The organism is Vreelandella olivaria (assembly GCF_023507745.1).
Classification (GTDB): domain Bacteria; phylum Pseudomonadota; class Gammaproteobacteria; order Pseudomonadales; family Halomonadaceae; genus Vreelandella; species Vreelandella olivaria_A.
Map to the genome: position 1 here is coordinate 1 of NZ_JALPZO010000073.1, position 57,671 is coordinate 57,671.

At 54.3% G+C, this 57,671-nt stretch carries 49 protein-coding genes and 1 pseudogene (1 of these 50 running past the window's edge); 29 read left to right on the top strand and 21 right to left on the bottom strand.

What is annotated here, in order from left to right:
• The first annotated feature begins 547 nt into the window (after positions 1-547).
• The 3 genes and pseudogenes from HP566_RS06395 to HP566_RS06405 all read left to right on the top strand — a co-directional run.
• Positions 548-2,851, top strand: a complete 2,304-nt coding sequence (locus HP566_RS06395; protein WP_284041344.1) for an FdhF/YdeP family oxidoreductase — start codon at positions 548-550, stop codon at positions 2,849-2,851.
• Positions 2,852-2,927: 76 nt separating this feature from the next.
• Positions 2,928-3,167 carry a putative hemolysin gene (locus tag HP566_RS06400; protein WP_249976434.1) on the top strand — a complete coding sequence of 80 codons (240 nt, stop codon included), beginning with the start codon at positions 2,928-2,930 and terminating at the stop codon, positions 3,165-3,167.
• Positions 3,168-3,536: 369 nt separating this feature from the next.
• Positions 3,537-5,135: pseudogene (locus tag HP566_RS06405) on the top strand (methyl-accepting chemotaxis protein); the annotation flags it as partial.
• A gap of 108 nt (positions 5,136-5,243) precedes the next feature.
• Here the strand turns inward: HP566_RS06405 and hutC are convergent.
• The 9 genes from hutC to hutH form a co-directional block, all read right to left on the bottom strand.
• Positions 5,244-5,999: a histidine utilization repressor gene (hutC, locus tag HP566_RS06410; protein WP_249976436.1), complete on the bottom strand. Its 756-nt coding sequence runs from the start codon at positions 5,997-5,999 to the stop codon at positions 5,244-5,246.
• Between the two features lie 36 nt (positions 6,000-6,035).
• Entirely contained in the window at positions 6,036-6,851 is an 816-nt protein-coding gene (locus tag HP566_RS06415) for a phytanoyl-CoA dioxygenase family protein (protein WP_249976437.1), read from the bottom strand.
• A 70-nt stretch (positions 6,852-6,921) separates the two neighbouring features.
• Entirely contained in the window at positions 6,922-8,052 is a 1,131-nt protein-coding gene (gene hisC / locus HP566_RS06420) for a histidinol-phosphate transaminase (protein WP_249976438.1), read from the bottom strand.
• Positions 8,052-8,921, bottom strand: a complete 870-nt coding sequence (locus tag HP566_RS06425; protein ID WP_284041345.1) for an amino acid ABC transporter ATP-binding protein — start codon at positions 8,919-8,921, stop codon at positions 8,052-8,054. Before HP566_RS06425 ends, hisC begins: the two co-directional genes overlap by 1 nt.
• Positions 8,922-8,934: 13 nt before the next feature.
• Positions 8,935-9,597, bottom strand: coding sequence for an amino acid ABC transporter permease (locus tag HP566_RS06430; protein ID WP_249976439.1), 663 nt, complete (start codon positions 9,595-9,597; stop codon positions 8,935-8,937).
• A complete protein-coding gene (locus HP566_RS06435) occupies positions 9,594-10,253 on the bottom strand; it encodes an amino acid ABC transporter permease (protein ID WP_249976440.1) in 660 nt (219 codons plus the stop codon). The genes HP566_RS06430 and HP566_RS06435 overlap by 4 nt, the downstream gene beginning before the upstream one ends.
• Before the next feature lie 76 nt (positions 10,254-10,329).
• Positions 10,330-11,163 carry a transporter substrate-binding domain-containing protein gene (locus HP566_RS06440; RefSeq protein WP_249976441.1) on the bottom strand — a complete coding sequence of 278 codons (834 nt, stop codon included), beginning with the start codon at positions 11,161-11,163 and terminating at the stop codon, positions 10,330-10,332.
• A 228-nt stretch (positions 11,164-11,391) separates the two neighbouring features.
• Positions 11,392-12,780: an FAD-binding oxidoreductase gene (locus tag HP566_RS06445; protein WP_249976442.1), complete on the bottom strand. Its 1,389-nt coding sequence runs from the start codon at positions 12,778-12,780 to the stop codon at positions 11,392-11,394.
• A gap of 54 nt (positions 12,781-12,834) precedes the next feature.
• Positions 12,835-14,367 (bottom strand): histidine ammonia-lyase, encoded by a 1,533-nt coding sequence (gene hutH, locus HP566_RS06450; RefSeq protein ID WP_249976443.1) that lies wholly within the window; start codon positions 14,365-14,367, stop codon positions 12,835-12,837.
• 357 nt (positions 14,368-14,724) lie between these two features.
• Between hutH and HP566_RS06455 the strand changes: the two genes are divergently transcribed.
• Entirely contained in the window at positions 14,725-15,696 is a 972-nt protein-coding gene (locus HP566_RS06455; RefSeq protein ID WP_249976444.1) for an isopenicillin N synthase family dioxygenase, read from the top strand.
• A gap of 10 nt (positions 15,697-15,706) precedes the next feature.
• Positions 15,707-16,327, top strand: coding sequence for a HutD/Ves family protein (locus HP566_RS06460; RefSeq protein WP_249976445.1), 621 nt, complete (start codon positions 15,707-15,709; stop codon positions 16,325-16,327).
• 19 nt (positions 16,328-16,346) lie between these two features.
• On the opposite strand, the gene HP566_RS06465 is transcribed toward HP566_RS06460, so the two are convergent.
• Positions 16,347-17,651: a YjiH family protein gene (locus HP566_RS06465; protein ID WP_249976446.1), complete on the bottom strand. Its 1,305-nt coding sequence runs from the start codon at positions 17,649-17,651 to the stop codon at positions 16,347-16,349.
• A 37-nt stretch (positions 17,652-17,688) separates the two neighbouring features.
• Complete coding sequence (locus tag HP566_RS06470; RefSeq protein ID WP_249976447.1) at positions 17,689-19,053, bottom strand: formimidoylglutamate deiminase; 1,365 nt, start codon at positions 19,051-19,053, stop codon at positions 17,689-17,691.
• A gap of 226 nt (positions 19,054-19,279) precedes the next feature.
• Between HP566_RS06470 and hutU the strand changes: the two genes are divergently transcribed.
• The 5 genes from hutU (at position 19,280) to hutG (ending at position 26,249) form a co-directional block, all read left to right on the top strand.
• Positions 19,280-20,947, top strand: coding sequence for a urocanate hydratase (gene hutU, locus HP566_RS06475; RefSeq protein WP_249976448.1), 1,668 nt, complete (start codon positions 19,280-19,282; stop codon positions 20,945-20,947).
• Between the two features lie 110 nt (positions 20,948-21,057).
• The gene (locus HP566_RS06480; RefSeq protein ID WP_249976449.1) at positions 21,058-22,650 is read left to right on the top strand and encodes a BCCT family transporter; all 1,593 of its coding nucleotides are present in this window, start codon (positions 21,058-21,060) and stop codon (positions 22,648-22,650) included.
• Complete coding sequence (locus tag HP566_RS06485; RefSeq protein WP_249976450.1) at positions 22,643-24,184, top strand: HAL/PAL/TAL family ammonia-lyase; 1,542 nt, start codon at positions 22,643-22,645, stop codon at positions 24,182-24,184. Before HP566_RS06480 ends, HP566_RS06485 begins: the two co-directional genes overlap by 8 nt.
• Before the next feature lie 47 nt (positions 24,185-24,231).
• Positions 24,232-25,440 (top strand): imidazolonepropionase, encoded by a 1,209-nt coding sequence (hutI, locus tag HP566_RS06490; protein WP_249976451.1) that lies wholly within the window; start codon positions 24,232-24,234, stop codon positions 25,438-25,440.
• Positions 25,437-26,249, top strand: coding sequence for an N-formylglutamate deformylase (gene hutG / locus HP566_RS06495; protein WP_249976452.1), 813 nt, complete (start codon positions 25,437-25,439; stop codon positions 26,247-26,249). Before hutI ends, hutG begins: the two co-directional genes overlap by 4 nt.
• A 74-nt stretch (positions 26,250-26,323) precedes the next feature.
• Here hutG and HP566_RS06500 read toward each other — a convergent pair whose 3' ends face one another.
• Positions 26,324-27,511 (bottom strand): alpha-hydroxy acid oxidase, encoded by a 1,188-nt coding sequence (locus HP566_RS06500; RefSeq protein ID WP_249976453.1) that lies wholly within the window; start codon positions 27,509-27,511, stop codon positions 26,324-26,326.
• Positions 27,512-27,653: 142 nt separating this feature from the next.
• Here HP566_RS06500 and HP566_RS06505 point away from each other — a divergent pair, with 142 nt between their 5' ends.
• The 8 genes from HP566_RS06505 to uxuA all read left to right on the top strand — a co-directional run bounded on the left by HP566_RS06505 (position 27,654) and on the right by uxuA (position 36,289).
• Positions 27,654-28,391 (top strand): GntR family transcriptional regulator, encoded by a 738-nt coding sequence (locus HP566_RS06505; protein WP_249976454.1) that lies wholly within the window; start codon positions 27,654-27,656, stop codon positions 28,389-28,391.
• On the top strand, positions 28,388-29,599 hold the full coding sequence (manD, locus tag HP566_RS06510; protein WP_249976455.1) for a D-mannonate dehydratase ManD: 1,212 nt from the start codon (positions 28,388-28,390) through the stop codon (positions 29,597-29,599). Before HP566_RS06505 ends, manD begins: the two co-directional genes overlap by 4 nt.
• 12 nt (positions 29,600-29,611) lie before the next feature.
• Entirely contained in the window at positions 29,612-30,634 is a 1,023-nt protein-coding gene (locus HP566_RS06515; protein ID WP_249976456.1) for a Zn-dependent oxidoreductase, read from the top strand.
• A gap of 79 nt (positions 30,635-30,713) precedes the next feature.
• Entirely contained in the window at positions 30,714-31,682 is a 969-nt protein-coding gene (locus HP566_RS06520) for a TRAP transporter substrate-binding protein (RefSeq protein ID WP_249976457.1), read from the top strand.
• 72 nt (positions 31,683-31,754) lie between these two features.
• Positions 31,755-32,333, top strand: coding sequence for a TRAP transporter small permease (locus HP566_RS06525; RefSeq protein ID WP_249976458.1), 579 nt, complete (start codon positions 31,755-31,757; stop codon positions 32,331-32,333).
• A 2-nt stretch (positions 32,334-32,335) separates the two neighbouring features.
• A complete protein-coding gene (locus HP566_RS06530) occupies positions 32,336-33,616 on the top strand; it encodes a TRAP transporter large permease (RefSeq protein ID WP_249976459.1) in 1,281 nt (426 codons plus the stop codon).
• A 6-nt stretch (positions 33,617-33,622) separates the two neighbouring features.
• Positions 33,623-35,092 carry a mannitol dehydrogenase family protein gene (locus tag HP566_RS06535; RefSeq protein ID WP_249976460.1) on the top strand — a complete coding sequence of 490 codons (1,470 nt, stop codon included), beginning with the start codon at positions 33,623-33,625 and terminating at the stop codon, positions 35,090-35,092.
• Between the two features lie 15 nt (positions 35,093-35,107).
• Complete coding sequence (gene uxuA / locus HP566_RS06540; protein WP_249976461.1) at positions 35,108-36,289, top strand: mannonate dehydratase; 1,182 nt, start codon at positions 35,108-35,110, stop codon at positions 36,287-36,289.
• 71 nt (positions 36,290-36,360) lie between these two features.
• Here the strand turns inward: uxuA and HP566_RS06545 are convergent, their stop codons facing one another.
• The 4 genes from HP566_RS06545 to HP566_RS06560 all read right to left on the bottom strand — a co-directional run bounded on the left by HP566_RS06545 (position 36,361) and on the right by HP566_RS06560 (position 40,747).
• Complete coding sequence (locus HP566_RS06545) at positions 36,361-37,860, bottom strand: sodium:solute symporter family protein (RefSeq protein ID WP_249976462.1); 1,500 nt, start codon at positions 37,858-37,860, stop codon at positions 36,361-36,363.
• Positions 37,861-38,005: 145 nt separating this feature from the next.
• Positions 38,006-38,398 (bottom strand): RidA family protein, encoded by a 393-nt coding sequence (locus HP566_RS06550; RefSeq protein ID WP_249976463.1) that lies wholly within the window; start codon positions 38,396-38,398, stop codon positions 38,006-38,008.
• The gene (locus tag HP566_RS06555; RefSeq protein WP_249976464.1) at positions 38,395-39,927 is read right to left on the bottom strand and encodes an N-acyl-D-amino-acid deacylase family protein; all 1,533 of its coding nucleotides are present in this window, start codon (positions 39,925-39,927) and stop codon (positions 38,395-38,397) included. The genes HP566_RS06550 and HP566_RS06555 overlap by 4 nt, the downstream gene beginning before the upstream one ends.
• On the bottom strand, positions 39,884-40,747 hold the full coding sequence (locus tag HP566_RS06560) for a MurR/RpiR family transcriptional regulator (RefSeq protein ID WP_249976465.1): 864 nt from the start codon (positions 40,745-40,747) through the stop codon (positions 39,884-39,886). Before HP566_RS06560 ends, HP566_RS06555 begins: the two co-directional genes overlap by 44 nt.
• Before the next feature lie 124 nt (positions 40,748-40,871).
• Between HP566_RS06560 and HP566_RS06565 the strand changes: the two genes are divergently transcribed.
• Positions 40,872-42,083 carry an amino acid deaminase gene (locus HP566_RS06565; protein WP_249976466.1) on the top strand — a complete coding sequence of 404 codons (1,212 nt, stop codon included), beginning with the start codon at positions 40,872-40,874 and terminating at the stop codon, positions 42,081-42,083.
• A 125-nt stretch (positions 42,084-42,208) separates the two neighbouring features.
• Here HP566_RS06565 and HP566_RS06570 read toward each other — a convergent pair whose 3' ends face one another.
• From HP566_RS06570 to HP566_RS06585, 4 genes are all read right to left on the bottom strand, one after another.
• Positions 42,209-42,883, bottom strand: a complete 675-nt coding sequence (locus tag HP566_RS06570; protein ID WP_249976467.1) for an HAD family hydrolase — start codon at positions 42,881-42,883, stop codon at positions 42,209-42,211.
• Positions 42,880-43,854 carry a 2-hydroxyacid dehydrogenase gene (locus HP566_RS06575; protein ID WP_249976468.1) on the bottom strand — a complete coding sequence of 325 codons (975 nt, stop codon included), beginning with the start codon at positions 43,852-43,854 and terminating at the stop codon, positions 42,880-42,882. The genes HP566_RS06570 and HP566_RS06575 overlap by 4 nt, the downstream gene beginning before the upstream one ends.
• A 28-nt stretch (positions 43,855-43,882) precedes the next feature.
• The gene (locus HP566_RS06580) at positions 43,883-44,851 is read right to left on the bottom strand and encodes a sugar kinase (protein ID WP_249976469.1); all 969 of its coding nucleotides are present in this window, start codon (positions 44,849-44,851) and stop codon (positions 43,883-43,885) included.
• Between the two features lie 66 nt (positions 44,852-44,917).
• Complete coding sequence (locus HP566_RS06585; protein WP_249976470.1) at positions 44,918-45,973, bottom strand: substrate-binding domain-containing protein; 1,056 nt, start codon at positions 45,971-45,973, stop codon at positions 44,918-44,920.
• A gap of 136 nt (positions 45,974-46,109) precedes the next feature.
• On the opposite strand from HP566_RS06585, the gene HP566_RS06590 reads away from it, so the two are divergent.
• The 3 genes from HP566_RS06590 to HP566_RS06600 are packed head-to-tail and all read left to right on the top strand — an operon-like array spanning position 46,110 to position 49,490.
• The gene (locus tag HP566_RS06590) at positions 46,110-47,636 is read left to right on the top strand and encodes an amidase (RefSeq protein ID WP_249976471.1); all 1,527 of its coding nucleotides are present in this window, start codon (positions 46,110-46,112) and stop codon (positions 47,634-47,636) included.
• A gap of 49 nt (positions 47,637-47,685) precedes the next feature.
• Positions 47,686-48,504: a methyltransferase domain-containing protein gene (locus HP566_RS06595; RefSeq protein ID WP_249976472.1), complete on the top strand. Its 819-nt coding sequence runs from the start codon at positions 47,686-47,688 to the stop codon at positions 48,502-48,504.
• The gene (locus HP566_RS06600; protein ID WP_249976473.1) at positions 48,501-49,490 is read left to right on the top strand and encodes a class I SAM-dependent methyltransferase; all 990 of its coding nucleotides are present in this window, start codon (positions 48,501-48,503) and stop codon (positions 49,488-49,490) included. The genes HP566_RS06595 and HP566_RS06600 overlap by 4 nt, the downstream gene beginning before the upstream one ends.
• A gap of 19 nt (positions 49,491-49,509) precedes the next feature.
• Here HP566_RS06600 and HP566_RS06605 read toward each other — a convergent pair whose 3' ends face one another.
• A complete protein-coding gene (locus tag HP566_RS06605) occupies positions 49,510-50,265 on the bottom strand; it encodes a FadR/GntR family transcriptional regulator (protein ID WP_249976474.1) in 756 nt (251 codons plus the stop codon).
• 193 nt (positions 50,266-50,458) lie between these two features.
• Here HP566_RS06605 and HP566_RS06610 point away from each other — a divergent pair, with 193 nt between their 5' ends.
• From HP566_RS06610 to HP566_RS06640, 7 genes are all read left to right on the top strand, one after another.
• Positions 50,459-51,199 (top strand): SDR family oxidoreductase, encoded by a 741-nt coding sequence (locus HP566_RS06610; RefSeq protein WP_249976475.1) that lies wholly within the window; start codon positions 50,459-50,461, stop codon positions 51,197-51,199.
• Between the two features lie 21 nt (positions 51,200-51,220).
• Entirely contained in the window at positions 51,221-52,063 is an 843-nt protein-coding gene (locus HP566_RS06615; protein ID WP_249976476.1) for a fumarylacetoacetate hydrolase family protein, read from the top strand.
• Between the two features lie 165 nt (positions 52,064-52,228).
• On the top strand, positions 52,229-53,266 hold the full coding sequence (locus tag HP566_RS06620; protein WP_249976477.1) for a zinc-binding alcohol dehydrogenase family protein: 1,038 nt from the start codon (positions 52,229-52,231) through the stop codon (positions 53,264-53,266).
• On the top strand, positions 53,263-54,900 hold the full coding sequence (locus HP566_RS06625; protein ID WP_249976478.1) for a UxaA family hydrolase: 1,638 nt from the start codon (positions 53,263-53,265) through the stop codon (positions 54,898-54,900). The genes HP566_RS06620 and HP566_RS06625 overlap by 4 nt, the downstream gene beginning before the upstream one ends.
• Positions 54,897-56,027 (top strand): mannitol dehydrogenase, encoded by a 1,131-nt coding sequence (locus HP566_RS06630; protein WP_249976479.1) that lies wholly within the window; start codon positions 54,897-54,899, stop codon positions 56,025-56,027. The genes HP566_RS06625 and HP566_RS06630 overlap by 4 nt, the downstream gene beginning before the upstream one ends.
• 150 nt (positions 56,028-56,177) lie before the next feature.
• Positions 56,178-57,164: a C4-dicarboxylate TRAP transporter substrate-binding protein gene (locus HP566_RS06635; RefSeq protein WP_249976480.1), complete on the top strand. Its 987-nt coding sequence runs from the start codon at positions 56,178-56,180 to the stop codon at positions 57,162-57,164.
• A 59-nt stretch (positions 57,165-57,223) separates the two neighbouring features.
• A protein-coding gene (locus HP566_RS06640) for a TRAP transporter small permease (RefSeq protein ID WP_249976481.1) crosses the window boundary here: on the top strand, positions 57,224-57,671 show its 5' portion. 20 nt of this gene lie beyond the right edge of the window; the window shows 448 of its 468 coding nt (coding positions 1-448); the start codon lies at positions 57,224-57,226; the stop codon falls past the right edge of the window.

Here is a 57,671-nt window from a genome sequence, read left to right on the forward strand (position 1 = left end):
GGGAAGCACCCGAAACTGGGAGGTCACTGGTTCAGTGTCGCTTAACCCAGGGAAAGTGCAGGAAATTGAGCGTAATAAAAAGGCTGCTTAAGAGCCGTCATTTGGACAACTGGGTTGAAAATCACCGGTATACGGAGTGGTATATTGCCTCTGGTTTAAGTATATTAATTTTATTAATTATCAGCATGTTATGCTACTTTTTAGACTCCTGCCAGGCCATACCCCTTTTTTGTCTTTATATCACTCTCCCAACGTCCTTTAACCCTTCGCTTTCTGGCTTGGTTACCCACTGGTACATACCTCTCGAATTACCGGCTTGCCGCGGTGATAGTGCCATTCGACCAGTGGATTAATGCAAATTACCAATCCCTTGTACATTTCTAATGTATCTGTCTTGTTACAATTTTGTCACGGCAGGTGTTCTTTATTGCGTCTACCATAAATTGCATACCTCTTTTGCTATTGGTTCAGCCGTTGTTGTTGCTGTATGCGGTTGTGCTGCGCAACTGGGTGGCAAGCTCATATCACGGATTGGATGAGGTGATTTATGCCGCATGAACTGAGGTTCAAGCCATATCGCGGCCCGGCAGGAGGCTGGGGATCTGTCAGGTCAGTTGCAAAACACATGGCGAAGGAGCGGCTTATTCCAAGTGCTGTCGCTGAACTCTCAAAGCAAAACAAACCGGAAGGGTTTATGTGTGTCGGCTGTGCCTGGGCTAAGCCTGGGCATACCCGTCCTGCTGAGTTCTGTGAGAACGGCGCAAAGGCGACTTTTGCTGAAATTACCAAAAAACGAACCACGCCCGAATTCTTTGAAGCCTATACCGTCACCGAGTTGCGGGGATGGTCGGATTATGACCTGGAAAATGAAGGACGGATTACTCACCCTATGCGCTTTAGCCACCAGACGGATCGGTATGAGCCGGTTAGTTGGGAAGAGGCCATTAGCGGTATTGCCAGAGAGTTGAAGGAGATTCGAGGGCGTGATCCCAGGCGTTCTGTCTTTTATGCGTCGGGTCGAGCATCGCTTGAAACGTCCTACATGTATCAGTTATTCGCGCGTATTTATGGCAATAATAATCTACCCGATAGCTCAAACATGTGCCATGAAACTACCTCTGTAGCCTTGCCAGAGGTCATTGGTGTTCCTGTAGGAACCGTGATGTTAGAAGATTTCGATGAAGTCGATATGATTTTGTCGTTTGGTCAAAACGTGGGTTCCAATAGTCCCCGTATGCTTCATCAGCTTAAAGATGCCGTAAAGCGCGGAGCCACTGTTGCCACCTTCAACCCCTTGCGGGAGCGTGGTCTTGAGCGGTTTATCAATCCACAAGACCCACTCCAAATGCTCACACTTAACGAAACGCGTATTAGTTCGCTCTATCACCAGGTACGAGCGGGCGGTGATATTGCGGTGATTGCGGGCATTGGTAAGGCACTGCTTGATCTTGATGATGAAGCTCAAAAAGCGGGCGCTGTGCGTGTTCTCGATACTGAGTTTATTGAGCATCACACCTCTGGTTTTGAAAAAGTGGCAGCGTTTTTGAGAGCGCAAAACTGGCCTGAACTTGAACGGGAAGGCGGAGTTGCACGCAAAGATTTGGAGGCTGTGGCTAAAGAGTATGCGCGTTCGGGCAGTGCCATTGGTATTTACGGCATGGGGCTTACTCAGCACAAACTGGGTGTCGATACTGTGCAGATGCTGGTCAACCTTTTGCTCATGCGGGGTAATATTGGTAAGCGTGGCGCGGGTATTTGCCCGGTGCGTGGGCATTCCAATGTGCAGGGGCAGCGGACGGTGGGGATTGCTGAGAAACCTGACCTGGCACCACTGAATCAGTTGGAAAAACAGTTTGATTTCAAAGCGCCACGGGATGAAGGGCTGAATACCGTAAATGCATGCAAGGCTATCATCAAGGGCGATGTTGATGCCTTTGTTGGGCTCGGTGGCAACTTTCTGCGCGCTATACCAGACCGCGAGCAGATGGAAAGCCACTGGACTGACATGCAGCTTACGGTGCAGATTGCGACCAAGCTAAACAGAACACACCTTTTTAATGGACGTTCTGCCTACCTGTTGCCCTGCCTTGGCAGGATAGAGGTTGATCGTCAAAACAGTGGCGAGCAGATCGTAACAACGGAAGACTCAACGGCAATTTTTCACAAGTCCAGAGGCATGCGTACACCTGCCAGCCCACATTTAAGATCAGAGCCCTGGATTGTTGCAGAGCTTGCTAAAGCAACCGTGGGAGCTGATGCGAATGTCAACTGGGATGGCTGGGTTGCCGATTACGCAACGATTCGCGACGCAATGGAAGTGACGTGGCCAGAGATGTTTGCCGGGTTCAACCAGCGTATTGAGCACCCTGGTGGCTTTGCCCGCTCAATTCCGGCACGCGAGCGGATATGGAAAACAAAAAACGGAAAAGCAAATTTCACAATACCCCGAGCGCTGCAGGCAAGCTTTGATACTGGGGAGGACGATTCCATTTTGCGGCTTATTACGCTACGCAGTAACGATCAGTTCAATACCACTATCTATGGATACAGTGATCGCTTTCGTGGCATTGAGGGAACACGCATGGTGGTTATGGTCAACCAGGAAGATATCAAGCGCTTTGGCCTGAAACGGGGAGGTGTCGTCAGCCTAACTGCCGTTTCTGATGATGGCATCCATAGAAGTATGGATGGTTTTACCGTGGTGCCTTATGACATCCCAAGGGGGTGTATTGGTGCCTATTATCCTGAAACCAATGCCTTAATCCCACTTTACCAACACGCTGAAGGCAGCCATACACCTGCGGCTAAGTCGGTGCCTGTGCGCATTTCGCTACAGGGTGCCAATATTTGAATTAAATGGATTCTCTAGGGCGATCCCTGCTGTGTTTATCAGTTCAAGGCTTGTACCTGTATTAAGGAACGTACACATGAAACCTTGGTTGATCCTGATGACCCTTATGCTGCTTGTCGGCTGTGCGGTGAATAATGATTCTTTGCATGCTCAAACTGATATACGAAGGGCTGCGGCTGACTACTGCCAACGTGTGGGTGGAGAAACCGAAATACGTGAAAATCGCTTTGGGCAGGGCAGGTATTGCCGCTTGCCGAATGGACGTGTTGAGAATGAGTGGCAGTTTTATCGCTCGGAGCGTCTTGATAACCGCTAGCGATAGCATGTGGCTTTAATAGATGTGCACTAACGTGCCATACAAGTAGGGAGATCGATTTTGCTCGTCCATCTTTATCGTGTCGGGCAATTGTTTGGGATTTGTAGGACACAAGGCCATCACCAAGACAGCAAGCGTATCCATGTATCTCTGTGATCCTTACTGCTTAGCTAAATATGGTGAAAAATCAAGCCTAGGTATGATTTGGAGAATTATTGGGCACACTAAACACAGCGGGTGCTACACTTATTGATTAGACTTAGGAATAAAAATATATTCAAAACTAATATCTGGTACATGGAGGTGGGTATGCGCAATAATGGTTATGTTTCTCAAATAAACTATCCTATTGATCCTGATGATTTCCTAATATCCCGAACAGATTCAAATGGGTATATTACCTATGCAAATCCGCGTTTTATTGAAGTAAGTGGCTTTGATGCTGAAGAGTTAATCAATGAACCCCATAACGTGGTCCGGCACCCTGATATGCCGCCGGAAGTCTATCGTGATATGTGGAAAACCCTGCGTGAGGGGCGCTCCTGGCAAGGGTATGTGAAAAACCGCCGTAAGAATGGTGATCATTACTGGGTTCATGCGAATGTGGTTCCAGTCGTGGAACAAGGCGAGTTACAGGGCTATGCGTCTTTACGTTCATACGCAGGAGAAGATAAAGCCCGCTACTTTGAAAAAATTTACCGTCAGATGCGTGAAAAGAGTTGCTCTTATTACCTAAAACGGGGAAATCTAAAGCGGCGAGGTGTGCTGGGTTTACTGCCTCAGTTCAGTGTTAAAAGCGTCTATTCCAGGGTGGCAGTGGTAACTGTTTTGAGTGTTGGGCTATTAGTTTCGGGTATGGTGGCTAGTGCTCATTGGGCACTGACAATATGGCAAGCAATGATGTGTGCATTTATTTTAAGTGCACTGTTGCTTGGGGTTAATGTGGCTGTGTTAGGCTCTCTTCCTGGCGCTATCCGTTCACTTAAAGATATTGCACTTCAGTTGGCAGCTGGAAACCTGAACGCTACTGTTCCCTCAACCCAGCGGCATACTTTAAAAAGCACACTGGATGCACTTCAGTTAATGCGTCGCTCCTTGTTATCAATGGCAAATGATATTCAACGTAATATGAATGTCATTTCACCAGTTGTGGATGAAATCGTCAGCAATAATAGCAATATGTCCGACCGTCTCGAACAGCAGGCCAGTGCAGTACAGCAAACGGCAGCCAGCATGGAAGAAATATCGAGTACGGTCAGGCAGAGTGCGAGTAATGCTCAGTTAGCCAGTCAGGCAGCAGAGGGAAATCTGCATGAGGTAGACAGCGCGACCCGGCTAACCGATGAGTTGAATCGTGCCATGGAGGATTTAACGAATAAGTCAGAAAGAATGAAAGTAATGGTGCAGACGATTGACACGATTGCCTTCCAGACGAATATCCTGGCGTTGAATGCATCGGTGGAAGCGGCAAGAGCTGGCGAGCATGGTCTTGGCTTTGCAGTGGTTGCCCAAGAAGTGCGTAAGCTCTCCAATCAAACCGCCGAAGCTGCGAAGGAGGTACAGGGGATGATTGAAAGCACTAATCAAAGCGTTATCGAAAGTGCTGCCCATACTCACGAGACACGTGCTGCAACGTTAAGAATTCGCACGGCAAGCCAAAAAGTAAATGATTTGATGGAAGAGATAAGCCGGGCGGCTACGGAGCAAAGTGATGGTATTTCTCAAGTTGGGGTGGCGATCACCCATATTGATACGACGACGCAAGCCAGTGTAAGGGATATGGAGAGTTATCGCCGCGTAGCCGATGCCCTACGTGGAGAGGCTACCTCGCTAAGGAACAGTGTCAATGCATTTCGTACTGCGCAAAGTCGGCACCCATACCCTATTGGGATGGATCTTAATGCCAAGTATGCGAGCCACCAGGAAGCACTGCCTGGTGGGCTTAAGATAACACGGCCCTCCTTTTAGTTTCAGGAGTCACTTACCCCTAGCCCTCTGGATAAAACCGGCTGCCAATATACATAACAAGCCGCATTTGCTGATGGAAAGCCGAAACTTAATATGCTGGCAAGATAATTATCCTGCGTGAGACGCCGCATCAACGTGAAAGCGGCTGCCTAACCGATAACGCGTCGAGGGATGGAGAAATTGAACATAGGTGACAACGCGTGAGGCGCTCCATGTGCGTCGCATCAGGGCTAAGCATGGCTCATTGGGTTCAATGTCGAGAGCTTCGGCATCCTCTTCTGAGGGCAAAAGTGCATCGACGATATGCTCGATTTCGTCAACAGGAATAGTATTAAGTAGATAGCGCGAGGGCTGTAGCGTGTCGTTGAACTGCTGATGAATAAAGTCAGGTGCCATGGCTGGTGACACATAGCGCTCCTCAAGCTGAACTGCGAGACCCTCTTCATAATGCACGCAGCGTAGGTGATACACCGAACTGCCGGTCGGTAGCTCAAGGGCTGAGGCAATGGTAAAGGGGGCGGCCACCCGCCCGAGTTCAAGCACCTCGCAGTGATAACGGTGGCCACGTAGAAGGATTTCGTCCGCAATATTGGCGATTTGTAGCAAGTTGGAGTGGGGCTTGCGCTCAGCAATGAAAGTACCTACGCCGCTGGTGCGCTCTAGATAGCCTTCATTAGTGAGTTCCCTTAGTGCCCGGTTAATCGTCATGCGTGACATACCGAGTTCATGCACTAACTGGTTTTCAGATGGAATCATGTCACCCGGTTTCCAATATCCAGAAGCCGTGCGATCAAGCACAAACTGCTTGGCCTGCAAATAAAGTGCCTTTGGTGTGGCCGCGCTATCGGTGTCGGTTTTTTTCATCCACTACTCCATTTGCAACATAATGAGGCCTGGATTCTATGGTTGTTGGTAAACAACAGGGAATTCCGGCCCCGTCAACGCATCGCCATCCTGCAAGGTGAGGTTTGCAAAGGGTGGAGAGCCTTTTCCACCCCGGTCGACGAAACGCGCATTGTCGCCTACCCAGCGAGCAGAGAATACCCTACGACGTTGTGTCGTGGTGTTGGCTGAAGCCCCATGTACGGTTCGGAAATCAAACGCGACGGCGTCTCCCGGTTCTAACGCCCACTGTAGTATGCGGTAATTTGAGGGATCGGCATCGATATCCGGTAGCTCTTCACGGGTATCATCTTGATAAAGGTCGGTGCCATCAAAGCGTTTGGGGCGGTGAAGCTTGTTCCACTGGTGTGAGCCAGCAATACATTTAAGCGAAGTCTCCATTGCCACGGGATCTAACGGAATCCAAAAGCTAACGCACTGGGTACTTTCCACACAATAGTAGGGCTGATCCTGGTGCCAGGGGGTTATCTGAGAGGAGCCGGGCTCTTTAACCAACACGTGGTCATGGAAGAACTGCGCTTGCTGGGACCCCATGAGCTTACACGCAAGCTCTGCGGTGGCAGACGCTTCAACAAAACGCGAAAAAGGCTCGATACGCTGCCAGTTGCATAGATCCTGGAAGAAGGGCGCTGAACCATCACTCGGCTGGTAGGAGCGTTCCAATGGGCTGGGTGATGCGATTAGTGCCTCGACCCCTTCACGTAGCGGCGCTATCCAATCGCTGAAGAAACCGCGTAGTACCACGGCACCTTCCCGCTGAAAGGTTGCAAGCACCGAGTCATCCAGGCTGACAGTTATGTTCATCGTACGCATTGCTTTAAGCACCTTATAAAGAGGTTGAGATAGCCATGTCAGAGCGTTGCAAGCATGTTAATTACGAGCATCACGGAATCATTGGAGGGCGCAGTGAGCGCGAGAGCGCGGCAAGAAACTGGTCGTTCTCATCCGGGCTTCCGATCGACACACGAGTCCAACAGGTATATTCCGGCTCGAGCCAAGGCTTAACGATCACGCCGTACGCCAGCAGCGTCTCATGCAATTGCGCTGAGGGTTGATCAGTTTCGAAAAACAAAAAGTTAGTTAGTGAAGGCACGACATTGATCCCCATCTCAGTCAGCGCCTGGTTGAGCCTTTCGCGCTCGCGAATCGTTGCGGCGAGGCCTGCTTGCAGGTGTGCTTCATCTTGTAACGCTGCAAGGGCTGCGACCTGGGCGAGGCGGTTGACGTTAAAAGGTGTGCGCAGGCGATCAATTAAGTCGGCCAATGCCGCACTGCTGACAACGCCATAGCCCACACGTAGTCCTGCCAATGCGTAGGCTTTTGAGAAAGTCCTTAAAACGATCCAGGGAGTCTGCTGTTCGGCCAGTTGAGTCAGCACATCCGGATAACCAGGGCTGGCCAGGGCATACTCGTAGTAGGCCTCGTCGAAGACCAGTAGCGTGGCCGGTGTAAGCGCACTGAGTATCTGCTCCAGTTGGCTTGCCGATAGTGCGCTGCCCACCGGGTTGGAGGGTGAGGAGAACATCAGCATGCGGGGTGGCACGGCCAGCGCATCGATTAGCCCTTCAATATCGAATCCACCATCGGCCAGCATAGGCACTGCGTGAACCTGTGCTCCTAACGAGTGAGGGTAGAGCGTATGCAGGCCAAATGCTGGAGTGATGGTGACCAGCTTGTCGCCATGGTCAAGAAACACCCGGCATAAAATGGCAATCAGATCCTCTGAGCCATTGCCAAATACCATTTGCTCGGGGGTAACCCCCAAACGTGCTGACAGGGCATCCCGCAACAGGCTGCAGGCGGCGTCGGGGTAGAGACCGCTATCCGCCATCGCGCTTGAGATTGCCGCACCCACCTGGGGTGAGGGGCCATACGGATTTTCGTTACTGCCGAGTTTTGCGATCTGTGATACCCCAAATCGCTTAGCTACCTGCTCGCTGGAGAGTCCGGCATTGTAGCGCTGAAGTTCGCGAACCTCACGGCGCGCCAGGGGAGTGGGGTCGTTGGGCAGCATTAGTTCTCCTGCTCCGGCGTGGTGTGCCAGAAAGCGTTGCGATCAAGGTAGTTCTGTAGAAACTGGCGTAGACGAGGGTGCTGAGTGTCACGAAATACTTCGCTTGGTGTGCCGCGTGCGACGATACTGCCTTGATCGAGAAAGACGACGCTATTGGCGACTTGGGCGGCAAAGCCCATTTCGTGGGTCACCACCACCATCGTCATACCTTCCAGTGCGAGCTGCTTCATTACCGCCAGCACTTCTCCTACCAATTCGGGATCAAGTGCCGAGGTTGGTTCATCAAAGAGCATGATCTTGGGTTCCATGGCCAGGGCTCGGGCAATTGCCACACGTTGCTGCTGTCCCCCGGAGAGTCGCGCTGGGTACTGGTGTGCCTTCTCGGCAAGCCCCACCTTTTCAAGTACCGTCATGGCGCGTTTTTCGGCATCGCTGCGCTTCATGCGCCTCACCCGTACCAGGGCTTCAGTGACATTGCCCATGGCCGTCATATGAGGCCAGAGGTTGAACTGCTGGAAGACGATGCCAAGGTTGCGCCGGGCCTGGTTAAGCCGGTTTCGTCCGGCGTGTTTTCGTCGCCCTCTGTCATCAATTTCCCAACCCAGTAATCGCCCTTCGATATGGATTTCCCCCTCGTCATACTCCTCCAGGAACGCCATGCTGCGAAGTAGCGTGCTTTTGCCGGAGCCTGAGGGGCCGATTAAACAGACCACCTCCGAGTGATGCACATCCAGGTTAATGTTAGAAAGCACCTGATGGTTGCCGTAGCGCTTACCAACGGCGGAAAGATGTATGATCGGCGTGGCTGTATTAGCGCCTTTAGCCGGTTCTGTTGAGATAGTGGTAGTAGGGGAGAGAGTGAGAGGCATGGCTGGCTCCTGTTCAGCGCTGCAAATAAGTGCCGACGCGGCGCTCAAGCCATCTGCCCGCGCGTGAGGTGATCTCGATAAGCAATAGATAGGCGATACATAGCACCAAAAGCGTTTCAATAAAGGTGAAGGTGCGGGTACCAATACCGGTAAGCACGGCGGTTAGCTCCGGCACCGTGATAATGGAGAGGACGGCGGTCTCTTTGCACAGGATGGTCAGCATATTGACGATCGCTGGCAGAATGAGCACCAGCATCTGTGGCAGCTGTACCCGCCACAGTAAGTCAAAGCGGCTAAGCCCGAGGCATTCGCCTGCTTCAAGTTGCCCGCGGGGGACGGCGGCAAAACCGCTACGAAATATTTCGGCAAAATAGACGCTGCTGTAGCCGGCGATACACAGCACACCCGCCGTCACCGCGCCAAGTCTTACACCGAATGCTGGACCGCCGTAATAGACCAGGAAGAGAATCACCAAAAAGGGAGTGCCGCGTACCAGTTCAATGACTCCGCGCAGCAATAGCTGAAGTGGACGACCGCCAAATAGCATTAGCGCCGCGATCACCAATCCAGCCACGATGCCCAGAGCGCTGCCTGCCAACCACGTATAGATAGTGACTAAAAACGCGTTCCAGATTGCTCCGGCGTTGGCGGTAATGATAGTGAGATCGAAAGTCACGCCAGACTCCTCTGCAGGTGACGCTCAAGCCGGCGCCCAAACATGGTCAGCGGAATATTGATAAGGCAGTAGATGCCTGCCAATACCAGGTAGTGTTGGAAAAACAAGTAGTCTGAGGCGGCCAGGTTTTGGGCTACGCGGGTAAGGTCCGCCAGGCCCACGACTGAGACCAACGCTGAGGCCTTGATAAGTAATACCAGTTCGTTAACCAGTGAGGGCAAGGTGCTTTGTACGGCCTGGGGGAGCTCGATACGCAGCAAAATAGCGGGGCGGCTCATGCCTAATAGATGTGCCGCTTCGCGTTGACCGGGCGGTATCGCCATCAGACCACCGCGTAGGATTTCAGCAATGTAGGCCCCTGAGCAGAGCGAGAGTGCCAACACCGCAGCGACCATCGGTGACAGGTTGGGTAGGCCTAACATCGGGGCGAGGTAGTAGATGACCAGTAGTTGGACCAGTAGCGGTACGCCGCGAAAGATAAAGATATAGCTTCCGCCGAGACGTCTGAGTAATGGCATTTTGGCCAATTGCATGCTGGAGATAAGAATGGCAATAACAAAGCCAAAGGCATTACCAAGCAGCGACGTCTGAAGCGTGATCAGCAGTGCCTTTCCCAGCAGAGGTAGGCTGAAGACAAACGTTGGCCAGTCGAACATTGGCAGAATCCCTATAGGGGAGAGGGAGCATGCCGGACGGCATGCTCAACTGCCGTCCGAGCACGTTAGTTAGCGTTTAGATTTCGGGTTCAAAGTCTTCGATGGGAACTTCCATCGGCTGGCCGAACCACTTGGTCTGCAGCTCTTCAAAACTGCCATCCTCATGCATCGATAAAATGATTTCGTTGATCGCATCAATCAGTGAAGCGGATGCTTCATCGTTGCGTGCCATATAGCCGAAGTAAGCGGGCTGGCCGAAGGGGGGATGTACGACTTCAAACATCGGACGCTGGGTCGCCGTATAAGCGATATTGGGAAGTGAGTTAGCGACGGCATCAATTCGCCCAGCAGCCAGGTCGGCGTAGGTTTGGCTGTAATCGACATACTCGGTGATGGCAGGGGGTTCGGGTAATTCGGCAGCAAAGGCCTGTAGCTGCTCAAGTTGAGCAGTGCCTCGCCCGCCGCCGGCGGTTTTGCCGGAGAGGTCTTCAGGGGTTTGTATTGAGTCATCGTCAGCGCGTTTTAATAGCGCTACGGTGGCCTCAGCAATAGGTAACGTGAAGTTGTAGCGTAGTTTTCGTTCACGGGTAATCATGGCCGGGCCTGCCACGAAATCATAGTTTCCAGCTTCAAGGCCGGGTAGTACGCTTGGCCAGGGGAGATCGATCCAATTGATACTCACCTCAAGCTCTTCCCCGATACGTTCCATTAGCTCTAAGTTGAGGCCGCTCTGCTGGCCAGCTTCTAAATAGGCAAAAGGTGCGAAGTGGAACTCGGTGCCAATGTTGAGAACGCCGCGCTCCTTTACCTCTTCAAGCAAATCTGCATAAGCGGTACTCACCGCCATTGATAGGCCAACGCCCAGCGTTAAAATACATAGTGGCTGCCTGAATGGATTGCATTTTTTCATGGGGTAATGACTCCATAGAACAGTGGGAGGAACTGCTTTTTTTAATAACGTTTGCTGAGATGCCGATTGGATGTATCGGCTTTATTTTGCAAGTGGCGTGCCAGAAAACATTTACCTGTATATACATAGTGGTTTTGCACGCTAATACGTTAATTCGCGAAAAATACCGCGCACTGTTCGGGTGCATGCAACCATCTGTTTGTTCAGCCCCGTTTGGCTCTACGTTTCTCAGCTGAGTAGCTTGCCGGGGTTAAGCGTGCCATTAGGGTCCAGGGCGTTTTTGAGCGTGCGCATCACCTCCAGAGTGTCGGGGTGGACACTGTGATGAAGAAAGTCACGTTTAAGCAGGCCAATGCCGTGCTCGGCAGAAATTGAGCCGCCGCGCTCGCCGACTAACTGGTAGACCTCGGCCTCGATGGCATGGCGAGTTTGTGGAGTGTCTTCGGTCAGAGAATGGCCGTCCACCGTGAGGTGGAGGTTGCTGTCGCCGATATGCCCGAAATTGACAATCCGCACGCCCATCCAGTGCTTGTGAAGCATCGCTTCTGCAGCCTCAACAAAATTGCCAATATCGGGAATCGACAAGCTGATATCGAAGTTGATGGGGGCTAGTTTGATGGGAAATTCGGCGGTTGCCTCACGAATCGCCCATAGTTCGCGGGCCTGGGTGGTGCTGCTTGCCAATACCGCATCTGCAACTTCACCGGCTGACAACGCTTCCTCAAGTGCCAGCTCCAGATGGTTTGCACTCCCCTCCGCTTCACACAGCACGTAGAGTGGGTAGTTGGTCGGTAGGGGCGGCTGTTTGGTTTGCCAACCGCAGCTCATGGTGTAGAAGTCCTGCCACATCACTTCGTACGCCTCGAGTGCCAGCTTGGCCCGGCGCAGGCGGTGCATAAATGAGACCGCTGAAGGATAATCCGGCAGGGCGCATAGCAGCGTGTGAGTATCACTCTGAGGAGGCGATAAGCGTAGCACGGCGCGGGTGATAACACCCAATGTTCCCTCAGCGCCGATAAAGCAGTGTTTGAGGTCATAGCCGGTATTGTTTTTAATCATGCTGTTCATTAAATCCAACACCCTGCCATCGGCTAACACCACTTCAATGCCGAGCACCTGATCACGGGTCATACCGTGACGAATCACACCATGGCCGCCTGCATTCGTGGAAAGGGTGCCGCCAATGTGGCAGGAACCCCGTGCCCCGAAATCCACCGGGTAGCGAAACCCTGCCTCCTCCGCAGCATCCTGGACGGCCTGCAGCGTTGTTCCCGCCCGCACTGTTAAGGTAGCGGCGTCGCGGTCAACACTTTCCACTCCACTGAGCCGGGCTAATGACAGTGCAATGCTGTCTGCGCTGGGGACGGCCCCGCCCGCCAGCCCCGTCATGCCGCCCTGGGGAACAACGGTGCGGCGATGCTCGTTGCAAAAGCGCAGTACTCTGGAAACCTCTTGGGTTGTTGCGGGGCGAACTAACGCCAGTGGCCGACAGGGGGCGTGGCCGGTCCAGTCGCTCTGGCAGGATTCAGGAATCGCCTCACCTAGCAGCACGCTATCGCCAAAGGTATCTACCAGCGCCGCCAGAAAGGCTGTGTCCTCGATGCTGACGGAGTTCATGGGCTATCTCCCGGTAGGATGAGTAGGTTCTGCTCATGTGGTGCCCGTTGCATGTCACGCCTCGGTATACAGGCGTGGACGGGGCAGTAGTGTGTCGAAAATGGCATCATCGACAAAGCGCTGTGCCGCTACCAGATCAGGAGCGAAGTAGCGGTCGTGGTCATACTGCTTCACGTCGCGGCGGATGAGTGCCAACGCCTCTTCCAGCGCAGGAGAACTCGTCATGGGGCGGTGAAACTCAATGCCCTGGGCTGCTGCCAGTAGCTCAATGGCGACCACGGCGCTGGAGTTGAACGCCATATCGGCCAGGCGCCTTGCCGCAAAGGTGGCCATTGAGACGTGGTCCTCCTGGTTAGCGGAGGTCGGCAAGCTATCCACCGAGGCTGGATGGGCCAGGGTCTTATTCTCCGAGGCGAGTGCAGCAGCACTCACCTGGGCGATCATAAAGCCGGAATTGATACCGCTATCCTCGACCAAAAAGGCGGGCAGCCCTGATAGGGTTGGATCTACCAGTTGGGCTATCCGGCGTTCGGAAAGCGCACCGATTTCGGCAATCACCAGTGCCAATACATCGGCAGCCATGGCAATCGGCTCTGCATGAAAATTGCCGCCGGAGAGCACATCGCCATTGTCGAAGACCAGGGGATTATCAGAGACTGCATTTGCTTCGCGCAGGAATACCCCTGCCGCGAAACGTAAATGATCCAGACAGGCTCCCATCACTTGAGGCTGGCAGCGTAGCGAATAGGGGTCCTGCACGCGGGAGCAGTCGAGATGAGATTCTCGGATACGGCTGCCAGCGAGTAATTCCCGGTATAAGGTGGCCACATCACATTGGCCTGGGTGGCCGCGTACCGCCTGAATACGCTCGTCAAACGGGGTGTCCGAGCCTTTCAGTGCATCTACAGAGAGACTGCCAGCGACCACGGCTGCGGTGAATAGCTTCTCGGTGGCGAACAGCCCGCGTAGCGCTAGCGCGGTGGAAACCTGGGTACCGTTGATCAGCGCAAGCCCCTCTTTAGGGGCTAGCGTTAACGGCTCAAGGCCTGCCCGTGCAAGCCCTTCAATAGCGGGCATCTCTTGACCCTGATGCCGCATGCGCCCTTCGCCAAGCAGTGTGGCGGCCAAATGGGCCAGCGGTGCTAGATCCCCGGAGGCGCCCACCGAGCCTTTAGCCGGAATGCACGGAAATACCCGAGCGTTGTACAGCGCTAGCAACGCTTCGATGATCAGCCAGCGCACGCCGGAGTGGCCCCGTGCCAGTGATGCTGCTTTGAGCGCCATTATCAAGCCCACCGTGGCGTCATCCAGATCATCACCCACCCCAGTACTGTGTGACAGTACCAGGTTGCGCTGAAGCTCGGTGAGCGAGGCCCGTGGGATTGAGGTTTGAGCCAGCACGCCAAAGCCCGTATTGATACCGTAGACGGTTCTCCCGCTATCCAGAATGGTATTCACGGTAGCCTGGGCGGCGGTGACTCGATCGCGACTGGCATGGTCGAGTTCAAGCGTGGGACTTAGTTCATAAAGTTCGCGCAGGGTATCTAGGGTGATGTGACCGGGAGAGATGCATAGTATGGATGACATGGTTACCTCTGAATCGCTTGGCGAGTACCTTGGGTGATCGTTGTAGTCGTACGCTGTTAATATGTATATACAGGTATGTGATGATGATGCAATATTTAAACACTGAGTTATTCAACGTTAAGCTGTTTTTTTGATAGATGATGTTTTTTAGTGCAATTAATCTTCTTTATGTACGCTATTGGTGCGTTTTTAGTGATCTTGTAAAAACATTGTTGACAGTTTAAAAATAGCTGAGATGCTTTTTTGTATGTATATACTTTTTTGATCGTGGCCCTGTGTATGGTTCTCTTGCATGGCGGCTACCTTCCGCTTGTAGGGGTTAGGGCAAGCGTTTCGTTAACCGTGGGAGCATGAGTAATGTCAACTTCAGCAATGACGATACCGTTAGTGGATATGCAGGGCGTGCGTGACGGGGACTTTGAAAGTCTCGCCCGGGCTGGAAAAGCGATTCATGATGCCTGTACCCAGGTGGGCTTCTTTTACATCATCAATCATGGCTTACCCCAAGTGGTGATAGATGAGGCCATGCAGGCAGCACAGCGCTTTTTTGCCGAACCGCTGGAGCGCAAGGCCGAGGTAGCCGTTAATAAATGTCATCGCGGTTTTCACCGGCGGGGAGGTGCCACCATGTATCAGGCAACCCGGCCGGATGAGAAGGAGTTCTATAGTTTTGGCCTGGATCTGGCGGAAGACGACCCTGCCGTGTTGGCGGGTGAGGCCCTGCGAGGGCCGAACCAGTGGCCTGGGTTTATGCCGGAGTTTCAGCAGGCAATGGATCGCTACTTTCTTGAAGTCGGGCACTGTGGCGCCGATCTGCTACGCGCCATTGCGATGAGCCTGGAGATTGATCCCGAGTTCTTTGCCGCTAAGTACACCAAACCGTTACAGCGCACCCAGGCAGTCTATTATCCCGTGCAGGCGGATGATCGGCCCGCAGACCAGTTTGGCGTCGCCCCGCATACCGATTATGGATGTGTTACGTTGCTCTACCAGGATGCTGTGGGTGGCTTGCAGGTGCGTGAGTTGGAGAGCGAGCGCTGGATTGACGCCCCTTTTATGGAAGGCTCACTGGTGGTCAATGTGGGTGATCTGCTGGCGCGATGGTCCAATGATCGCTTTCGATCCACCTTGCATCGGGTGATTAATACCAGTGGGCGCGAACGTTACTCCATTGCTACCTTTTATGACCCCGACTATGGTGCTCGGGTCGACCCAGTTGATCTGGGGGTGGCGCCTGATCAGGCTGCTTACCCACCGGTGGCAGCGGGGGACTATATTCTTGGTCGCATTGATGCTTCGATGAGCTATCGCAAACAAGCCACGTCATGAGTGTTAAGCCATGAGCTTGCCAACCACGCTAAGGTTTGCCGAGCTGAACCCTGTTGCCTGGCGTAATGGCGGTGGTATCACCCGCGTGGTGGCTTGCCAGGTGGGCGCTGAGCCGCCGGGCTGGCGTATCTCTATCGCTGAGTTGGATAAGGCCGGGCCTTTTTCCGTTATTCCAGAGGTAACACGCCATTTTACGGTAATAGGCGACCAGCCGGTCACGCTGCTATTCAGTAAGCAATGCGCCGTTTTGGCACCCCATGAGAGTGTGACGTTTGATGGGGAGACCGCAGTGAGCTGCCTGTTACCCAATGGGCCGAGTCGGGCGCTAAATGTTATGTACCAGCCTCAAAACTGGCAGGCCCGTGTGACTTGGTTAGTTGCTGGCGAGCCCTTTATGCGCAACCTTCATGCTGACACTCTCCTCTTCGCCATTGGCGGCCGTGCCTGGATGACTGATCACTTGTCGCATCCCTCAAGCTTACCGCTGCATAACGCTGCCCTGCATATAGCAAGTGGCGATGCCTGGTATTGGCCTGGGGCAAGCCTTTCTAACGCTAGTGAAGCGCCGATCATGTTAGCGATAACGCCACATGCTCGGCTATGCAAAGTAGAACTACAGCCACGGGCTTGAGTGTACCCCTGTTTCAGCCTTAGCCCGCTAGCCAGGCGGCAAAGTATCCCGCAGGGATCGCTAACGAAAGACTAAGGAAGGTCCGTATCAGCCAGATAAACACGATACGCCCCATAGAGAGAGGAATCGTGGTTGATAGAATGCAGGGGATCGATGCCGAAAAGAACAGTATCGACGATACCGAAATGACCCCGGTGGCAAAGCGCGCCGGTAGTGAGGCGTCCGCCATTAATAGCGCGGGCAGAAACATCTCGGCTAATCCCGAGGCTGCCGCTTGGGATAACTGCCGTGCCTCGTCGATACCGAACAGTGCGATCAAGGGGTAGAAAATCACCCCTATCCATTCAAATAGCGGGGTGTACTTGGCAAGCAGCAAGCCGAGTAAACCTACTGACAGGATTGAGGGCAGAATGCTCATGGTCATCAGCATGCCTTCTTTGAGGTTAATCATCACACTACGGCCCAGGCTGGGGGCTTGTTGAGCGGCGATTAGGCTCTCTTGCCACGCGGTGGAAAGTCGCTGGCCGCGCGCCACTGGCGCTTCCTCATAGGTCGATTCGTTATTCATTCTTGAAAGGGGCGGCAGGCGCACGGTAATGGCGGTAACAACAAAGGTGATCAACAGCGTTAACCAAAAATAGAGATTCCACATTGCCATCAGATCGAGCGTTTTGGCGATGACAATCATAAAAGTGGCAGAGACGGTGGAGAAACCGGTCGCGATGATGGCAGCTTCGCGAGCGGAGTATCGGCCAGCGCTATAGACCCGATTGGTGATCAGTAGGCCGATTGAGTAGCTACCTACGAATGATGCCACGGCGTCGATAGCTGAGCGCCCTGGAGTGCGCCAAAGCGGACGCATGAGTGGCTGACAGATTACCCCAACCCCCTCCAGTAGCCCGTAGTTAATCAGCAGTGCCAGGAAGATGGCACCGATAGGAACAATGAGACCCACCGAAATCACCAACCTATCGAATAAGAACGGCAACATATCGGGTGTGTGCAGTGCTGCCGGGCCGATACCGGTCAATGCCAGAGTACCGCACAGCACCCCCATCCACTTGAGTACCGTGAACACGCGTTCGGTGCGACTGGCCCGCCAGCGTCCGGTGATCACTGGGTAGAGGGCTCCGGCGATAATGACTGCCATGGCGTAGTAGTTTACCGCGTCGCCCAGCAAGCGACGAGAGGCGCTTACCAAGTGATCGAGCAGAATCGTCGTTGTGCCATTGAGGGTGATGGGCACGAAAAACACCAATATTCCCAGCAGACTGGGGATGAATAGCTTAAAGAGCGTAGAGGGAGTCGCTTTGACAGCTGGCATAAGAGCTCCGGGGGAAGTTGTTATTGGCGGGCGAAGGCTAATAACCCATTTGACGGAACAGGCGGGCTAGTGCGGTGCGGTTGGCCTCGTCGAGCGCATGGCGGCGCTCCTGGATAACCCAGCGCCCAGCCACCATGACATCGCGTATCTGCTGTTTGGAACCACCAAACAGCCAGCGGCCCAGGCGGGTGTCAGGGGAGCTACTTCCCAGGTAAGGGTCACTGCCATCGAGTACGACAATGTCGGCGCGTCTACCGACTGCCAAGGCGCCGATGGGTTGACCTGAGGCTTGGGCTCCCCCGGCGAGGGAGCGGCGGTAAAGCCAGTCACCCACCGGGCGTATTTCACTATCGTGAAGACAGTTGCGCTGCTGCGTGGCAAGTCGCTGGCCGTACTCCAGTAAGCGCAACTCCTCGACCACGTCTAACGAGACATGACTGTCAGAACCGATGCCTAGTGCTCCCCCCTGGGCGGCATACTCGACGGCTCGGAACAGGCCATCGCCCAGATTGGCTTCGGTGGTCGGACAGAGTCCGGCAACGGCACCGCTGGAGGCGAGAGCCTTAACTTCGGTGTCATTGAGGTGGGTGGCGTGTATCAGGCACCATCGGTCATCCACTTCCATATTGTTTAGCAACCACTCCACTGGGCGTTGACCTGAATAGGCAAGGCTTTCCTCAACTTCGCGCTGCTGTTCAGCCACATGGATATGGCGTGGCCCAGCCGGGTTTGTCGCCAATACTTCCTGCATCTCTTCCAGGGTTACGGCACGCAGTGAGTGGAAAGCCATTCCCAGTGCCTGGGTAGAGTGTTCAGTAAGAGGTGTTGCCAATCTCTCCAGCAGCCTCAGAAAATTCGGTACGGTGTGGATGAAACGACGCTGCCCTTTGCTGGGTGGCTGGCCGCCAAAACCACTGTGGGCGTAAAGCACGGGAAGGAGTGTCAGCGCAATGCCGCTCCGTTTTGCGGCGCCAGAAATAGCCCACGCCATTTCGGCGGGGTCGCTATAAGGCTCACCTGCGGTGTCGTGGTGCAGGTAGTGAAATTCGCTGACCTGGGTGTAACCACCTTTGAGCATCTCAACGTAAAGCGCCTGAGCAATAACGCCCACCTGTTCCGGTGTCAGGTGATCGACCAATCCGTACATACGCTCCCGCCAGCTCCAAAAACTGTCTGGCTGAGTACTGCCGATTTCTGCTAAGCCTGCCATAGCGCGCTGAAAAGCGTGCGAATGCAGATTCGGCATACCCGGTAGTGCAGGTCCGGATAAGCGCGGGGCATCACCCGGTTCGCTGTCAGGTTGTACCGTCGTCAGTGTGCCGGTGGCATCGATTTCGAGCAGTACCTGTGACGCCCATCCGGTAGGCAGCAGGGCATGGTCAGCAAAATAGCGGTTTAGCATGATAGCTCCAGGGTTATGAATGTATATACATATATCGAAGTCTGAGGGTCGGGTAAAGAGGGTGCCCAAGGTTATTTGAAATTGGCAATTATGGTGCGTATTAAGGCGCCATAACAGAGGATTGCACTTTATTGGTGAATACGGCTAAAAGAGATTTTAGGGCATTGCGAAGAAATGATTGTTGTCATAATGTATATACAAATTATGGCCATCAATAGGAGTAACTATGACCCTTTCACGTTATCGCGATGTCGAGATTCGGGCGCCTCATGGAACCGAGCTCTCCTGTAAGAGCTGGCTCACAGAGGCTCCTTTGCGCATGTTGATGAATAACCTTGACCCCGATGTAGCCGAGAATCCCAAAGAACTGGTGGTATATGGCGGGATTGGCCGTGCCGCTCGCAACTGGGAGTGTTTCGATACCATCGTTGAGACCCTCAAGCGCTTAGAGGATAACCAGTCACTGCTGATCCAGTCCGGCAAACCCGTGGGCGTCTTTGAGACCCACAAGGATGCGCCAAGGGTGTTAATCGCTAACTCAAACCTGGTGCCCGCCTGGGGAAATTGGGGGCACTTTAATAAGTTGGATAAGCAGGGCTTGATGATGTATGGCCAGATGACCGCTGGCTCATGGATCTATATCGGTTCCCAGGGCATCGTCCAGGGCACCTATGAAACCTTTGTGGAGGCTGGGCGCCAGCACTACGACGGCAAGCTGACGGGGCGCTGGATTCTTACCGCCGGCCTGGGCGGCATGGGTGGCGCACAGCCACTGGCGGCAACATTAGCCGGGGCCTGTAGCCTTAACATCGAGTGTCAGCAGAGTCGTATCGATATGCGACTGCGCACCCGCTATGTTGATGAACAGGCGAGCGATCTCGACGATGCTCTGGCGCGCCTTGAGCGCTACACCTCTGAAGGTAAGGCGGTTTCGATTGCCCTGCAAGGCAATGCCGCCGAGATTTTGCCAGCGCTGATTGAGCGTGGCATTAAGCCCGATATGGTAACCGACCAGACCAGTGCCCATGACCCGCTACATGGATACCTGCCCGCAGGCTGGACATGGGAGGAGTATGTGGAACGTGGTAAACACGAGCCGGAAACGGTGGTAAAAGCGGCCAAGCGCTCTATGGCGGTGCATGTGCAGGCCATGCTCGATTTCCAGGCGATGGGGGTGCCGACCTTCGATTACGGCAATAATATTCGCCAGATGGCTCAGGAGGAGGGCGTTACTAACGCTTTCGACTTCCCGGGCTTTGTGCCTGCTTACATTCGTCCCCTGTTTTGCCAGGGCATCGGTCCATTCCGCTGGGTGGCACTCTCAGGTGATCCGGAAGATATCTACAAAACGGACCAGAAGGTCAAAGAACTCATCCCCGATGACCCACATCTACACAACTGGTTGGATATGGCCAGGGAGCGCATCAGCTTCCAGGGTTTGCCAGCTCGAATCTGCTGGGTGGGGTTGAAGGACCGGGCTCGGTTGGGGCAGGCGTTCAACGCTATGGTGGCCAGTGGTGAACTTAAAGCGCCGATTGTCATCGGTCGCGATCACCTGGACTCTGGCTCGGTGGCTAGCCCCAACCGTGAGACCGAGTCGATGATGGATGGCTCGGATGCTGTATCCGACTGGCCGCTACTCAACGCGCTTCTCAATACCGCCGGTGGAGCTACCTGGGTGTCGCTGCACCACGGCGGTGGCGTTGGCATGGGTTACTCACAGCATGCTGGTGTGGTGATCGTCGCTGATGGCACACAGGATGCCCATGCCCGCCTGGGTCGTGTGCTACATAACGACCCTGCAACCGGAGTGATGCGACACGCCGACGCTGGTTATGACATCGCCAGGCGCAGTGCCGCCGAGCAGAAACTTGACTTACCGATGGTCAAGTAACAATCAACACTCCTTTAGCGTCTCTGGACACACAGATATGGGTGCCGATAGGCAGAATGTCGGTGCCTTAAAAAAGCGCTATAAGAATAAACCTCGACAGGAGGCATAAAATGCCACTAAACGACAGGAAACAGATAAGGCGAGGCGTCTTTATACCGGCCTTCATGATTATTACTCTGGCCGTTATTGTTGGTTTAGTTAACAACGAACTACTTGTTAGCGTTGCTAGGCAACTATTTTATCTCTCGCTTTCCGACTTCGGTTGGTTATACCAATTACTGGCCATTTCGACTTTAGGTGTCACAGCATTTATATTTTTTTCTAAAGCAGGCAATGTTCGATTAGGGGGGGCTAACGCAAAACCAACATTTTCTCTGGCCACCACCTTTGCTATGGCGTTGACTGGTGGCATTGCAACGGGAGTGGTTACCTACTCGGTGAATGAGCCAATCATCTACCTGGGTAATGTCTATGGCGAGATCGGTAATCAATCATTTGAGCCCAACAGTGGCGAAGCAGCGATCTTTGCGTTGGCTAGGAGCTTTCATAATTGGAGTTTTATTCCCTATGCCATGTACTCCATTGTTGGATTGATGATTGGGTATATGCACTTTAATCGTAAAGAACGCTTTTCGATATCTTCAACACTTGCTCCGTTATTAGGTAATAAAGAGCAAAACCTTGCCGTTCGAGCGGTAGTCGACATTATCTCAATCCTTGCCATTGCACTGGGACTTGCATCGTCTTTAGGGGCTGGCTTGGCGCTGATTAGTTCTGGCATTGAAGCCGAGTACGGTATCGCTTCAAGCCCTACCACTTGGCTGATACTAACATTGGTTATCTCTGCCATCTTTATTACCTCCGCGGTGTCTGGTCTTAAGCGAGGCATCCGGTTCCTGTCATCAGTCAATGCTTATATTTTTTATGCGTTTGTAGTCATTCTGCTGATGATTGGCCCAGTGAATTATATCCTTAGCTTGTCGGTGACTAGCTTGGGCTACTGGTTCGATAACTTCTTCCTTTGGTCCTTCGACACCAAAGAGTCTGGAGGTGAGGCGTTGGTCACTTGGTGGACCATGTACGATTGGTCGATCTGGATCGCCTATGCGCCGTTGATGGGCCTGTTTCTGGCGCGCATTTCCTATGGTAGAACGTTGCGCGAATTTTTGGTGATTAACTGGATTCTGCCTTCAGTGTTCGGAATCGTTTGGTTTGCTATATGGGGCGGTTCGGCGATCAAGTGGCAAATGGATGGCATTCTGGATCTGGTTAGTGTGGTGACAGAAAATGGCGCTGTTTCGGGTCTCTGGGGCTTCCTGCAGCACTTGCCAATGTCTGCCTTGCTGATCCCGCTTGCCATTGTGACACTGATTATCTCCTTTTCCACTGCTGCGGACTCAATGTCATCGACCATTGCCACTATCTGTACTAAAAACATGACGGCGAAAGAGGAGGCTCCCCGTAAGCAGAAGATCCTTTGGGGGCTGTCAATCGCTATTATCGCCTATGTGATGGTGGCCTTTGGTGGCGGTGCCCAGGGTGTAGATGGCATCAAGTTCCTGGCGGCAGCTGGTGGTTTTATTGTGCTGTTTCTATTTGCTTTGATTGTGGCTTCTGCGGTGAAAGTTTTTATTATGGATGGCGCTAATAAACCCTCATCAGAGCAGGCCCCTGCTGTACGCGTTAAGGATGCCTATGAGTGAGTTGCCTCGCTACGTTGAGATCGGCAATACACCTCCCGCTTGGCGGGAGGTGGTCAAGGTTGCTCGTTACCAGTATCGCCTATCGCTGTCGTCGCCGGTATGGGAAAGGGTAAGCGCCGCTCGGCAGGTCGTTGAGAGAATCGCCGCTTCGAGCGTGCCCCATTACGGTATTAATACTGGTTTGGGAGCCCTGTGTGATGTGGTGCTAAAGCAAGATGAGCTGCGAAGGCTTTCGCACCACACCTTGATGAGCCATGCCTGTGGTGTTGGTATCCCGCTGCGAACGGAGCAAGTCCGAGCCATTATGTGCAGCGCGGTGGTTAACTACAGCCACGGTTACTCCGGTATTAGCCCAGGCGTGGTGGAGGGGCTGATCAGACTGTTGAATGAGCAGGTCACACCGATCGTACCCTCGCGGGGTTCGGTGGGTTACCTCACCCATATGGCCCATATTGGACTGGTGTTGATTGGCCACGGCGACGTTGAATTTCGTGGCCAACGCATGCCTGCCAAGCAAGCGTTGGATGCTATCGGTATGTTGCCGCTAACCCTTGGGCCCAAGGATGGCCTGAGCTTGGTTAACGGTACCCCTGCGATGACGGGATTGGCCTGTCTGGCGCTTGACGATACTGCCCGGCTGGCCGCTTGGGCAGATATCATTGGCGCTATGAGTTTTGAGACATTAGGCGGTCAGTTGAAGGCATTTATGGCCGAGGTGACGGTTCTCAAACGCCACTCGGGTGTTCAGCAAACGGGGGATAACCTGCGTCGTTTGCTCGAAGGCAGTTTATATCTGGCGCACCATCAAGGGCAGCGGTTACAGGATGCGCTGAGCCTGCGCTCCATGCCCCAGGTGCATGGTGCCTGTCGTGACCAGTTTGACCATGCCGCTAGGCAGATTGAGAAAGAGCTACATTCGACCACCGATAACCCGTTAGTGGTGCCGGTGGGAGATAGTTACCAGATTGTGTCCCAAGCCAACCCTCACGGTGCTTCGGTGGCGATGGCTTGCGACCTGCTGGCAATCGCTGTTTGTGAATGGAGTTCGATCTCCGAGCGGCGTGCTTACCGGCTGGTGACACCTCAGGCGAACCAACTGCCGCCTTTCCTGACCACTGAAGGCGGTGTTAAATCCGGCATGATGATCGCTCACTATTCGGCGGCCTCCTTGGTGGCGGACAACAAGCGTCTGGCACAGCCCGCTGTTACCGATAATTTTATCACCTCGGGGCTGCAGGAAGACCATCTCAGTCTCGGCGAAAGCGCTGCTTTGAAGCTGGATCAAGCTCTCGACAATGCCTTCTACGTTCTTGCTATTGAATATCTGTTGGCCGCCCAGGCCTTTGATTTAATCGGCGGTGAGGATTTCGCCCCTGGGACTTTGCTGGCCTGGAAATCACTACGCGAGGTTCTTCCTGTCTACCAGGAAGAGCACGCCCTGCACTTAGATATACAGGCGGTCTACGAGCGGCTACGGAATGACTTGGTACTGGATAGATTTCTGCCTATCGCCCCCCATTTACTATCGTGCTAGGCGGCCATTGTTATTCAGTAGGTGGATACCGTTATTTAGGAGGAAGCATGAAACAACTTTGGCACCACTGCCATGCGGTGACGATGGCGGGCGGTCGCTACGCCGTCGTGCACGATGTAGCGCTAATCATTGAAGAGGGGAGTATCGCCTGGATCGGCCCGGAAGCGGAGCTGGACCGTGATACTGCTTTTGACCAAGTACACGATTTGGACGGGGGCTGGGTGACGCCGGGCTTGATTGACTGTCATACTCATCTGGTATTTGGCGGCGACCGTAGCGGCGAGTTTGAGATGCGCCTTGAGGGCGTGAGCTATAGCGAGATCGCCAAACGGGGGGGCGGTATTGTCAGCAGTGTACGGGCAACCCGCGAAGCGAGTTTTGATCAGCTCCTTGCCAGCGCCGAGTCCCGCGCCCGGTTACTGCTACGGGAAGGTGTCACCACGCTTGAAATCAAGTCTGGCTATGGGCTTGACCTGGACAGCGAACGCAAAATGTTGAGAGTGGCCCGGGCACTGGGAGAGAAGCTGCCGGTTGAGGTACACACCACCTGCCTTGCCGCCCATGCACTGCCCCCCGAATACCGCGATCATAGTGATGCCTATATTGATCTGGTGTGTGAAAGTATCCTGCCCACCCTGGCTCAGGAGGGGCTCGTTGATGCGGTGGACGGTTTCTGCGAAGGAATCGCCTTTTCCGTTGAGCAGATGCGGCGTGTGTTTACCACCGCCAGGCAGTTGGGCTTACCGGTTAAGCTGCACGCTGAGCAGTTATCGCATCTTGGCGGTTGCCAGCTAGCTGCCGAGTTCGGCGCACTCTCGGCTGACCATGTCGAATATGCCGATGAAGCTGATGCTGCGGCCATGGCGAGCAGCCATACTGCCGCCGTGTTATTGCCGGGCGCCTTTCTGACGCTACGCGAAAGCCGATTGCCACCGATTGAGGCGTTTCGTGCCCAGGGGGTGACGATGGCGCTGGCCAGCGATCTTAACCCAGGGACGTCACCTGTCTTATCGTTACGGTTAATGATGAATCTAGCCTGTACGCTGTTCCGGCTTACCCCCGAAGAGGCGCTGGCTGGTGTCACCCTGAATGCGGCTAAGGCATTGGGTATTGACGCACGTTGCGGTTCACTTGAGGTGGGTAAGCAGGCAGATGCCGTTGTATGGAACATTTCCGGGCCGGCGGAGCTCAGTTACTGGCTGGGCGGTCAGTTACCCGTTAAGGTTTTTAAAGCAGGTAAAGAGGTAGAGGCATGATCGACAGTTACCAGCTCACGCAGGGTGATACACCACTGCTGATTTCAATGCCCCACGCAGGCACTGCGCTAACACCGGAAGTAGAGGTGAGGCTTACCCCGCAAGCGCTTAGTCTCGCTGACACCGATTGGCATATTCCCAAGCTTTACGATTTTGCCGCCGAGCTTGGAGCAAGCCGGATTGAGGCGCGCTATTCGCGTTATGTTATTGATCTTAATCGACCTGAGGATGATGCCCCGCTCTACGTGGGGGCGACTACCGGGCTATTCCCCGATGTCGACTTTGATGGTCGTGGGTTGTTTCGCGATGATCAAGCGCCGGACCAGGAGGCGCAGCGTTGGGCAAAGGAGCATGTTTGGCGGCCTTATCATGCAGCGCTGGCAGGTGAGCTGGCGCGACTCCAGGCGCGTTTTGGCTATGTACTGCTATTCGATGCACACTCAATCCGGTCGCGGATACCGCGGCTGTTTAACGATCAATTGCCAGATATTAATCTAGGCACGTTTGAAGAGCAGAGCTGTGACCCTGAGCTAAGTAAGACCTTGCTGGCACGCTGTGAGGCACAATCGCGGTTTACGCATGTGATTAACGGTCGCTTCAAGGGCGGACATATCACTCGCAGCTATGGAGACCCGGCTAACCATATCCATGCGGTACAGCTTGAACTCTCCCAGCGCACCTATATGAACGAGCCGAAGGATGATACGCCGGTCTTTGCCTATCGCCCGGATCGAGCTGATGAGGTGCGCCCACTGCTTCGCAGTCTGCTTGAAACGATGCTGCAGTGGGGTGAAGATCGTTATGGATAGAGCCAGTAGGTGCTCTTTTTACCAGCACTGGCATTAAGCACGTTTAAGGCCACACATGCTCATCTGCAGCTCTTTTAAAGAGTAAGTGGGTGAGCTGGTTTCAAACATTCAGGCGTTAGCTCATCAAGTGCGCTGTATCCGAGTAGGCCCACGGTGCGATCAATTTCGCTACGTAAAATACCCAGCGCATGCTCGACTCCTTCCTGCCCACCGGCCGCCAGGCCATAGAGTGTGGCCCGGCCTAACCACACGGCGTCAGCGCCAAGAGCAAGGGCTTTAACAATATCGGTTCCGCGTCGAAAACCGCTATCTACAAAGAGGTGGCAGCGGTTGCCGATACGTGCTTTAACATCTGCTAGCGTGTCCATCGGTGAAAGCGAGTGGTTTAACTGTCGACCACCATGGTTGGAAAGCACAATGGCGTCAACGCCTGCCTGGGAGGCTTTTTCAGCCTCTTCTGGGGCTAGAATACCTTTAATGATCAGTTTTCCCGGCCATAAATCCCGCAGCCAGGCAATGTCCTCCCAATTCAGCGATGGGTCGAGCTGCTGACCAATAATGGCTGATGCCCCCTGGGCACTGCGTTTTCCTGGTGGTAGCAGTTCATCCAGGTTTTTAAACGTTGGAAGCCCATTAGGGTAAAGCACATCCAGCATCCATCCGGGTTTACTCATCAAATGCAGCAGGTTGGCGATGGTGGGCTTCATTGGACGCCTGAAATTGCGTATATCCCATTCCCGATTGCCGTATATGGCGCTGTCGGTGGTGATCACAATGGCCTCAATATCGGCTTTTTTGCACCGCTCAATCAGTGATTTTACAAATGCCCTGTCGCGGTAGAAGTAGATTTGCATCCAAGTGGTCACCCCTTCCAGCGTGACAATATCCTCAAGGGCGGTGGTGGAGACATTGCTGAGTACAAAGGGGATACCATATTGACGGGCAGCCTTCGCCAGTTTTTTATCCCCATCCTGACTCAGCATTCCATTAAAGCCCGTTGGGCCAATGACCAGGGGCAGGCCGCTTTGCTGACCAAACAGCGTTGTGCTTAAGTTGCGCGGGCCAACCCTGGTCAAGGTTCTCGGCTCGAATTGATAACGGTCAAAAACAGATCTGTTATGCCGCAAGGTATGTTCATCATCACTCCCGCCATACACGTACTCAAACACAAAGTTGGGTAAGCGCCTTTTGGCAATACATTCCAAGTCACTAATGTTTAGTGCTTTTTTATAGTTACGACCTGAGTAACGCTGGCGTTTCATCGCTGCTCCTATCGACTGGTTGGCATGGTTTGCCTGCCACTAAAGTATAGGTAAAAAGAGCTTTTTCTTACTTTGCCATACTACCATACTAGTCATATCAGTTAAGGGCCATGCTGTTTTGGCCGAATTTGGATACCTCATTATGAACATGACACTGCAAGCACTGTGGGCAGAAACGCGAGAAAGTGATCCGGTGCGAGAGCGCCTCTATAAAGTGCTTCGTCAGTCCATTATTCAGGGGCTACTTGCGCCTGGTCAGGCGCTGTCTGAAAAAGAGATCGCGGACAATTTCTCGGTGAGCCGGCAGCCGGTACGCGAAGCTTTCATACGGTTATCTGAGGCAGGGTTAGTTGAGGTTCGCCCCCAGCGGGGAACCTATGTCGTCAAAATTTCCCAGCGGGCAGTGCTTGAAGCACGCTTTGTACGTGAGGCGGTTGAGGTCGCGGTGATCAGGCAGGCGGCCTGCAAAGGTTTGCAAGCAGAGATTATTGCCGAGTTGCATGACCTGTTGGACAGGCAACGTCGTTGCATAGAACCGCATGACTATGACCGTTTCTACCGACTGGATGAAGCGTTCCACCGCACCCTCTCTTTGGGGGTTCAGCAACATGCCGCGTGGAAGGTGATTGAGGATGTGCGCGCACAGCTGGACCGTGTGCGTTATTTAAGTGTGCCGGATAGTACACCCATCGCTCGGTTGATTGATCAGCATGCAGATATTGTCGCTGCCATCGAGGAGAAAGACATGGCGTTGGCAGAGCAGGCGATGCGGCGCCATCTGCGGGAAATATTCATCTCTCTGCCTGACCTGGTTAAGCGCTTCCCCGACCTGTTCGATGATCAGGAAACCGCATCACTTATTGAGGAGGCAAGCCAGTGAAGATAGAGCATGCGTATACCATCGTTACCTCACCTGGCCGTAATTTTGTCACGCTAAAAATTGTTACCGACCAGGGTGTTTATGGCATTGGTGATGCCACTCTTAATGGGCGTGAGATGGCGGTTGTCGCCTACCTGGAAGAGCACGTTATACCTGCCTTGATTGGACGTGACCCACAACGTATTGAAGATATTTGGCAATACCTTTATCGGGGAGCCTATTGGCGCCGTGGTCCCGTCACGATGAGTGCCATCGCTGCTGTTGATATGGCGCTGTGGGATATTAAAGCCAAGCTGGCGGGCATGCCTTTATACCAGCTTCTAGGTGGCAAAAGCCGGGATCGTGTCATGGTATACGGCCATGCCACCGGGCGGGATATTGAAGCGTGCCTGGATGAAGTGGCCCGTCATGTTGCTGAAGGCTACAAGGCCGTCCGGGTACAGGCGGGGGTTCCCGGCATTGCCAGCATTTATGGGGTAGCCAAACGCGATGGCGAACCCTACGAGCCTGCCGATGCGGATTTGCCTGCGGAGCATGTCTGGAGCACCCATAAATATTTAAATCACGTACCTAAACTGTTCGCCGCGGTACGCGAGCGTTTCGGAGACGACCTGCATGTCCTGCATGATGTTCATCACCGCTTGACGCCCATTGAAGCCGCCCGGTTAGGCAAGGAAGTTGAGCCCTACCACCTGTTCTGGCTGGAAGACTGTGTCCCGGCTGAAAATCAGGAAGCTTTTGGCTTAATCCGTCAGCACACCACCACACCACTGGCCGTTGGTGAGGTCTTCAATAGCCTGTTTGATGCTAAGGCATTGATTGAAAATCAGTGGATTGACTATATCCGCGCCACGTTAACCCACGCAGGCGGTATTACCCATGTTCGCCGACTGGCGGATCTGGCCGCTATATATCATGTTCGCACCGGTTTCCATGGGCCTACCGACCTCTCGCCGGTGTGTTTGGGCGCTGCCATTCATTTTGATACCTGGGTGCCCAATTTCGGTATTCAGGAATATATGCCCCATACCGAGCAAACCAACGCTGTATTCCCCCATGACTACCGCTTTGAGGATGGCCATTTCATCGTTGGCGAAGCGCCAGGGCATGGCGTGGATATTGATGAGGAGCTTGCCAGGTCCTTTCCGTACAAGCGTGCCAGCCTGCCGGTTAACCGTCTTGAAGACGGAACGCTTTGGCACTGGTGAGTGGAGAGTTACATGAAAGCATTTGAAGTGAAAGCACCCCACAATTATCAGGTGGTAGAGATAGCCCAGCCGGATGTTGGACCGGGCGAGGTGCGTGTAAGAGTTGCTTATGCGGGTATCTGTGGCTCTGATATGCATATCATCCATGGTGACAATGCGTTCGTGCGCTTTCCCAGGATTACCGGGCATGAGTTCGCGGGTGTTATTGATGCTCTGGGAGAGGGCGTTGACAACATTCAGGTAGGTGCCAGGGTTTGTATTGACCCGGTTATCAGCTGCGGTACCTGCTATCCCTGTCGTATTGGCCGCCCCAATGTGTGTGGTTCGCTTGAGGTAATTGGCGTGCACCGCAATGGTGGGTTTGAGGAGTATGTGGTGGTTCCACAGCATAATGTCCACCTACTCCCTGACCATATCGGCCTGGATGCCGCTGCGTTGGTTGAACCCTACACCATCGCTGCCAATGTTCTTGATCGCATGCAGCCCCACTCTGGCGATGCACTGCTGATTTTAGGGGCCGGTGTTATCGGCCTGACCATTCTGCAAATGGCACAAGCCATCGGGCTGGATAACATCATTGTCACCGATGTGATTGATGAGCGTCTGGCGATAGCAGAAACGCTCGGTGCCCGCCATACCTTAAATAGCCGCGACACCAATGCCGAACAGAAAATCTGGGACTTGACTGGCGGACAGGGTGTGCCGCTGATCGCGGATGCCGCCTGTGTGCCCGCTTTATTACCACAGATGCTGCGGTTGGCATCTCCTGCTGGTCGCATAGGGCTGTTGGGGTTTAGTGCAACTCCCAGCGAGCTGGTTCAACTGGAGGTGATAAAGAAAGAGCTGACCCTGGTGGGTTCCCGGCTGAATAACCGCAAATTTCCGGAAGTATTACAGCTAATGGAGTCAGGGCGTCTTGACCCTTTAGCACTAGTAAGCCACCGCTTGCCGCTGACCAGAATGCCGGAGGCAATTGAGTTGCTGGAGCATCATCCAGAAAGAGCACGCAAGGTGCTGATTGAGGTTAGCGCCTAACGTTGCACGCCACCCAAGCACGACCGCCAAGCCGGCGGTTTACCAACAACATAACGCTCACGTGTGCAGGAGTAACACCATGTTAAAACAGTTCCTAACCAGTGCGGTCCTAGGGGTTGCAATTGCCAGCAGTACGTCAGTGCTGGCAGCAGACTTTACCCTTCGCTTTGGCCATCTCGCCAATGAACAGAATATCTGGCATCAGGCGGCAGAGAAGTTTAAGGAGGAGGTGGAAGCCAACTCCGACGGACGTATTGAGGTGCGTCTCTATCCCAATGAACAACTGGGCGGTGAAATGGATGTGATTAACAGCATCCAGTTGGGTACTGCGGATATGACCATCACCGGGGAAAGCCTGCAGAACTGGGCGCCGAAGGCGGCCATGATGGCTGCGCCCTATGCATTCCGCGACTCAGAACATCTGCAGGCAGTGGTGAGTGGTGAAATCGGTGCCGAGATCGAAGAGCAGATAACTGAGCGAGCCAATCTGGTACCGCTCGCCTGGTTTGAGCGTGGCCCCCGCGAACTGACGTCCAACCGTCCCATTCAGCACCCGGATGACTTAAATGGTTTCCGTCTGCGTGTTCCCAATGTGCCACTGTTTGTTGATACGTGGGAAGCGTTGGGTGCGCGGCCAACCCCGATGGCGTTTAGTGAGGTGTTTACCTCTCTACAGCAGAACACCATTGAAGGGCAGGAAAACCCCTTAAGCCTGATCGAGAGTGCCAGCTTTAATGAAGTTCAGGATTACGTGAACATGACTGGCCATGTACGTAGCTGGATTTATGTCGTGATTGGCCGCCCTCAACTGGAAAGAATGCCTGACGACCTGCAACAGGTGGTACGTGATGCTGCCCTGGTGATGCAGGAGTATGAAGCTGAACTCTTCGGGGAGGATCAGGCACGTCTGGAACAGGCGCTTAAGGACCGCGGCATGGAGTTCATTGAAGTGGATATAGATGCCTTTGCCGAGAAAGCACGTCCGGCCGTTATCGATGCGCTGACCGATGAACAGCGTGCTCTGTTCGAAGCCATTCAAGACCTGTGATACGCCTGAACCTGGGGGCATGGAAACCATGCCTCCTGTTTATTTTCTCCACGTTGGTCAGGAGGGTTCTCAATGAGCGTGGATCATAAGGCTCTCGAAACCGAAGCGTTGGAAAGCCTTGACCCAATGTCAGAAGTGCCAAAGCTGCAGGGTTTGCTTGGGCGCTTAATTGGTTGGGTCGATACGGCATTTGTCACACTGGCTGTATTGGCGCTGGTAACACTGTCTGTCACGGTATTGTTGCAGGTAGTTGCCCGGCTGTTTCTGCCATTCTCCCTATCGTGGACGGAAGAGCTATCACGCTACCTGTTTATCTATATGGTGGCGCTCTCGGCGGGGGCGGTATTGCGTAGAAACCGCAATGTGAGTGTTGAACTTTTTCATCATCTGCTGGGTATGCGTGCCAAAGCCGCTGTGCAAGCCGTGATCTGTCTCGCGATAGGCATATTCGCTTATCTGGTACTGCCGTATGCCTGGCAGTATGCCCAGAACGGCGCATGGCAGACCTCTCCAACGTTACGCATTCCTATGCTCTATATCTTCTTCTCGACAGTCGTGGCCTTCGCCCTGTTGCTGGTTTACAGCGTCCTGGGGGTTATTGAAGGGGTTATGGCTGTCCTTCGTCCTTCTACTGCGGAACAGGAGTCTTAAGCATGGAAGTGATCATCCTGTTTAGTGTTTTTCTGTTGTTATTGGTGGTAGGTGTACCTATCGCTTTTGCTTTAGGCATTGCATCACTCTCGTATCTGATGATGGAGGGGATTTCGCTCACCATCGTGCCTCAGCGCATGTATGCGGGCATCGACACCTTTGTACTGCTGTGTATACCGGGTTTCGTACTGGCAGGTAACCTGATGAACGTCGGCAATATCACCGAGCATATTGTGCGTTTTTCCAACGCACTGCTGGGGCATATCCGTGGTGGATTAGGCTTGGCCAATGTAGGTGGCTCAATGATCTTTGGTGGTATTTCCGGTACTGCCGTTGCAGACTCTGCCAGCATTGGTTCTGTAATGATTCCGGGAATGGCGCGCTCTGGGTACGACAAACCCTTTGCGGCTGCCGTCACAGCTGCGTCATCAACATTAGGGCCCATCATTCCTCCCAGTGTGCCGATGATTATCGTGGGTTCTTTAAGCGGCATTTCCGTTGGTCGCATGTTTTTGGCTGGCGCTATTCCCGGTGTGTTAATGGGGCTGGCGATGATGGTGACTGTCTACATCCTGGCAGTACGGCGCGGTTATCCGAAGGAAAAGCGTGTGCCGGTGATGCAGCTGCTAAGTGAAGGTAAAACCGCTTTTTGGGCACTGCTGATGACCGTGATTATTCTCTACGGGATTATTGGTGGCTTCTTTACCCCAACTGAAGCATCCATTGTGGCCTGCGTATATGCATTAGTGGTTGGCATGTATGTCTATAAGGGGCTGTCATGGCGCAAGTTACCGGGGATTCTGGTGGATACCGTTTTAACCTCCTCCGCGCTGCTGCTTATGGTGGGGTTGGCGAACCTGTTTGGCTGGATTCTTACCAGTGAGCAGATCCCTCAGATGATTGCCTCGCTAATTTTATCCATTAGCGAGAACCCGTTGATTGTGCTACTGATCCTCAACCTGATTTTGCTCTTCGTGGGCGCCTTTATGGAGACGATTGCTGCACTGATCATTCTGTTCCCAGCCTTGGTAGGCGTAGCAACCGGTGTTGGGGTCGATCCTGTCCATTTTGCGGTAATCGCGGTGCTTAACCTGATGATCGGGCTGACCACGCCGCCAGTGGGTGTTTGCCTGTTTGTTGTGGCAGGTATCGGTAAATTGCCAATGTTAGCGGTAGCAAAAGCTATCGTGCCTTTCCTACTTTGCAACCTTCTGGTGTTATTACTGGTGACCTATATCCCCGCCTTAACACTATGGCTGCCTAACCTGTTGATGGGGGAGTAACGGTTAATGCGACCCGAGCATATTGAAGCCTCCCCGAAGCTGGGCCATATCGGCATTGTCCACCTAGGGCTTGGCGCCTTCCATCGTGCCCATCAAGCGGTGTATCTGGAACGCTATCGTCAGCGTAGCGGTGACGCTGATTGGGGTGTATGCAGTGCTAACCTTCGTGCAGGCGTTGGTCTGGTCGATGGTCTGAACTCAGCCGGATATCGCTACCATGTGGCGGAGTATGCCGATAGCGACACCCTAAAATTGCGTGAGATTGGGGTGATCGAAGAGGCCCTGTTCACTGGCCGTGATACGGCGGGCCATTGGAGCCGTGATCGAGAGGCGTTACTGGCACGAATGGCATCTGCCGAGACGCGTATCGTAACCCTAACGGTGACTGAGAAGGGCTACTTCCTGAATCCCGCCACTGGTGACTTGCGAGACGATGACCCCATGATTGCAGGGGATATTGCATCGCCTGAGCAACCGCGTACTGCGCCTGGTTTGTTGGTGGAAGCCCTGGCGCGGCGACGTGCAGCAGAGGAAGCGCCTTTTACAGTGCTCTCTTGTGACAATATGCCCGACAACGGCCAGCGAACACGGCGTGCGGTAGTGGAGCTGGCGAAGCGGCGTGATCCAGCATTAGCGGGCTGGATTGCGAATGAGGTGGCGTTTCCCAGCAGTATGGTGGACCGCATTGTACCTGCCATGACGGAGGCGGACTTCGAGCGCTTGGCAGCCCTGGGTGTTAACGATCCCAATGCTGTGGTGTGTGAAGCCTTTACCCAGTGGGTAGTGGAAGATCACTTCCCGCTGGGGCGGCCTGGATGGGAAGCGGATGGCGTTGAAATGGTCGCTGATGTGGCACCGTTTGAGACCATGAAATTACGCATGCTCAATGGTAGCCATTCGTTATTGGCCTACCTGGGGTCTTTGGCCGGTATCGAAACTGTTTTTGAGGGAGTAGGGCATCCAGAACTGAGAGCACTGTTGCGACGCTATATGCTAGAGGAGGCTGCTCCCACACTGCAGATGCCGGAAGGGACCAATTTAGAAGCGTATGCCGACTCACTGTTAGCGAGATTTGCCAATGACAGCTTGCGGCATCGTCTACAGCAAATTGCTATGGATGGCAGCCAAAAGCTGCCCCAGCGTTGGTTGCTGGGCACGGTGGAACATCGCAGGAGTGGGCACGATTCTCCCTGTGTGGCACTGGGGATGGCCGCCTGGATTCGCTATACCGATGGCGAGGATCTACAAGGACAGCGTTACATTGTAGATGACCCGATGGCCAGGCGTTTTGCTGCGCTTCATCAAGCCCATGGCGGGGACCCATCCGCGCTGGTAGCGGCTTTTTTAGCCATGGATGATGTGGTGCCCGGCGCATTGGCAACGGATGAGGATTTTGCCCAAAACGTACTAAAGGCGTACCGCACTCTGACACAAGGCGGGCTTGATGGGGCGCTGGCGGCGATTGCGTGCAGCTAGCAGGAGGAGATAACGATGGAACATACTTGGCGTTGGTTTGGACCGCAGGATGCTATTCAGCTGCGTGAAGTTCGTCAGGCGGGAGCAACCGGTATTGTAACGGCCCTACACGATATACCCAATGATCAGGTCTGGCCGGTTGAGGCGATACGTGAGCGCCAGCAACTGATCGAGGCCGCAGGCCTAAGCTGGTCGGTGGTTGAGAGTGTGCCTGTGCATGAGTCGATTAAAAAGGGGCTACCTGAGCGCGACGCTTTGATTGAGACCTACTGCCAGACCCTGCGTAATCTGGCAGCCTGCGGCATTGATACTGTTTGCTATAACTTTATGCCGGTACTGGACTGGACGCGCACCGATCTGACCTATGAATTGCCCGATGGCGCCTTGGCGCTGCGCTTTGATCAAGTCGCTTTTGCCGCGTTTGATCTTTATCTGCTTCATCGCCCCGGCGCTGAGCAGGAGTACAGCGATGAAGAGAAAGCCCAGGCTGCCCGACACCTGGAAAGGTTGGATGATGCCGGGCGGGAGAAGCTGGTTAATACCTTGATTGCCGGCCTGCCCGGTGCTGAAGAGCACTATACGCTTGAGCAGTTTCGCTCTGTATTGGCAGGTTATGCCAAGATTGATGCAGAGCAATTGCGGGAAAATCTTGGTTATTTTCTAAGAGCAGTGGTTCCCGTTGCAGAGAAAGTCGGCATTCGTATGGCCATTCATCCTGATGATCCCCCGCGCCCGCTGCTGGGACTGCCCCGTGTGGTTTCCTGTGTTGATGACATTGAATGGATTTTAAGCACCATTCCCAGTGAGGCGAATGGCATTACTTTCTGCACCGGTTCCTATGGGGTGCTTAAAGAGAACGAACTGGTCTCCATGGCCCGGCGTTTTGCCAAACATATTCACTTTGCCCACTTGCGTGCCACCCAACGGGAGGTGGAAGACGAGCGTTCGTTCCATGAAGCACCGCATCTTGAAGGCAATGTTGATATGGTGGGCGTTATTCATGCTCTGGTGGATGAAGAGCGCCGACGTGAAGTTGAGGGAGGAAGGCGTTTGCCGCTTCGGCCCGATCATGGGCATCACATTCTGGATGATCAACAGCGTAATACGGCGCCTGGCTACCCGCTTTATGGACGACTGCGTGGCCTGGCGGAGTTACGTGGTGTAGAACTGGCGGTTAGGCAGTTAACCAGCCGCTAATTCACGTGTTAATCGCACCGAAAACCCCGCTGATGGGATATCTCAGCGGGGTTTTTTATACGGGGTTGTTGTTAGCGTGGGGTTGAAGCCGCTTCAGAGCCAGTCAGTGTAGGCTCTGGTACTTGCTCCATGCGTTGGCGCTCCTGATCAAGAATTGCTAAAGCCTCAGATGAGGTGATACGCGAAGCAGGCGCCAGGAGGGTTACCGCTACCCCGGTGACCAGGGCTGCCAGCACGGCGGGAATACTGGGATTACCCCAGAAGGCCGTCCAATCGCTGTTAGCGATAATGAGCATAGACGTTAGCGAAGCACTGATCAGTGTCGCGATGGCACCTTGCCAGTTGTAGCGCGGCCAGAAGCGGCCCAGCATGGCACACACAAACAGCCCTGACAGGATGGTTGAAATCATCCGGGTGATGTAAGTGATGACATTATCAGAAGTAAGCGCAAATAAGAGTGCCAGGCCGATAGTAGCCACTAATGCAATGCGCGAAAAGCGTACCACGTTACGTGCAGAGGGCGTACGACCTGTTGCCAGCACGTATAAGTCACGAATCAGGGTAGAGACACCGGCAATGGCATCCGAGCTGGCACTCGACATGGTGGCTGAAAGCCCTGCGATCAATAACAGTAGCCCTAATCCGAGAGGCATAATTTCAGTGGCCAGGAACGGGAAGGCATAGTTGCTATTCTCAAGCCCAGGATTCAACGCGTGAGTCGCCATTCCAATAATGGCGGGGATAATAGAGAAGCCCAGGTAGAGAACTCCCGTAATCAGAAACGAACGGCGTACCGAACTCACTGATTCGCCAGAGTAAATGCGTTGACGAAAGGAGGGGGTTGCCAACACACCAATGGCGATGACGGCTGCCAGCGACAGAGCGGGCAGGGCGCCAATCTGTCCGATGCCTAAAAAGCTGGTAGCTCCCGCATCCATGCCTGCGGCAAGCCCTGAAAAGCCGCCAACTTCCACTAGCGCCAAAATGGCCATCAGGATAAAGCCTGCAAACAGCACGATGGCTTGAATGGTGTCGGTCCAGATCACTGCAAAGTAACCGCCGACAACGCAGTAAATGCCAAAGCCCAAGGCTACCAGGATACGCGCCGTCGTCAGGTCGATACCTGCCATCCAGGACAGATAAAGGCCGCCACCGAGGATATGTGCACCCAGCCAGCCGATGCAGGCAATATAGATAAGGAGCGCCACGATATTGCGTACCAGACGGTTAGCGCCAACGTAATAAGCGATCTCTTCGCTCATGGTCATAAAACGCAGCCTGCGTACCGGCGCAAAGCAGATGGCGAGTAGCAGCACACCGATAGCGCCACCAATACCGTATAAAGCGCCAGCCCAGCCATTGGCATAACCGAAGCCAACGGCACCCATACTTGAGCCGGTGCCCACCATGGTAGCTACCGTGGTGCCTACGGTGAGAAAGAGAGGAACACTGCGACCGCCGAGCAGAAAGTCGTCTCCGCTACCGCGTTTGTGCCGAGAGACCCACCAGCCAAACGCAATCATGGCGGCGATGTAGAGAAGAAAGGTGACAAGGAATATTTGACTGTTCATGGTAACCTCTTATCGTTGTTTATCCGGCCGTTGCCGCGGCCGAAAATAGGCAATGGAGGTGATTGCCGCGGGCGTTCTTATGCTAGTCACGCGGTAATCTGGCACCGTGCCCTTGCCGGGGCGCGGTGTCTTCTTATTGGATGTGTTAAGCGCGATCAGCCCTGAAGCACTTCACATCGACTTCTACTTTGCAGTCCACTACCAGGTCCTGAACGCTACAGATGCGTGCCGGTGGGTTGTCGCCAAACAGCTCCTTAAACACCTTGTTGAAAGAGGTGAAGTAACGTGCATCAGTCAAAACAGCAGTGACATGCACCACATCTTCAACGCTGTAGCCAGCTTCGTTCATAATGCTCAGGCAGTTATCGAAGGCGAGACGGGTTTGCTCAATGATGCCGCCGTCAACAACTTCGCCATCGGTCATTGGTGTTTGGCCGGATACGTATAACCAGCCACCTGCCTCTACGGCGCGGGCAAAGGGTAGTTTCTGGCCGCCAGTACCAACGCCACCTTCGGTGCCGTATCGTGTGATGCTCATGGTGTTTGCTCCTGTTTGGATTGATCAGAGGGTGTCATGTGAGAAATGCGTTCAGTGCGTCTTAGCATCCGCCCTGAGCGTTGCCCGGTAATGGCGCCTTGGTGATAGGCGATCTTGCCATTCACTACCACCAGCTCAATGCCTTTAGCGGCGGCGATAGGGGTTTCGTAATTTGCTGTGTCTTCAAGCGTATTCAGGTCAAAAAGAGTGAGGTCTGCGTAAGCTCCAATGCGGATTGTCCCCCGATCCGTTAAGCCAAAATTGGCAGCCGAAAGACTGGTCATCTTGCGCACCGCTTCGGCTAGGGGCATTAAATTTAAATCTCGGCTGTAATGGGCAAGAACACGTGGAAAAGCCCCCCACAACCGTGGGTGAGGGTTGGGGTCATTGGGCAGGCCATCGGAACCCACCATGGAGAGCGGATGTGCCAGAACCTGCTGCATATCCGCCTCACTCATGTTGTGGTAAACCGCCCCGGCGGGCTGTAACTTCCTGGCCGCATCGATGAGCGGCATCTTCCATTCGGTGGCAATATCCTTCAAAGGGCGGCGTGCCTGCTCAGGGTGAGGCTGAGACCAGGTAATAGTGATCTCAATTTCATCTGTCACCTGACCTAAGTCGAGGGTGGAAGAGCCGGCGGTATAGGGGTAGCAATCGCAGTGGGCATGTTGGTGCTGAGTGGCGGCTTCAAGTTTGCTCAGTGCCTGGACAGCACCACCCCAGTTGCCCGCTCCGGCGCATTTTAGGTGCGAGATTACTAGTGGCACCTTGCCTTCGCGCGCTGTATTAAATGCCTCATCCATCGCATCCAGCAGGCCTGCAAACTCGTCACGCAGATGCGTGGTATATACGCCGCCTGCCTCCCCAACGATAGCTACCAGAGGTGCCATTTCGGTGGTGGGTGCATGAATTGCATTGCGGTAAGCCAGTCCAGAACTGAGCCCTAAAGCACCTTCATCCAGCGCTTGTCGTAGCAGCGCCTCCATCGTGGAGATTTCTGCTGAATTTGCGGGGCGGTCAAAGCTATCCATTACCTGGCTACGCAAACTGGTATGCCCCATCAGGGCGGCAACGTTAATACTGGGTTGGGCGGTATCGACGGCCTGGGCATAGTCAGCAAAGGTGGGGTAGCGGAAGTCTTCGGCATTACCCAATAGATTCATCGGGTCGGGAACATCGTGCGCCAGTGTGACAGGGCTTGCACTGATGCCACAGTTGCCCACTACGACGGTGGTCACGCCCTGGGTCAGCTTCGGCTGCATGTCTGGCGTGCGAATCACATTGGTATCGTCATGGGTATGGACATCAATAAAACCAGGTGCCAGATAGTATTCCTGGGCATCAATAATGGTATTGGCCTTGGCATAGGGCATCTCGCCGATGGCGCAGATACGCTCGCCTTGAATAGCCACATCGGCGCGAAAGTGGGGAGCACCTGAGCCATCCAGAACGTTGGCATTACGAATTAACAGGTCGTAAACCATCTTAGTCTCCCAATGGCTGCCGGTTATCACCACCGCGATGGTCATCAAGGCTCAGCTTCAGGCGGCGCAACTTGCTGCGCGAGCGCTCGCGGTGGCGCATGGCGAGTTCAAGTGCCAATACATCGATGACCGCCAGCATGGCGTAACGTGAGGCAGAGGGGTGGTAGATAAAGTCGGTTTCACGAGAGGTAATCGGAAGCACAATATGGGATGTTTCGGCTAGCGGGGAATTCATTGCCGTGATGGCAATCACCTGGGCACCGTACTGTCTGGCAATTTGTGCCGACTCCACCATCTCCGGGGTGTAGCCAGTTGCCGACAGCACAACGACCACATCATCCGGCTCAAGGGTAGAGGCTACCATGCGTGGTAGCAGTGCCTGTGGGTAGGCACAGATCGCATAGCCCAGGCGTACCAGCCGAAACTGAAGCTCCTGGGAAAGGATGCTTGAACCACCCCCAGCACCGAAGACGAGTATCTGGCGTGCTTGGTCTAACTGTTCCACTGCACTCGCCACATCGGCCTGGGCGAGAAGATCCCGGTTAAGCGCCAGTGTTTGGGTGGCAATTTCATAGACGACGCTTGAGCCATCTTCGGGCGTTGCTTCCTGGATAAAACGACGACCCGCCGCCAGGGCGCGGGTTAAACGGGTTTTTAAATCGCGCACGTTGGTGCAGCCAACTGCACGGGCAAATCGGGTGACGCTGGCATCACTGACGCCAGCGCGTTTTGCAATCTCACCGATACTGGCCTCGGTGACAAAATCAATGTCGGTAAAAATCAGCTCAGCGACTTTTTTCTCAGCATCGCGCAGCGCGCCAAAATCGGTGGTAATACGTGACAAAATATCTATTTCCTGAATCACCGTGGACTCCTGGAGGTTGCCTTGTTTAAAAACTATGTTAGTTTCTAACTTAAAGTCAATAAGTGTGAAAATTTCTAACATTGCTGCGGTTAACATCTATTCTGAATCTGCTGGAGGTGTAGAGATGCAAGCGAATGCTTTAACGGTGGAGAAAGGCGGTATTGAGTTGGGGCCTAACCTGTTGTCAGGAGTGAGCTTGCCAGCAGCCGTGGTTTACAAGGGGCCGCTGGAGCACAACCTGACGTGGATGCAGCGCTTTGCTGAGGCTCACGGTGCTCATTTGGCTCCTCATGGTAAAACCACCATGACACCTGCACTTTTCCATCGCCAGATTCAGGCGGGGGCGTGGGGCATTACACTGGCAACGGCACCCCAGTGCCGCGCTGCTTTTGTTAATGGTATCAAACGGTTGTTGATGGCTAACCAACTGGTGGGGCAGGCCAATATGGCCATTGTTGCCTCCCTGCTGGAAAAGGGCGCTGAGTTTTTCTGCGTCGTTGATAGCCATGAAAACGTACGCCAGCTAGGGCGCTTTTTTGCTGAACGCGGTTTAAGGTTATCGGTGCTGATTGAGGTGGGAGTGGAGGGGGGGCGTTGCGGTTGCCGTACCCAGCAGCACATTCTCTCTTTGGCAGACGCTATTTCGGATGAGCCTGCGCTTTCACTGGTAGGGCTGGAAGGTTATGAAGGTGTTGTACACGGCGATGATCCTGAAACCGGAATCCGTCATTATGCTAAGTATTTAGTGGAGGTGGCGGTAGCACTGGAGGGCGCTGGTCACTTTGCAGACCCTAACCCGATTGTGACGGCATCGGGTTCTGCCTGGTATGACGTCATTGCGGAAGCTTTCCACGCAGCGCCACTGCAACAAGGTAGATTCACCCCTGTGTTACGCCCTGGATGCTATGTGGTGCACGATCATGGGTTGTATCGTGATGCGCAGGCTGCGGTGATGGCACGTCGGCCTGATTTACAGCAGGGGCTTGAGCCTGCTTTGGAAGTGTTTGCCCAGGTGCAGTCACTACCGGAGCCGGGACTTGCCATTATCGCACTCGGGAAACGCGATATTGGTCACGACCAGTTGCCTATCGCCCTGCGCCGCTACCGGGAAGCTGGAGCGCGCGAGCAACTGCTTTCGGTAGCAGGCTGGGAAGTGACCAAAATAATGGATCAGCATACCTTTGTGCGGTTACCTGAAGCAGCGCAGGATGTTACGGTGGGGGATATCGTGGCGTTTGGCGCCTCTCATCCGTGTTTGACGTTTGATAAGTGGCGCCAACTGCTGTTGGTAGATAGCGATTTAAACGTTAAAGAACATCTGCCCACCTGCTTTTAATAAGTAAGGCTCAAGCAGCTGGCAGATGCCCACCAATGGCAAGTGTCAGGGCATTTGCCAGCTCTCCCAACTGCTCCCGGCAGCGTTCAATGCTGGGAACTTCCTTTAAAAGCTTAAATATGTGATTAGAAGCTTAAATATGTGATAGCCGCTAGCAGCTCACTGGCATGACGAATACCGATAGCGCCTTCGGGCGTTTTTTCTTCTTCAGGAAAGTGGTTAAGGTGGATAACGTGCATACCTGCTGCCAGCCCTGCTTGAACACCTACGGCAGCGTCGTCGATCACAACGCAGTGTTCCGGTAAATAGCCCATGGCGGTGGCCGCTTTGCGATAAAGCTCCGGGTCTGGCTTCCAGACATTGAGGGTATAGGCGCTGAACAAGCGCTCTTCGAAATAGTGGGAGAGCTTGGTGCTTTCCAGGGCGCAGCGAATTTTGCGTTCAGGCCCATTGGATACCACGGCTTTTGCGTAGTCGTTTAATTGTGCCAGGGCGGCAGGCATGCCTTCAATCGCAATCAGTTCGGTTCGCATGCGTGCTTCCATGCGGGCGCGCATATTCGATTCAAGTGTGGCGGATCTGCCTTCTGCCAGGGGCTGGAAGCGACTCTCCAGTGTTTGGACGATCGTGTGAAAACGCACACCACGAAACTCTTGCATATATTGTCGCGCTGTAAAGGGCAGGCCGTATTCAGGCAGGATATCGCCCATTACCTCGGCGAGGAGGATTTCACTATCCACCAGGGTGCCATCGCAATCAAACAGCAGGCAGAAAGATGTGGCCTTGTTAGCAGAACTCATCGCCATACTTCCTCATTAACCAGGCTGATGGGACGTTTGCCCTGTAAGGCCAAACGAGTATTATCCACTGCCCGCTGCGCCATGGCATCTCGGGTTTCGTGGGTGGCAGAGCCAATATGGGGCAGGGCAACGACGTTTGCCATACGCGGTAGCGGTGACTCGCTGGAAAGGGGTTCCTGGGCAAAAACGTCCAATCCCGCCGCTTTAATCACGCCCTGTTCCAGGGCCTCAATCAAGGCTTTTTCATCGATGACCTTGCCACGTGCAATATTGACCAATATCGCAGAAGGCTTCATGTGGGCGAGTTCAGTGACGCCGATCAAGTGTTCAGTTTCGGCTGTCAGAGGGACGGTTACGCAGACAAAATCAGCATCGGCCAGCAGTTCGTGCAGTTCACACCGCTGAGCGCCGAGCTCTTGCTCCAGGGCCGGTTTTGGCGATGCGTTGGAGTAAAGAATGCGCATCCCAAAGCCGAGGGCGCCGCGTCTGGCAACCGCTTGCCCTATACGGCCAAAGCCGACCATGCCGAGGGTTTTGCCGTGTACGTCACTGCCGAACAAGTCGGGGCCGATGCTCGTTTGCCAGTGTCCCTCTTTAATCCATTCGGCCAGTTCGACAACCCGTCTGGCGGTTGCCATGATCAGTGCAAACCCCGTATCGGCGGTGGTTTCTGTCAGCACATCGGGTGTGTTGCACAGCATTATGCCGCGCTTGGTCAACTCGTCGACGGGGATATTGTCGTAGCCGACAGAGATGGTCGCAATCACCTCAAGCGCTGGCGCTGCATCGAGTAACGTTGTGGTTACCTGCATGCCTGAGCCGATGAGCCCGTGGGCATTCGACAGCATGCTGTGCACGTCCGGCTGAGTGAGATCTAACGGTTTGGTTAGTTCCGCCACCTGAAAGTGCTGCTCCAACTCTGCCCGTTGGGTGGGGCTGAGTCGCCCCATTACGATGACATTTTTCTGCATGCTGACTCCTGTCCATAGAGGGTAGGTATTAGTGCTGTTCCAACTGTTCCAGAACCTTTCGGGTGGGCAGTCCTTCCATATCACCCACTACCTGTACCGCCTGAGCTCCAACCAAATTACCACGATTGAGTGCCGCTTGAGGGGGCAGCCCATCCAGCAGGGCACTGATAGCACCTACGGCGAATCCATCTCCTGCACCAACCGTATCAACCACATTGGCCACGGGTTGGCCCGGTAGAGTAAAGCTTTCCAACTCCCCCCCGAGTATGCCCCGATAGTAACTGCCCTCTGGCCCTAGCTTGATAATCACCGCTTTAACACCCTGCTGAAGGTAGAAGTCGGCAATGGCTTCAGGCGTTTCCTGGCCAGTGAGCAAGCGCCCTTCAGATAGCCCTGGCAGCACCCAATCAGCCAGACTGGCAAGCGCATTGAGTGTATCTCGCATGATGGCTTCGCTGGGCCATAGCGATGGGCGAAGGTTGGGGTCGAAAGAAATGCTGACACCTGCTCTGCTGGCTTGCTCCATTAAATGGCGCGTTAACTGTGCGGCACTTTCAGACAGGGCGGGGGTAATGCCGGTGGCGTGCAGGTGGGTGAGGGCTGGAAAGTCGATACCCGTTGCATCCTCAATGCATAGATGGCTGGCGGCACTGCCACGTCTGAAATAAGTGACCTTCGGGTCGGCTCCGCCCTCGGCACGCTCTTTGAACAGCAGACCAGTGGGGTGTTGTGCGTCGGTATGGATATGACGGCTGTCTATCCCCTCGGCCTCCAGGGCCTGGCGGATGAACTGACCGAAACTATCGCTACCCACCCGGCTCATCCAGGCAACATGAAACCCCAGGCGGGCAAGGCCGATGGCGACATTGTTATCAGCGCCTGCCAGGCGGCGGTGGAAGTGTTCCACCGTGGCAAGTTCGCCTGGGTCGTCTGCCACAAACATTGCCATGGCTTCGCCAAAGGTAAGAATGCTGGGTGATGAAACAGGTGGTGTCATTGGATGCCTCAAATGGTTGTGTTGTTAAGTGGAAGCTGTTTTGTCACGTAGTGAGTTTTGGGCCCGTCACTCTAACGCTGGGCCTGCCCCAGGTTTTTGAGGCCAGCGGACAATAGTGCTCCCTCTGGGGACGAGTGAGGGGGCGTGGCGGTATTGCCCGGGGAGTTCAGGCGCATGTTGAGGGTGAGTACGGGAGAGTTGATTAAGCAGGCAGGCCACTGCCGCGTGGCCAATGGCATCGGTTGGCTGGGCCAATGTGGTAATGCCCGGAGGCACTAGCGCGCACCAATCCATCTCATCAATACCGATCAAGCCAACCGGCCCCATGGCGATTCTCAAGTGCTGAAAGTGTCGCGCCATGGCAAGGGTGGCATTGCCATTGGCGCATAGCACTGCACAAGGTGAGGTGCGGTGTGCGCTGGTAAATGCATGGAGTACTGGCACTGCATGGCGCTCGTCAAGACAGGTCAGTATCTCACTCTGCAAGCCGAGTGATGCTACTCGTTGCTGGAAACGCAGCAGCCGTTCCTGGCGGGCACTGGCCTGCTCGGGGGGCTCACTCGCGTAAAGCACGGAGCGGTAACCCTGCTGCACCAGGTGGTCCAGCGCCATCTCAATCGCCAGGGCATTATCAAGACCAATCACTTCGGCGCCAATCTGGCCCACTTCGCGATCAATCAGTACCAGCGGTACACCGCTGCCCATTAAAGCCTGCAGGGGTTGCTTGGGTTGCCCTGCCGCATTAACGATCAACCCTTCCACCTGATAGGACGCCAACGATGCCAGATGGCGTTGCTCCAGTTCAGGGTCGTTATCGGTATTGCACACAATAAGCGAGTAGCCCTGAGCGTGCGCCGACAGTTCTACACCATGCACTATCGCAACGGAAAATGGGTTGCGTATATCGGCCACCAGCATACCCAATAGCCGGGAGCCGCCGCCTTTCAGGCCGCGGGCCATCAGATTGGGCTGATAGCCCAATGTGTGGGCTGCCTGTCCAATACGCGCCTGAAGAGTAGCAGAAAGCTTGTCACGTTCCGGCCCAAAAAAGCGCGATACGCTGGTTTTGGATGTTCCAGCCAAAGTAGCGACTTCAATCAGTGTGGCACGGGATGATGGCATGGTTGGTAAAAGCCCCAGCGGTAAAATGGGAACGTTCCCATTAATGTTTCCCACAGTAGTGGTTTTACGTTTTAAAGACAATACTGTCGATGCAGCAAAAATCATAAGGGGCTCTGCTAGGCTGGAAGAAAACAGGATGGTAGCGATGTACCTTGATGAGTATCAGCAGCATGACGCGATGGGGTTGGCTGAGTTGATTCGCCGCCGCCAGGTAAGCCGTGGGGAAGTGCTTGAAGCGGCTTTAGCCGCTATTGAGCAAAGCAACCCCGTGCTGCATGCAGTGGTAAGAACCCGTATTGATCAGGCAAGGCAAGAGAGTCAGCACCAACCCGAAGGGGCGTACTTTGCTGGCGTACCTACGTTAAGCAAAGACCTTTTAATGGGGATCAAGGGGGAGCCACTGACATTCGGTAGTGCCGCGTTATCCCAGTGGTACCCAACAGAGGACGCCCTACTTATCGAGCGTTCGCGCAGAGCTGGGTTGGTGATTGTGGGGCAAACCGCAACGCCAGAACTGGGGCTAATGGGCATTACCGAGCCCAAGGCGTTTCCTCATCCTGTAAATCCGTGGCGTGCTGGTTACTCCCCAGGTGGTTCAAGCGGTGGCGCCGCGGCGGCCGTTGCAGGCGGTATGGTACCTTTGGCGCTGGCTGGCGATGGAGGTGGCTCTATTCGTATTCCTGCCAGCTATTGCGGCTTGTTTGGTTTTAAACCCTCCCGGGGCAGGGTGCCGCTGGCGCCTGCTCATGGGGAAATTTGGCAGGGGGCGGTGATTGAACATGCCATTACCCGCAGTGTGCGCGACAGCGCCGCGCTATTGGAGCAGGTCAATGGTATGGCGCCTTCGGGACCCTATCCGGTGCTCCACGAAACCGGCTACGTGGCTTTGTTGTCGTCCCCCTGCCCGCCGCTGCGCATTGCTTTTTCTTTGGGCGAGCCACTTAGCCGTGGCTTAGGTACTCAACTAAACCCGGAGGTAACAGCCGCCGTTGAAAAAACCGCCAATCTATTGGCAGCGATGGGGCATGAGGTGGAGTGGTGTGACCCGCCGGTAGATGGTGATGCCCTGGCAGACAGCTATCTTACTCTTTACCTGGGGCATCTGGCGGCGGATCTTAGATGGATTAGCCAACAGACAGGCGTTCCGCTGAAGCGGTTGTCGATCGAACCTGCTACCCGGGCGATAGGCCGGTTGGGTGCGAAGCTTTCCGCCTGGGAGTACGAGACAGCTAAACGTTATTGGCATACCGCTGCAGAGCAAATGAGCCGTTTTCACCAGCGTTATGACGCCCTTGTGATGCCCGTGGCAGCGGATACCGCTCCCAAATTAGGTGAGCTCTACCCCACGGTGGCGCGAGAGCGGCTGATGGCATTATTGGCTATTCCTGGTGTGCCAAAGCTGGCGCTAGAAGCGGGTATGTTAAAGCGCCTGGCGGTGGATGCATTAAGCCGAACGCCCTTCACCCAGTTGGCAAACCTGACCGGTCAACCAGCGATGTCGCTCCCTTTGCATGTGGCGTCGAGTGGGTTGCCGGTTGGGGTACAGGTAGTGGGGCGCCTGGGGGAGGATAAGCGGCTAATGCAGCTGGCCGCAGCGATGGAGCAGCATGAAAACTGGCAAAAGCCTCTTCCCCGGCAAGCGTTCCCACCTCAGGCAGGGTAAACTACGCGCCTTTGATACAGTGCCAGTTGCGATAATTCAGGCTTGATGCATGCACCCAACCTATGAACTGACTGAAGCGGGCGACCGTTACTTCGATGGCCTGGCGGATAAGTTTTCCCGTTCGCTTTATCAGGCGCCCCGCGGAGAGCTGCGATTAGCGATGCTCGACTACTTATTGCCGCAGATGCTTCGCCTGCAAACCCAACCCGTGCTGGATATTGGTGGCGGTTTAGGGCAGCTCTCCGCCTGGTTGGCTAAACGTGGACATGCGGTGACGATGGCCGAACCTTCGCAGGATATGCTTGAGCATGCTAAAGCGTGGCACGCTGAACGCAGCCACCAGGGGGACTGGTTACCTGAGCAGCTTCGCTATCTTACTGCTCCACTTCAGGCGCTTCCCGCCCAGGCCCCAGGGCCATGGCCGCTGATTACCTGCCATGCCGTGCTCGAATGGCTGGGTGACCCACAGCAGGCACTGCATATCCTCGCTAGCCTGTTAGCTCCTGGCGGTCAATTGAGTCTGATGGTGTTTAATCGGGATGCGTTGCGCTTTTCCAACGTGGTGAAAGGCAATCTGCAAAAAGCGCTCGGAGACCAGCTGGAAGGCAAGGGAAAGCGTCAGCGCTTAACGCCTATTTCCCCTGTTACCCACCACGATATCAGCCTATGGGCGCAGGAGTGCGGCCTGATCATGGAAAGCGTGGCAGGGATTCGAATTTTTCAGGATTACCTGCGCCAGCCACCCGCCAAAGATATCGATCAGGCGGCGCTGTTGGCACTTGAAAAACAGTATTGCCGACAGGACCCCCATTGGCGGCTAGGCCGCTATCTGCTTTATACCTTCACCAAACCCGAGGCTGATGTATGAGTGCTCAACTGCCCGCTTGCCAACTACTCGAACGCTACTATGGGCAGGCAGCCCATCTAATGCCGGTTGCACCACCCGCCGATGCGTGGTTGATGGAGCACTCCAGCGCCATGGTAAGTGGTGATGCGGCGCTTCGTCAGCAGTGGGTAGCGAATGGCAAACTGGCCGCCAGCCCGTTTGATTCGCCTTTCTCCCGGCAGGCAGGCCAGGTGGTGTTGTTCTGGCCCAAGGCCCACCAACTGGGTGTGTGGTGGCTGGAGTGGTTGTGTCATGTATTGCCCGAAAATACACCGGTGGATATTGTCGGTGAGCACCAGGGGGGGATTAAGCGGGTTCCCAAGGTACTTGGTGAACTGGGAATGAGGTGCGATAAGCTTGACAATGCGCGGCGCTGCTCACTGTTTTCCACTCGTACCGTGCCAATGGCAATACCGGACAACGCCTGGAAAAGCTTCGAAGCGTTGACGCTGACGCTGGTGAGTCATCCTGGAGTATTTGGCCACGGTAAAGTGGATGAGGGTACCACTTTACTGCTGGAAACCCTGGAAGGCGGTCTGCCGAAAACGCCGCTGAAGGTACTGGATATGGGCTGCGGCGACGGTATTATCAGCGCTTGGCTGGGAAACCGTGGCCACCTGATAACTGCCGTGGATGTCAGTGCTTTTGCTGTAGAGGCGTGTCGTAGAACCTTATCTGCCAACCAGATCAGTGGGCGAGTGCTGGAAAGCGATGTGTACACCGCACTGGAAGGCGAACGTTTTGACCTGATTGTCAGTAATCCACCGTTTCACCAGGAGCGGGATATTACCTACGGCCCCAGCAAACGTCTTATTGAAGGCGCATCCGATCACCTGACTGCCAGGGGGCAACTGATAATGGTGGCCAATGCCTTTCTGCCTTACCCCGAGCTGCTTGAGCGCTCTTTTAGTTGTTTTGAGACACTGGCGGATAACCGTCGCTTCAGGGTCTATCGTGGGCAACTGTAATAACCCGCGTAGTTATCTTTTATTCAGAAAAGAACACGTTCAGCACATGGTCAAGATGGACCTCCATGGATCGCCGGGCGGCGGCTGGGTCCCGCTCTTCAATGGCACGCACTATGCGTTCGTGGTCCCCCTGGGAGCGCTGGGGCATATCGGTTTCCATAAAGAGATCCTGAAGGCGACGAAACATGGCGCCGTACTTATGGCCCAGCAGGTGCTTGATTAACAGAGCATAGGCCGCGTTGCCTGATGCTTCAGCGATGCGGATATGCAATAAGCGGTCGCCAGCGCAGTTCCGTCCCCCATCGGCGTTATCAGCCACATTCCGCTCAAAGGCGCGGCGGATAGCCTTCATATCCTCCTCAGACGCATTCATGGCGGCCAGGGCCGCAATTTCCGGTTCCAGGTAACGCCGGGTCTGGAGTAGGGAGAAGGGGGGGATCTCTTCGTCCAGATTCAGTTCAATTTCGCTGGCGAACTCTGGGTCAAGCGCCCAGGGTTCAGTGCGTGCGGCGGCCCGCATCACTGATTCCTGAGTGGTAGTGCGGGGTGCTAAGACGACTACCCCGTGCCCCACGCGTACCTCCACCTGCCCCACAACCTCCAGTGCAATCAAGGCTTCCCGAACAGAGGCCCGGCTGACACCCAGCAATTGAGCAAGCTCACGCTCGGGCGGTAGTAGTGTTCCTGGGGGGAACTCACCTTCGTTAATCAGCTGTTGCAACTGATCCGCAATTTGGCGGTAAAGTCGTTGCGAGCGGACTGCTTGAATTGGCATGGGGCGGTATTCCTGCACTTTTTAACAATTGATTTGCGACTAAAGTTCATCCCCGAAAGCATTAAAATGCCCTTTCGAAGGCTTGTCAGGATGAAACGCTCTCACTCATACTCGGGGTATTGGTCAGGCCATTGGATATCTGGATGTTTTGGCCTGATATATGTTCCCACGATTCTTAGGGATGTGCCATAGCATGAAACTCAACAATAAAACGGTACTGATCACTGCCGCGGCCAATGGCATAGGGCGCGCCAGCGCTGAACGTTTCGCAACTGAAGGAGCGCGTGTCTTTGCCACTGATATTGATATTGCCACGCTAAAAGAAATGAAAGGCGTTGAAGCTTATCCATTGGATGTTACGGATAGCCGAGCCATTCTTGAGCTGGCCGGTTCGCTGCCAGCATTGGATGTTCTCTTTAACTGTGCTGGTATGGTACCGGGTGGCAATATACTGGAGTGCAGTGAAGCATCCTGGCAACGCACGATGGAGCTGAATGTCACCTCTATGTTCCATACTATTCAGGCGTTTTTGCCGGGCATGCTGGAAAAGGGGGGTGGCAGTATTATCAATATGGCATCGCTTGCTTCGAGTATTAAGGGCGTTGCCAACCGTTGTGTCTATGGCACTACCAAAGCTGCAGTCATTGGGCTAACCAAAGCGGTTGCCGCCGATTTTATGACCCAGGGTGTGCGCTGTAACGCGATTTGCCCCGGTACCGTCGAGTCTCCTTCGCTGAAGCAGCGTATTGCTGATCAGGCACGCCAAGAGGGCCGTAGTGAGGCGGATGTGTTAGCTGCATTTATCGCGCGTCAACCAATGGGACGGCTGGGCCGAGTGGAGGAGGTGGCGGCTTTGGCGGCTTTCCTGGCCAGTGATGAGGCAGCCTTTATTACCGGTACCACCCAGCTTATCGATGGTGGCTGGGCTAATTGATTATTGAGGATCTACAACAAGATGAAATTGGTACGTTTTGGTCAGCCGGGTCAGGAAAAGCCGGGCATTCTCGATAGCGCCGGGGCAATCCGTGATCTCTCCGCCATTGTCGATGATATTGCTGGGGAGGTACTGAGTGATAAGGGCCTACAGCGGCTTCGTGATATCAATATTATGGGGCTGCCCGAAGTGGCAGGCGACACCCGGCTGGGTCCCTGTGTGGGGCAGGTGGGCAAGTTTATCTGCATTGGCCTTAACTACTCAGACCATGCGGCTGAAACCGGTGCTGAGGTGCCGCCTGAACCCGTTGTGTTTAATAAGTGGACCAGCGCCATCTGTGGCCCCAATGACTGTGTGGAAATTCCCCGTGGCTCGCAAAAGACCGACTGGGAAGTGGAATTGGGGGTCATTATTGGTAAGAGTGGGCGTTATATTGACGAAGCCGATGCCATGTCCCATGTGGCTGGGTACTGTGTGGTGAATGATGTCTCTGAACGTGAGTTCCAGCTTGAACGTAGCGGCACCTGGGATAAGGGTAAAGGGTGCGATACATTTGGTCCTCTCGGCCCATGGCTGGTATCCCGTGATGAAATTGCCGACCCTCACCAACTGAACATGTGGTTAGAGGTTGATGGCAAACGCTATCAGAATGGCAGTACACGAACCATGGTCTATCAAATCCCTTTCCTGATCAGCTATCTCAGCCGTTTTATGAGCCTTCAACCCGGTGATGTTATCTCTACCGGCACGCCGCCCGGTGTGGGAATGGGTCAGCAGCCGCCTGTTTATTTGCGGGACGGGCAACGTATGCGGTTGGGGATTGAAGGTCTGGGCGAACAGCATCAACAGGTCGTGCAGGCTTAAGCGACGATGGCGTTTGCGACTTAGGTCTAGTCGTTGACGCCTTGGTAACTACTTGAGTCAGGGCTTGTGTTCGGGCATCTTGTGCTCATAAAGGTCTGACCACTGGATCAAAGTGCCTATCAGGCCAGTGCGGATGAACTGCGCCTGACGAAGAGGGATGCATTAATGCAAGTTCTCGTCTGTTCAAAGCCTCAACATCTTGAGCTGCAGGAGTCGGACTACCCGGAGTGTCGTGCTGGACATGCAGTGGTGCGCATACGCCGTATTGGTATCTGCGGAACCGATATTCACGCCTATGGTGGCAACCAACCTTATTTCCAGTATCCCCGGGTGCTTGGCCATGAACTGGCTGGTGAGGTGGTCGATGTTGCCGATGCGCCGTCACGGCACCTGATGGGAAAACAGGTGTATGTCATTCCGTATCTGCATTGTGGTGAGTGCCGGGCTTGCCTGCTTGGTAAAACCAATTGCTGCCAGAATATGCAGGTTATCGGCGTGCACAAAGATGGAGGTATGGCTGAGTTTCTGGCAGTCCCCATTGCTCATCTGGTGGTGTCAGAGACGCTGAGTCTGGACCAACTGGCACTGGTGGAGTGTATGGCGATCGGTGCCCATGCGGTAAGGCGCAGTGCCATCCAGCCTGGAGAGCTTGCCGTTATCGTCGGGGCGGGACCAATTGGAATGGGTGTATTGCAGGTGGCGAAGAGTAAAGGGGCGCGCACCCTGATGGTGGACACCAATACTGCCCGGCTGGCCTTTTGCCGCGATGTGCTGGGGGCCGATGCCACTGCCAACCCACAGGAGCCAGCAGCAGCTGCACTGATCCGTGAACTGAATGATGGCGCGCTGGCGGATGTGGTCTTTGATGCCACCGGCAACCCCCGTGCGATGCAGGCAGGGTTTGATCTGGCGGGCCATGGTGGGCGCTATGTGCTGGTGAGCGTTGTAAAAGCCGATATCTCGTTTAGTGATCCTGACTTTCACAAAAAAGAGTTGACGTTAATGGGTAGCCGTAATGCCACTCAGGAAGACTTTGCCCAGGTTGTATCGCTGATGGAATCGGGAGGGATAAAGGTTAAAGCCATGATTACCCATCGTGCCAGACTGGCCGATACCCCTTCCCACATGCCGCAGTGGTGTGACCCGTCTCATCAGGTTATCAAAGCCATGATCTCCATCGACCCAGAAGAGGTGCTCGTATGAGTGACCTGATTGCCCGTCAAGCGCCTCATCTTACGTTGCGCGTTCATGCCTTGGATAATGTTCGCGTCGCGTTGGCCGATCTGCCAGCTGGTGCCGTAGTAGAGGATCAGGGAAAGCAAGTTACCCTGCCAGGCCCTGTCCGTCATAAGCATAAATTTGTATTGAATGATATGGCGGTAGGCGATGTGGTGGTGATGTACGGTGTCACGGTAGGTAAGGTGACGCAGCCAATTGCTGCTGGCGGTGCCATTACCACTGAAAACCTCGTTCACTCTACGGATGACCTGCCTGCGGAAAACAAACAGGAAGACTGGCAGCCACCTTCGGTAACGCAGTTTGAAACCACCACCTTCGAGGGGTACCACCGTCCGGACGGACGGGTAGGTACTGCGAATATATGGCTTGTGGTACCCCTGGTGTTTTGTGAAAACCGCAATATCGAAGTATTACGCCAGTGCGTGGCGGAAGCGCTGGGCGATGATCCTTACCATAGCTACAAGCAACTGGCGAGAAAGCTTCTGCATGGTGAAGAGGCCATTGCCTCACAGGTTCCTACTGGTGAGCGCCTGTTTCCTAATGTGGATGGTGTGCGCTTCCTCGTACATCAACTTGGCTGTGGTGGTACCGACAGCGATGCTGAAACCCTGTGTCACTTACTGGCGGGGTATATCTGCCATCCCAATGTAGCGGGGGCAACGGTGCTGAGCCTGGGCTGCCAGAAAGCTCAGATCACCATGCTGCAGGACGCCATAGCGCAGCGGGATCCCAATGGTTACAAGTCGGTCAGCTATTTCGAACAGCAGCAGTCCGCAAGTGAAGAAGTGCTGATACGTGATGCGCTGACCGCGATATTTGATGGCCTCAAACGAGCCAACCAGGTTAGCCGCCAACCGGCGCCGCTTTCCGAGCTGACAATCGGAGTTGAATGTGGCGGCTCGGATGGCTTTTCCGGTTTATCTGCCAACCCTCTGGTGGGCGCTGTGGTGGACCGGCTGGTGACCCTGGGCGGCAGTGGTATGTTAAGTGAGTTCCCCGAGTTATGCGGTGTCGAGCATGAGCTGTTGGCACGCTGCCGCAATCCAAAGGTAGCCGAGCGATTCACATCGTTGATGACTGCCTATCAGCGCCATGCAGAGGCGGTGGGTGCTCACTTTTCCATGAATCCCTCGCCGGGCAACGTGCGTGACGGTTTGATTACTGACGCCATGAAATCGGCAGGCGCCGCCAAGAAGGGAGGCGACAGCCCGGTAGTGGATGTTCTTGATTACACCGAACCCATGACCCGTAAAGGGCTCAACCTGCTGTGTACACCAGGAAACGACGTGGAATCCACAACGGGGCTGGTGGGGTCCGGCGCTAATCTGGTGCTGTTTACAACCGGACTTGGGACACCGACCGGTAACCCCGTTGCACCGGTGATCAAAATTTCCAGCAACAGTGAGCTGGCACACCGAATGAGCGATGTGATCGACTTCGATGCAGGTCCGATTATCCGCGGGGAGGCGCAAATTGCCGAACTGGCCGATGAGCTGCTGGCGCTGTGTATTGAAGCTGCATCAGGCCGCTATGTACCCAAAGCTGCCCGTCTGGCGCAAATGGACTTTATTCCCTGGAAACGGGGGGTTTCGTTGTGAGTTTGACGCTTTCTCAGGCCACTATTGTGCAATTCGGCACCAGCCGGTTTTTGCTTGGCCATGTGGCTGCTTTTGCCGGTGCCGCCCTGGCGGAAGGGCGCAGCTCTGAGGCTATACTGGTGGTGCAAATCTCACCACGCCCTGAAGGCAAAGCCAAGGCAGCCGCCTTGGCCAGACAGGATAGTTACCCTTTACTGATCAAAGGGCTGCGAGGCGGTATGCCCGTTGAAGAGCGGCGTTCGATTGGCAGCATTGCCGGGTGCATGGTTGCCCAGGAGGAGTGGGAGCAGCTGACACAGCACTTTATCGACACGGCTCGGTGGGTTGTTTCCAACACGGGCGACAGTGGCTATCAGATGGCTGACGACTCCAGTCTGGCCGCGGTTCCGACGAGTTTTCCAGGCAAGCTGACCAAACTGTTGCGGGCGCGCTTTGTTGCGGGCAAAACCGGGCTGACGCTGCTGCCCTGCGAGTTGGTTAGCCGTAATGGCGACGTGTTAAAAGAGATCGTGGCTCAACTGGCACAGCAGGATTATCAGGACGCTCGCTTTAGTGTCTCGCTGGATACCGAGTGCTGCTGGGCTAACACTCTGGTAGACCGCATTGTCTCCGCACCCATTGAACCCGTTGGCGCAGTGGCCGAACCCTATGCGCTGTGGGCCGTTCAACAGATGCCAGGGCTGGTGATGCCTTTTACGCACGATGCGATTGATGTCGTGGATTCGCTTCGCCCTTATGAGCTACGCAAGCTGCATATCCTCAATTTGGCCCACACCTTTCTGGTTGACCAGTGGTGGCAGCAGCGCCTGAAGCACTCGATCACGTACGTCAGAGAGGCCATTCAGGAACCCAGGCTTCGCAACATTCTTGGCGATGTCATGAACAATGAAGTACTGCCTGTTCTGGCGAAAGAGCTGCCAGGAATGGACCTGGACGGCTATTGGCAAAGTACGCTTGAGCGTTTCGATAACCCTTACCTTGATCACCGCCTTGAGGATATTGCCCAGAATCACCGCGACAAGCTGGAACGCCGTATAGCACCAGTGGTGCGCATGGCGGAAACCTATTCGATACCGACGCCGTTACTCAATGAAGCGCTGAATTGGGGAGGGCAATCAGGAGATTAATCACCCGGACGATGACACTTAAGGTGAACCTCTATGCGCCATCTCACCTGGGCAATCCAAACCAAAGAACGGCAAATATAGATGTAGAACAACACTGCCTGAAGGGCAGGATTACCACAGCGTTAACCACAAAAAAAAGAGGATTTTCTCATGCGCCTAAACAAACTTTCACTTGCCATTACCCTTGCAACGGTCACCAGCATTGGTGTTGTCAGTGCCGCGAACGCTAACACGGTTATCCGCGTTGCCTATGGCAACCAGCCCGGTGAGCCTGTTGATGTAGCGGTAAAACAGTGGGCTGAGTGGGTAAACGAAGCCAGCGATGGTGAACTGGAACTCAGAGCATTCCCGGCAAGCCAGCTTGGCTCTGAAACCGAGGTAATGGAGCAGGCCCGCTTCGGTTCGGCGATTATCTCCATTACTGCCTACAGTAATTTCCTGGACTCAGTGCCCGACCTGGCGGTTCTGGATGCCCCCTACTTGAGTGAGGACTTTGAATCCAAGCTCCGAGTGTTCGATTCAGAGTGGTTTGCGGACCAACTGGCCGAGGTTGAGTCATCCGGTTACCACATTGTCATCCCCAATACGATTTATGGTGTGCGCCACCTGTTATCCCGTGAGCCCGTCAGCAGCCCGGATGAGCTGAATGGTGTACGTGTCCGCGTACAGAATTCGCAGATGTACGTCGAGGCCATTCGGGCGATGGGGGCCACGCCAACGCCGATGTCTCTAGGTGATGTATACCCCGCACTGGCTCAAGGCATGGTGGACGGGGTGGAAAACCCAGCCGCTGTACTTTACGGCGGTAAATTCCACGAAGTGGTCAAGCATCTGAACCTGACGGCGCATATGCACACGGTTGCCCCGTTTGTCACTGGCAAAGCGTTCTGGGATCAACTGAGTGAAGAGCACCAGCAAGTATTGACTGATACCGGGCAGCAAATGGCCGAATACCTGGGAGAGCTGGTAGCCGAGGATAGTGAGCAGGCACTAGAGCGGCTGCGTAGTGAAGGCGTAGAGATTCATGAAGTGGATACAGCTCCCTTCCGTGAGCGTGCCGCTGAACAGATCCCCTCCGCATTCCCGCAGTGGAGTGATGGTCTCTACGACAGCGTCTACGAAATTATCAACGGCTGATAAGTAGGTGCTTACCTGGCTCCCCGGCTTGCTGGGGAGCCTTGGTTCAGGAGTCTGGTATGAAGTTTATTTTTATGTGGCTGGACCGTGTTATGCGGCTGGATGAGGTCGTGGCCACCGCAGCGGTATTTGCGCTGTTTCTTGTGGCAATCAGCAATATCTTTATGCGCTATGTGTTCAGTGCGCCCCTGGCATGGACCGAAGAAATTCTTCAACTACTGCTGGTTTGGGCCACTTTCCTGGGGGCGAGTGCGCTCGTTCGCCGTAAAGAGCATGTGTTCATCAGTTTTGTCACCGATAAGCTGCCGCCTCGTCTTGCTCACTGGAATGAGCAGGTTTTCAGCGTTGCTATCATCCTCGCCAGCGCGATAGCCATGCTCTATTGGGGTACTCAATTGTTGAGCTTTTCAGCGTTCCGTAGCACACCGATGCTACAAATTCCCTATTACTGGATTCATGTGGCGATCCCCGTCAGTGCTGTGGTGATGATTTACCACTGCATGGTGC

What these genes read in the sequence shown, in the direction of transcription:
- HP566_RS06505 (WP_249976454.1), top strand. Translation starts at nt 27,654, where the DNA reads ATGAACATGACACTGCAAGCACTGTGGGCAGAAACGCGAGAAAGTGAT.
- HP566_RS06585 (WP_249976470.1), bottom strand. Translation starts at nt 45,973, where the DNA reads ATGCCATCATCCCGTGCCACACTGATTGAAGTCGCTACTTTGGCTGGA.
- HP566_RS06415 (WP_249976437.1), bottom strand. Translation starts at nt 6,851, where the DNA reads ATGCGTACGATGAACATAACTGTCAGCCTGGATGACTCGGTGCTTGCA.
- HP566_RS06570 (WP_249976467.1), bottom strand. Translation starts at nt 42,883, where the DNA reads ATGAGTTCTGCTAACAAGGCCACATCTTTCTGCCTGCTGTTTGATTGC.
- hutG (WP_249976452.1), top strand. Translation starts at nt 25,437, where the DNA reads ATGATCGACAGTTACCAGCTCACGCAGGGTGATACACCACTGCTGATT.
- HP566_RS06500 (WP_249976453.1), bottom strand. Translation starts at nt 27,511, where the DNA reads ATGAAACGCCAGCGTTACTCAGGTCGTAACTATAAAAAAGCACTAAAC.
- HP566_RS06600 (WP_249976473.1), top strand. Translation starts at nt 48,501, where the DNA reads ATGAGTGCTCAACTGCCCGCTTGCCAACTACTCGAACGCTACTATGGG.
- HP566_RS06555 (WP_249976464.1), bottom strand. Translation starts at nt 39,927, where the DNA reads ATGACCATCGCGGTGGTGATAACCGGCAGCCATTGGGAGACTAAGATG.
- hutU (WP_249976448.1), top strand. Translation starts at nt 19,280, where the DNA reads ATGACCCTTTCACGTTATCGCGATGTCGAGATTCGGGCGCCTCATGGA.
- HP566_RS06610 (WP_249976475.1), top strand. Translation starts at nt 50,459, where the DNA reads ATGAAACTCAACAATAAAACGGTACTGATCACTGCCGCGGCCAATGGC.
- HP566_RS06435 (WP_249976440.1), bottom strand. Translation starts at nt 10,253, where the DNA reads ATGTTCGACTGGCCAACGTTTGTCTTCAGCCTACCTCTGCTGGGAAAG.
- HP566_RS06565 (WP_249976466.1), top strand. Translation starts at nt 40,872, where the DNA reads ATGCAAGCGAATGCTTTAACGGTGGAGAAAGGCGGTATTGAGTTGGGG.
- uxuA (WP_249976461.1), top strand. Translation starts at nt 35,108, where the DNA reads ATGGAACATACTTGGCGTTGGTTTGGACCGCAGGATGCTATTCAGCTG.
- HP566_RS06460 (WP_249976445.1), top strand. Translation starts at nt 15,707, where the DNA reads ATGAGCTTGCCAACCACGCTAAGGTTTGCCGAGCTGAACCCTGTTGCC.
- HP566_RS06465 (WP_249976446.1), bottom strand. Translation starts at nt 17,651, where the DNA reads ATGCCAGCTGTCAAAGCGACTCCCTCTACGCTCTTTAAGCTATTCATC.
- HP566_RS06625 (WP_249976478.1), top strand. Translation starts at nt 53,263, where the DNA reads ATGAGTGACCTGATTGCCCGTCAAGCGCCTCATCTTACGTTGCGCGTT.
- HP566_RS06545 (WP_249976462.1), bottom strand. Translation starts at nt 37,860, where the DNA reads ATGAACAGTCAAATATTCCTTGTCACCTTTCTTCTCTACATCGCCGCC.
- HP566_RS06550 (WP_249976463.1), bottom strand. Translation starts at nt 38,398, where the DNA reads ATGAGCATCACACGATACGGCACCGAAGGTGGCGTTGGTACTGGCGGC.
- hutI (WP_249976451.1), top strand. Translation starts at nt 24,232, where the DNA reads ATGAAACAACTTTGGCACCACTGCCATGCGGTGACGATGGCGGGCGGT.
- HP566_RS06635 (WP_249976480.1), top strand. Translation starts at nt 56,178, where the DNA reads ATGCGCCTAAACAAACTTTCACTTGCCATTACCCTTGCAACGGTCACC.
- HP566_RS06575 (WP_249976468.1), bottom strand. Translation starts at nt 43,854, where the DNA reads ATGCAGAAAAATGTCATCGTAATGGGGCGACTCAGCCCCACCCAACGG.
- HP566_RS06520 (WP_249976457.1), top strand. Translation starts at nt 30,714, where the DNA reads ATGTTAAAACAGTTCCTAACCAGTGCGGTCCTAGGGGTTGCAATTGCC.
- hutC (WP_249976436.1), bottom strand. Translation starts at nt 5,999, where the DNA reads ATGAAAAAAACCGACACCGATAGCGCGGCCACACCAAAGGCACTTTAT.
- HP566_RS06535 (WP_249976460.1), top strand. Translation starts at nt 33,623, where the DNA reads ATGCGACCCGAGCATATTGAAGCCTCCCCGAAGCTGGGCCATATCGGC.
- HP566_RS06615 (WP_249976476.1), top strand. Translation starts at nt 51,221, where the DNA reads ATGAAATTGGTACGTTTTGGTCAGCCGGGTCAGGAAAAGCCGGGCATT.
- hisC (WP_249976438.1), bottom strand. Translation starts at nt 8,052, where the DNA reads ATGCTGCCCAACGACCCCACTCCCCTGGCGCGCCGTGAGGTTCGCGAA.
- HP566_RS06605 (WP_249976474.1), bottom strand. Translation starts at nt 50,265, where the DNA reads ATGCCAATTCAAGCAGTCCGCTCGCAACGACTTTACCGCCAAATTGCG.
- HP566_RS06590 (WP_249976471.1), top strand. Translation starts at nt 46,110, where the DNA reads ATGGTAGCGATGTACCTTGATGAGTATCAGCAGCATGACGCGATGGGG.
- HP566_RS06485 (WP_249976450.1), top strand. Translation starts at nt 22,643, where the DNA reads ATGAGTGAGTTGCCTCGCTACGTTGAGATCGGCAATACACCTCCCGCT.
- HP566_RS06470 (WP_249976447.1), bottom strand. Translation starts at nt 19,053, where the DNA reads ATGCTAAACCGCTATTTTGCTGACCATGCCCTGCTGCCTACCGGATGG.
- HP566_RS06445 (WP_249976442.1), bottom strand. Translation starts at nt 12,780, where the DNA reads ATGAACTCCGTCAGCATCGAGGACACAGCCTTTCTGGCGGCGCTGGTA.
- HP566_RS06400 (WP_249976434.1), top strand. Translation starts at nt 2,928, where the DNA reads ATGAAACCTTGGTTGATCCTGATGACCCTTATGCTGCTTGTCGGCTGT.
- HP566_RS06480 (WP_249976449.1), top strand. Translation starts at nt 21,058, where the DNA reads ATGCCACTAAACGACAGGAAACAGATAAGGCGAGGCGTCTTTATACCG.
- HP566_RS06515 (WP_249976456.1), top strand. Translation starts at nt 29,612, where the DNA reads ATGAAAGCATTTGAAGTGAAAGCACCCCACAATTATCAGGTGGTAGAG.
- HP566_RS06525 (WP_249976458.1), top strand. Translation starts at nt 31,755, where the DNA reads ATGAGCGTGGATCATAAGGCTCTCGAAACCGAAGCGTTGGAAAGCCTT.
- HP566_RS06580 (WP_249976469.1), bottom strand. Translation starts at nt 44,851, where the DNA reads ATGACACCACCTGTTTCATCACCCAGCATTCTTACCTTTGGCGAAGCC.
- HP566_RS06530 (WP_249976459.1), top strand. Translation starts at nt 32,336, where the DNA reads ATGGAAGTGATCATCCTGTTTAGTGTTTTTCTGTTGTTATTGGTGGTA.
- HP566_RS06425 (WP_284041345.1), bottom strand. Translation starts at nt 8,921, where the DNA reads ATGCCTCTCACTCTCTCCCCTACTACCACTATCTCAACAGAACCGGCT.
- HP566_RS06455 (WP_249976444.1), top strand. Translation starts at nt 14,725, where the DNA reads ATGTCAACTTCAGCAATGACGATACCGTTAGTGGATATGCAGGGCGTG.
- HP566_RS06440 (WP_249976441.1), bottom strand. Translation starts at nt 11,163, where the DNA reads ATGAAAAAATGCAATCCATTCAGGCAGCCACTATGTATTTTAACGCTG.
- HP566_RS06620 (WP_249976477.1), top strand. Translation starts at nt 52,229, where the DNA reads ATGCAAGTTCTCGTCTGTTCAAAGCCTCAACATCTTGAGCTGCAGGAG.
- HP566_RS06595 (WP_249976472.1), top strand. Translation starts at nt 47,686, where the DNA reads ATGCACCCAACCTATGAACTGACTGAAGCGGGCGACCGTTACTTCGAT.
- hutH (WP_249976443.1), bottom strand. Translation starts at nt 14,367, where the DNA reads ATGTCATCCATACTATGCATCTCTCCCGGTCACATCACCCTAGATACC.
- HP566_RS06395 (WP_284041344.1), top strand. Translation starts at nt 548, where the DNA reads ATGCCGCATGAACTGAGGTTCAAGCCATATCGCGGCCCGGCAGGAGGC.